Origin of the sequence: Limnohabitans sp. (assembly GCF_046052825.1) — a bacterium.
Taxonomy (GTDB): Bacteria; Pseudomonadota; Gammaproteobacteria; order Burkholderiales; family Burkholderiaceae_C; genus Limnohabitans.
Genome location: NZ_JAVLFP010000005.1, coordinates 1 through 56064, shown reverse-complemented (window position 1 = coordinate 56064; position 56064 = coordinate 1). Strand labels below are relative to the sequence as shown.

Here is a 56064-nt window from a genome sequence, read left to right as displayed (position 1 = left end):
GCGCGCGCTCTGGCTGAGCGCGGCTGGCAGGTCACGGTCCTCGACGCGGGCAACACCCCTGCCGCAGGTGCCTCTGGCTTGCCCGTGGGCTTGGTGGCTCCGCACACCTCGCCGGACGACAGCTTGATCTCGCGCCTGTCACGCGCTGGCGTGCGCACCATGCAGCACGCCATGCGCACCCTGCTGCAAGAAGGAACCGACTGGGGCCCCAGCGGCGTGCAAGAGCGCCGCTTGCCCGGCAAAACCCGCAAAGGCGGGGCGCCCCAGAGCTGGTCACACGAACTCGCCGAGGCGGGCGAGGCGTGGACCTGTGCAGCATCGCCCCCTGCGCCACCCAACGCACTGTGGCACGCCAAGGGCGCTTGGTTGCGCCCAGCCCGCTTGGTGCACGCGCTGCTGCAACACCCCAACATCCGCTGGCAAGGTCAGGCCAACGCCGATGCCTTGCGCGCGGTGGACACCGCCCAAGGTACGGCATGGCAGGTGCTGCAACAGGGCCAAGTGCTGGCCCAGTCCGCGCGGGTGGTGGTGGCCTGTGGGCCGGGCAGTGCAGCACTTCTGGCCAGTGCCACACACCAGGCCAACACCCTGCCCATTCGTCCCTTGCGTGGGCAAATATCCTGGGGGCTGATGGCGGAAGTGACAGCACCAGTGCCAACAGCGGGCATGGGCATGGGCACGAGCAGGCGCACAGGCGCCAGACAAGCACAGCCCCAACAGCCAGGCTTTGAGCTGGCAGACATGTGGCCAGCCATGCCGGTCAACGGCAACGGCAGCTTTGTGCACAGCGTGCCCACCGAATTGGGGCCGGCTTGGTTTGCAGGCTCCAGCTTTGACCGGGTCAATGGTCAACCCGTGGTCTTGCCCGCCGACCATGCAGACAACCTGGCGCGCCTGCAGGCCCTGCTGCCCGACATGGCGCAAGCTTTGGCCCCGGTGTTTGCCAACGGTGCGCGTGGCTGGGCGGGGGTGCGTTGCAGCGTGCCCGACCGACTGCCGGTGGTGGGCCCGGTGGCGCACGCCAGCGAGAGCCTGTGGGTGGTAGCTGCCATGGGATCGCGAGGGCTCACCCTGGCCTTGTTGTGCGGCGAACTGCTGGCAGCACACTGGCATGGAGAGCCCTTGCCACTGGAAGCCCAACTGGCACAGGCCTTAGACGCCAACCGGTTCAAACACCTCAGCTCAGCCTCGGCAACACATCAAAACCAGCACAAGGGTCAGCCATAGTCCCATCACCAGTGCACCGAAACCCAACGTCAAGCGCTAGCCAAACCGACACGCAAGACAATACGGCCATGACACACCCCACCACTTCGCACCCCACAGCGCCCCATGCCGCGCTGAATGAAGCACCCGCGCCCGTGAGCTTGGCGCAAGCGTTCTGGTTTTGGCTCAAGCTCGGGTTCATCAGCTTTGGCGGGCCTGCGGGGCAAATTGCCATCATGCACGACGAGTTGGTGGCCCAACGCCGTTGGATCTCGGAGCGACGTTTCTTGCACGCCCTCAACTACTGCATGGTGTTGCCCGGCCCCGAGGCGCAACAGCTGGTGACCTACATCGGCTGGCTGATGCACAAGCGTTGGGGAGGTGTGGTGGCCGGTGCATTGTTTGTGTTGCCGTCGCTGGTGCTGTTGGTCGCCCTGTCTTGGATTTACATGGCGTATGGCGACTTGCCGCTGGTGGCTGGGTTGTTTTACGGCATCAAGCCCGCCGTCACCGCCATCGTGGTGCAAGCGGCACACCGCATTGGCTCAAGGGCCTTGAAAAACCCATGGTTGTGGGCCATTGCAGCCGCCTCTTTTGTGGCCATCTTTGCCCTGGATGTGCCCTTCCCCCTCATCGTGGGCGTGGCGGCTTGCTTGGGCTACATCGGGGGCCGTGTGGTGCCTGCGCACTTTCAGGTGGGCGGTGGCCACGGTGCAGCCAAAGCCTCGTATGGTCCCGCACTGATCGACGACCACACGCCCACGCCGGACCACGCACGCTTCAGCTGGTGGGGGCTGGCACAGGTGCTGGTGGCCGGTGCGCTGTTATGGGCACTGCCCATGGGCGTGTTGTGTGCGGTGTTCGGTTGGAACCACGGTTTCACGCAGATGGGCTGGTTTTTCACCAAGGCCGCGCTGCTGACGTTTGGCGGAGCCTATGCCGTGCTGCCCTATGTGTACCAAGGCGCGGTGGGTGAGTTTGCTTGGGTCACGCCACGGCAAATGATGGACGGGCTGGCCTTGGGCGAAACCACACCAGGCCCGCTGATCATGGTGGTGGCCTTTGTGGCTTTTGTGGGCGGCTACGCCAAAGCACTGCTGGGGCCTGAGAGCTTGTTCATGGCCGGTGCGCTGGCAGCCTGCTTGGTGACATGGTTCACTTTTTTACCGTCGTTCATCTTCATCTTGGCGGGTGGCCCATTGGTCGAGAGCACCCACAACGACTTGAAGTTCACCGCCCCGCTCACCGCCATCACGGCGGCGGTGGTGGGCGTCATCTTGAATCTCGCGCTGTTCTTTGGCTACCACTTGCTGTGGCCCGAGGGCTTGGGCCACTCTTGGCAAGAAGCGCTGAACGCCCCCTTTGACTGGCGCTCTGCCTTGCTGGCCGTGGGGGCTGCCGTGGCCTTGTTCAAGTTCAAGCGCAGCGTGATGCAAGTCATTGGCGTGAGCGCCTTGATCGGCTTGGCCATCACCACCTTGCCACTCTGAGCATGCACACACTGGCACAACTGCGCGCAGGCGAACTCACGGGCATCACGCGCCTAAAGTTGTGCGAAGACTTGCGCGAATTTCCAAGCGAAATTTACACGCTGGCCGACTCGCTGGAAATTCTGGATCTGTCGGGCAACCCGCTCAGTCGCTTGCCCGACGACCTGCCCCGCTTGCACCGGTTACGGGTGATCTTTTGTTCTGACAACGCATTCACCGAGCTGCCTCGCGTGCTGGGCCGCTGCACAAGTTTGAGCATGGTGGGCTTCAAGGCCAACCAAATCCAACATGTGCCCGCTGAGTCGCTGCCCCCGCTGCTGCGCTGGTTGATCTTGACCGACAACCAGATCGAGACACTGCCGGACGCCTTGGGGCACTGCACGCAGTTGCAAAAGCTCATGCTGGCGGGCAACCGTTTGCGCCACTTGCCCAACTTGGGGGCCTGCACACGCTTGGAACTGTTGCGCATCTCGGCAAACCAACTCACCGCCTTGCCAGCGTGGCTGTTGGCGCTGCCACGTTTGAGCTGGCTGGCCTTTGGCGGCAACCCCTTGAGCGCGGCGCAAGAAGCGCCCCCTCAACCCACCCCGACCCTGCGGGGTGTGCCCTGGCAGGCCTTGCAGTTGCAACAGGTTCTGGGCGAAGGTGCCTCAGGCGTGATTCACCAAGCCCTTTGGCACACGCGCACAGGCGCGCAAACCGTGGCGGTCAAACTCTTCAAAGGTGCGCTCACCAGCGACGGCTTGCCTGCGTGCGAAATGGCGGCTTGTTTGCAGGCGGGAGTGCACCCGCACTTGGTGACGGCCATCGGTCAAGTCGAAGGGCATCCCGCTCAAACCCAAGGCCTGGTGATGCCCTTGATTGACCCCTCATTCGTCACCTTGGCTGGGCCGCCGAGTCTGGCGTCATGCACCCGTGATGTGTACGACCCCAGCACCCGCTTCGCCTTGCAGACCCTGGTGCAACTGGCCCTGGGTGTTGCCAGTGCGGCCCAGCACTTGCACCAAAGCGGCATCTTGCATGGCGACTTGTACGCCCACAACCTGTTGCACAGCAGCGAAGGGCACGTCTTGTTGGGCGACTTTGGCGCCGCCTCGCTGTTTGACGCGCACGACAGGGCGTTGGCCAATGCGCTGCGGCGCATTGAGGTGCGTGCCTTGGGCTGTTTGCTGCAAGAGCTGCTGGCACGTTGCGATGGGCTGCATGCGCATCCCCGCGCGGAGGTGACGCTCCAACAGCTGATCAACCGCTGTTTGGAGACAACTTCTGCCTCTGCGCCCTCGTGGCACGACCTACACACCACCTTGACCGCTTGCGTGTCTGCACGGTAAGACCTGGGCCTGCATGGCCAAGGTCCTGTGGGGTATGTCCTAGTCTGCGGCGACAACCGTTGTGCGCCACACTCTCGGCCTGATTTCAACTCACCGCCAAAGGCCAACCATGAAATGGGTCACCCGTGATTTTGTCCACCTCGACCGCGTCGCCTCACCTTGGCTGATACAACGCTTTGTCGACCCCGAGGCGCAATTTGTGTTCGTGCCATGGGGACAAGAAGACACACGGCCCAGCGATGCCATTCCTTTTGGATTACCCGGGGTGGAGTTGAGCTCGCACGACGAGCACGGCACCACCTTTGAAAAAATCATTCGCAGATATGCCCTCAGCGACCCATCTTTGCACAACATCGGGCAGATCATCCATGCCGGCGTGGCACAGGTGCTCCACCACGCCAAGCCAGGGCCCGACGACCGTTGGGGCCAAATTGCGGCCGGATTGTTGGCGGTCTCCGAAGGCATGATGCTGCTGCACGAAGCCGATGAAGCCATCTTGCAAGCCAGCTTCCCGGTCTACGACGCGCTTTACGCCAATTTGCGTGCGCACGCGCTGGTCAGCCAGAACAACTTGGAGATGCCGGGCTACCAAGGCCTGGGCCCGACTCTGCCCACACGCTTCTTGCGCCAAGTCTTGAATACAACATCGTGATCACCCTTTTGCAGGGTCGCCCCTGCGACTGGTTTGTCTCGGGTAAATCCTAGGCACTGGGTGACACCTTTGTGCACAACACTACCCAGAGTTGTGATCTCTAGAAAAGTAGTCGTTTTCCATGGTTTTATCTGTCACCTTGCAGCCCAGCGGTAGTCGGTTTGATTGCGATTCAGAACAAGAAATTCTCAAAGCAGGCCTAGCCGCCGGCCTGCGCATGCCCTTCAGTTGTCGCTCAGGCATGTGCCGCACCTGCAAAGGCCGGGTCACCTCAGGCCAGGTGGATCATGGGGGCGCTCACGTCAAATACCTGTCTGAAGCAGAGCGCGAACAGGGCTTCGCCTTGCTGTGCTGCGCCAAACCCTTGAGCGATGTGGTGGTCGAAGTGCAGGAGATTGACCCTGACCGCCACCTCAAAGCCCAACAAATGCCGGCACGGGTGCTCGACTTCAAGCAAGTGGCCGACGATGTGCGCATCGTCACCTTGGGACTGCCCGCCAACGAGCCCGTGCAGTTTCGCGCTGGGCAGTTCATCGACGTGCTGCGCCCGGACGGTCTGCGTCGCAGTTACTCCATCGCCAACCCACCCAAAGCCGAAGGTGTGCGACAGCTGGAATTGCACCTGCGTCACATGCCAGGGGGTGTTTTCACCGACCATGTGTTTGGGCCCCTCAAGCAGCGCGAGATCTGGAAGATTGAAATGCCCTTGGGTTCGTTCTACCTGCGCGAAGACAGCACGGCGCCGATGATCTTGTTGGCCTCGGGCACGGGCTTTGCCCCCATTCAATCGCTGCTGCTCTACAGCTTGGAGCAAGGCATGACCCGACCCATCCATCTGTATTGGGGCGGACGTCGCAAGGCCGATCTGTACGCGATGGAACAAGCGCAAGCCTGGGCCCAACAACAGGCACACATCGAATTCATTCCGGTGTTGAGTGAAGCCACACCTGAGGACGAATGGCAAGGCCGAACGGGCTTGGTGCACCAAGCGGTGCTGCAAGACTTCAAAGACCTCAGCCAACACCAGGTGTATGCCTGTGGTGCGCCCATCATGGTGGAGTCTGCAAGGCGTGACTTTGTGGCGTTGGCGCACTTGTCCGAGGACGCCTTCTTTGCCGACTCATTTTTAAGCCAGGCCGATCAAGCCAAATCCAGCCCATCGATTTAATTCAAGGAGAGACACACCATGCTGCCCGAAAACTGTACCGTCGACATGCCCACACACAACTCGGTGATCAAGCCCTATTGCTTGAGCCACGGCACGCTGGAGTGTTACAGCCTCAAGGCCTCGCGTCGTTTCTACGAAGAGTTTTTAGGGCTTGAGTGCGTGCGCCACGGCAAACCTGCCATGGTGATTCGTGGCGGCATGCGCTTTCACATCGTCTGCGTCGAAGTGGGCGACCAAATTCACCCGTGCAGCTTGCTCAACCACTGGGGCGTCGATGTGGCCACCCGCGAAGAAGTTGACCAAGCGCACGCCAATGCAATCGCCAACCAAGCCAAATACGGCATTCGCCAAGTGCTGCCCCAGCAAGAAATGCATGGCGTGTACTCCTTTTATCTGGAAGACCTTGACCACAACTGGTGGGAAGTTCAGCACTATGCCAATGGTTTTCAACACGATGACTTTTTTGACTTTGGCGACCGCTTCAGCATGGACGAAGAAGGCGACGCGGCCAATTTAGATGAACTCAAAAAGTAAACCATTCAGAAAACACGATCTTTGGAGACAAGTACATGACACAACTCATCAAGCAATGGTTACGCGCCCTGCTGCTCAGTGCTGCGGCGTTTGGGGCCATGGGCGTGCACGCCCAAGCCCCCAACACCACACCCATCCGCATTGGCAGCACGCTGGCGCTCACGGGTCCGCTCAGTGCCACGGCCGTGATGCAAAAAATCGCTGGCGAGATTTACATCGAACAACTCAACAAGCGCGGGGGGTGGTTGGGTCGCCCCGTGGAATGGGTGCTCAAGGACGACCAGTCCAAACCTGACGTCACACGCACCTTGTATGAGCAACTCATCACCTCAGAAAAGGTTGACCTGATCGTCGGCCCCTACGCCACAGGCTCCATCTTGTCGGCCATGGGCGTGGCGCAGCGCTACAACAAGGTCTTGTTGCACAACACCTTTGGCTTGCCTGCTTTGGCCAAATACGACATGCTGTTTTCGGTCGGGGGTCAGTCGTACGACATTGAAACCGTTTGGCCCAATTTGGTGTTCGACGCCGTCGGTTCAGGCAACAAACCACCCAAATCGGTGGCCATGTTGACCAGCAAATTTCCATCGGTGCACTTCGTGACCCAAGGTGCGCGCGAGGTTCTGAAAAAACGCGGCATGACCGAAGCCACCTACTTGGAATGGGAATTTGGCAACCGCGACTTTGGTGCCATTGCGGCCCGTGTGAAAGAAGCCAAGCCCGACATGGTGTGGGTCGGTGGTGTGGGCTTGGACGGCAACTTGCTGCTCGATGCCATGAAAAAGATCGACTACGTGCCACCCCAGTTCTTCATCGCCTTCCCGGCCTCTGGCCCCATGCTCAAGTCGCCTGACGGCAAAGGCGTGCTGGCGTTGACCGTGTTTGAAGAACATGCCCCCTTCACCAGCAACCCGGTGGCGGCTGAGTTTGTCAAACAGTTCAATGAACGCGCGGCCAAGGCCGGCTTGCCCGACAGTTCGGTCGAATTGATTGCGGCGGTGGCTTATGCCACTTGGCAATCTTTGGATGCCGCGATCACTGCCACCAAAAGCCTCGACGATAAAACCATCGCCGCTTGGCTCAAGAAAAGCCAGGTCGACACCGTCATTGGCAAGGTGCGCTGGGACGGCACCAACAACTTCATGAAGGGCACCGACTTGTACCGCGTCAAGCAAGTGCAAAACGGCAAATGGCAAGTGGTGTGGCCGCGCGAGTATGCAGCCCCTGGCACCAAGCTGATCGCGCCCTGACCCTATGGCCGTCGTCCATCCTTTGCTGCTGTCGCACGGCACTTTGCTGTGCCGTAACTTGGCCAACACCCGTAACTTCTACGAAGAGTTCTTGGGGCTGGACGTGGTGCGCCACGCCAAGCCCGCCATGATGGTGCGCCTCAATTCGGGCATGTACATCGTGTGCGTGTGCATTGGCGAGAACGTGCCTAACCAACACGTGCTCACGCACTGGGGGCTCAACGTTGCCACACGTGAGGAAGTGGATGCGGCTCATGCTGCGGCAGTGGCGTCTCAAGAGACCTATGGGATTCGCAAAATACAAAGCGTGCGCGAGCGTCACGGCGCCTACGGCTTTTACATGCAAGACCTCGACTGCAATTGGTGGGAAATTCAACACGAAGAACGCACCATCAACCACTTCTTCAATGGCGGCAACAAATTTGGTGACGACGTGATCGCCACCGACAGCGCCGACTCGCACGACTGATCCACTTTTCTTCTCATCGCTATTTATGTCTACCTACAAACTTCTCAGCTACCAAATCAACAAAGAAGCGCGCGCAGGCGTGCTGGTGGGCGACACCGTCTACGACGTGCAAAAAGTCACTGCCACGGCGGCCTACGCCACGGTGATGGGCATCTTGGCCCATTGGGCGCAAGCCAAGAAAGCCTTGGCAGAGTTCGAACGCAAGATCAGCACAGGCAAGAGCCGCATCCAAGGCACACCGCTGAAGAAAACCAAACTGCTCTCGCCCGTGCTCTACCCCGGCGACATGTATTGCGCCGGTGCCAACTACACCGACCACATGCAAGAGATGGCGCGGGTGATGAACCAACCCCCCGGCCCCAACATGAAAGAAATGGGCGAGAAACCCTGGCATTTCATGAAGAGCACACGTGCCTCCATCGTGGGTCCCGGTGCCAAAGTCAAAATTCCGCCCTACTCCAAAGCCATGGACTGGGAAATTGAATTGGTCGCCGTGATTGGCAAAGTGGCCAAGAACGTCTCGGTGGAAAAAGCCCTGTCGTATGTGGCCGGCTATACCATTGCCGACGACTTGTCGGCGCGCGACATGATGAAGCGCCCCAAAATTCCCCAATCCGCGCCTTTTCACATCGATTGGATTGGCCAGAAATGTTTTGACGGTGCCTGCCCGGTGGGGCCTTGGATCGTGCCCAGCGAGCAAATCAAAAACCCACATAACTTGGGCCTCAAGCTGTGGGTCAACGACGTGCTGATGCAAGATTCCAACACCAGCAAGCTCATCTTTGACACGGCAGAGCAAATTGCAGCGCTGTCAGAGCGCGTGACGCTCTACCCCGGCGACTTGATCCTCACCGGCACCCCCGCAGGCGTGGGCATGGGCCGTCAGCTGTTCCTCAAGCCAGGGGACGTGGTCAAGATGTGGATTGAAGAGATTGGCGAGTTGACGCACAGCATGGCGTGAGCGTTCTCCCGCAAACAAGCCACGGCTTCAACGCCGTGGCTTTTCTTTTTTCAAAGCGTGGCCACGTGATCGCGCAGCTCACGTTTGAGAATTTTCCCCACCGGGCTCACCGGAAAAGCGTCCATCACCACCAAGCGCTCGGGCAGTTTGAACGAGGCAATTTGCAGCGTCTTCAAATGCGCCACCAGCTCTTCAAAGCTCAGGCTTTGCCCGGCTTGTGGCACCACACAGGCACAGGCTTTCTCACCAAACACCGGGTCGGGCATGGCCACCAAGGCGACTGATTTGACTTTGGGGTGGGTCAGGATCAGGTTCTCCACTTCGTCGCAGCTGATCTTCTCGCCGCCTCGGTTGATGAGGTCTTTGCGTCGCCCTTCGGTGAACACATAGCGACCCTCGCGTCGCACGATGTCACCCATGCGGTACCAGCCACCCTCCATGAAGGCTTCGGCATTTTTCTCAGGCGCCATGTAGTAGCCGCGAATGGTGTAAGGGCCGCGCGTCACCAGTTCGCCGGGCACACCATCGGCTACTTCATGGCCGTCGTCATCGACCACCCGAATCTCGTCCAAGTCCGACACCGGCGCACCCGAGCTGTTGAGCAACATGTCCTCGCTGTCGTCCAGCCGCGTCATGTTGATCAGCCCCTCGGCGGTGCCATAAATTTCCTGCGGTATGCAGTGCAAACGCTCGCGCAAACGCATGCGCAACTCAGTGGGTAAACGCGCACCGCCGTTTTGCACCACGCGCAAGGAAGACAGGTCGTACTGTTGGTACAGGTCTGAGTTCAACCAATTGATGATCAAGGGCACCACCGCCGCCACCACGGTGACGCGCCAGTCTTGGATGAGTTGGAAGATTTCTTCGCTGCTGGTGCCCTCGGACAGCACCACCGTGCCGCCGTAATAAAACGTGGCCAAGATGCCTGGCGACGCCAGGTTGTAGTTGTGCGCCAAGGGCAAGATGGCCATGAAGCGCGTGGCCTCGTTGAAGGCCGTGGCAGCGCCGCACAACTTGGCGTTGAGCACATAGTCGTTGTGGGTGCGTGGAATCAGTTTGGACATCGACGTCGTGCCACCCGACAACAACATGGTGGCCACTTGGTCTGGATCGGGTCGCAAACCTTGCAACACCTGGTCCACCTCGGCAGCCGACAGGTCTTGCGCCAAGTGCGACATCAAGGCAGCTTGCCCAGGCAAGGGCTCGCCTGCCACCCACACATGGGCCAGATTGGCGAACTCTGGGGCTACGTCTTGCGCCATGGTGCGAAAGTCAAAGTTCCCCACCACGCCGGGCACGATGTAGGCCACCGCCCCCGAGGCGCGGATGAAGTGGCGAACCTCGGCATGCCGATGGGCGCGCAAGGCCATCACAGGAATGGCACCGATCCAATTCAAGGCCAAGTAGGTCACCACAAACTCGATCGAGTTGGGCAGCTGCATGACCACGCGGTCTTGTGCACGCAAGCCTGCTCGGTGCAAGCCCACCGCCAAACGCTTGGAGCGGTCGATCAGCTGGGCGTAGGTGAGCGTTTGTCCCGCCTGGGTCACGGCCACTTGGTCGGGCCGCTGGCGGGCGCTGCGCTCAACCATCTCTGAAATGGTCAGCCCTTCCCACACACCTTGTTGTTTGTAGCGCTCGGAGAGTTCCAGCGGCCATCCAATGAATCCATCCATGCTTTGTCTCTTTGTTGTGTGGTGTCTGTGTGTGATGTGGCTGTGTGGTTTATGCGGCCACCTCGGGATGCAAGGCTTCATAAGCCTTGGCCAGTGCGGGGTCACGCCGCATCATCTCGGCGTGGCTGACGCGGCCCGTGCGCGTCATGTAGCTGTAGGCAAACTCCACTGGGGCGAGCGCGGGCACCAACTGGTCCATCTCTTCGTACCAACGGATGCTCACGTTGGCCGCATCCCAAATCTTTTTCATGGGAGGCAAACGCGTTTCTTGGAAACGTGCCAAGGCGGCAGGTACATCGGCCCCCAGCTCTTTGAAGGCTTTGTACAACGACACCGCATCTTCCATGGCCAAGCGTGTGCCCGAACCGATCGAGAAATGCGCTGTGCGCAGCGCGTCGCCCATCAACACCACGTTGTCAAAACTCCAGCGTTCATTCCAGATCGCGGGGAAGTTGCGCCAATGCGAGTGGTTGCTGATGATGGGGTGCTGCTGCAAGTCTTTGGCAAACACCTGCTCGCACAGCCTGATGGTGTCTTCAGGGCTCATGTCGGCAAAGCCCGCGCGCTCCCAGGTGTCGTGCGTGACTTCCACCAAGAAGGTGCTCATGTCGGGCCGGTAGCGGTAATGGTGGGCGCAGAACACGCCATGCTCGGTGTCGCGAAACGTCAAGGTCAGGCTGTTGAAGGGCTGGGTCGTGCCGTACCAAATGAATTTATTGGGCCGCCAATCGGTGGTGGTTTGAAACTTGTCTTCGTTTTCTGTGCGCAACCACGAGAACGCCCCGTTGGCCCCCACCACCAAATCAGCGGGGCCCAGTTGCGCCAAGCTGGTGATGTCGGTGTCGAAATGGATGGGGACACCCAACTTCTCCACGTAGTCAAACAGCAGCGTCAACAACTCCAAGCGACCGATCGAGGCAAAGCCGTTGCCTGCAATCGGAATGGTGGTGTCGTTGTGTACCACCGTGATGTCGGGCCAGTTCTCCAGGTGCGGCGTGAGGTACTGGTACAGCGCTTCGTCGTCGGCGCGCAAAAAATCCAAGGCACGGTCGGAGAACACCACACCAAAACCCCAGGTGGCGTCACGCGGGTTGCGTTCAAAAATTTCAATGTCGTGCGTCGGGTCGAGTTGCTTCATCAGGGCTGCGAAATACAAACCTGCGGGGCCTGCGCCCAAAATTCTGATCTTCATCGTGACGTTTCCTTTGCATGGCCAAGATTAACCCAGAAGTTGGTGCTTTACGGCACACTCTTTGCTATGTAAACCCCTGTTGAAGTCCCCATTGTGTCTTGTCAAAAACCACGTGCTGTGCACGTTGAAAGGCTCCTATGTCCACACACCGTTCATTTGCTGGCATCACTCGCCGCAACGCCTTGCATGCACTCACCGCCAGCGTGGCTGCCCTTGCCCTGCCCGCTCAAGCGGCATGGCCCGACAAACCCATCAAGCTGGTGGTGACCTTCCCTCCGGGCGGGGCCAGCGACATCGTGGCGCGCGTGATGGCCGAACAACTGAGCCTCAAATTAGGTCAGCCCGTGGTGGTGGACAACCGCCCAGGTGCCGGAGGCAGCGTGGGTGGCAGCTATGTGGCGCAGTCCCCTGCCGACGGCTATGTGCTGATGCTCTCCAACTCCACACCCATTTCCATTGGGCCATTCGCGTTGGAAAAACAGCCCTATGACCCGGTGGAAGCTTTCACCCACATCGCCTCGATTGGTGCGGCACCTTGCGTGGTGATGGCCTACCCGGCCTCTGGCATTCGCAGCATGAATGACTTGCAAGCTTTCGCTCGCAAAGAAGGCCGGCTCGACTTTGGCTCTGGTGGCCCCGCCTCGATTGGCCACATCTACGGCGAGTTGATGAAAAAGGAGCTGGGCCTCAACATGGTGCACGTGCCTTACCGTGGTGGTGCACCCATGACCACTGACTTGATTTCGGGCGTCATTCCGGTGGGCATGGATGTGTTGACCGCTTACGTGCCGTACTTCAAAACCGGGCAGTTGGTGCCTCTGGCTGTGACTTCGGCCAAGCGCTCGCCACTGGTGCCCGATGTGCCCAGCATCACCGAGCTGGGCAACTACCGCAAACTTGTGCTCGACAACTTCTTTGGCGTGTCAGGCCCCGCCAAAATGCCCGCCGACGTGGTGGCACGCATTCACAGTGCGTGCAACGAAGTGATGACGCAAGCCGACATCAAAAAACGCATGCTCGACTTGGGCATCACCCTCACCCCAAGCTCAACCGCCAGCTTCACCGCCTATGTGCGGGATCAGGTGGAGACCTTGGCACCGGCGGTCAAAGGGGCGGGCGTGAAGCTTTGAGTGCGGGTCTGTTCGTTTCAGTCGATGACTTCAAACAACACGTCTTGTGCACCCTGCCACAGAATTTTTTTGCCCATGGCCGCCAAGTGCTCGCGCCCTTCCACCACCGTCAAAAAATGGTTGCCCGCCAGTTGCCCCATCTTGCTGGAAAAGCTGCATGCCCCATAGGCCCAGATGATTTCGGTCTCGCTGTAGCCACCCGGGTAAAACAAGATGTCGCCCACGGAGGGGTGGCTGGTGTGGTTCTCATAGGTCAAACCGGGCGACCAGTCGCCCAGCGGCACCCACACGCCCTCACCACTCCAACGCACATGGATGAGTTGCTGACGGTAAGGCAGCAATTTTTTGAAAGCCGCCACGGTCTGCGGCGCATCGGGATGGGTGTGCGCCACAAAAGTAAAGCCTGCGGCGGTGATGCGAATTTTTTCAATCATGGGCAAGGCCTTGGTGTGTGTGATCGCAGACCCATTCAGGCCTGCGGTTGGTCAATCCATTTGGTCACGTTGGGTGCTTTCCAAGTGGTCAGTCGCTCCAGCAACTCGCCTGGCTGAGCGTCTATCACCAACATATCGCGGTGCTCGGCCTTCATGAAACCCTCTTGCACCGCCAGGTTGAGCATGGCCATCATCGGGTCAAAAAAACCACGGACATTGAGTGCGCCACAGGCTTTGTGGTGATCGCCCAGTTGGGTCAAGGTCGCCGCTTCAAACAACTCTTCCAAAGTGCCCAAACCGCCGGGCAAAGCCACGAAGGCATCGGCCAAACTGGCCATGCGCGCTTTGCGCTCGCGCATGTTGTCCACCACGTCGTGGTGGGTCAGGTGCGAGTGCAAATGGCCACGTTCAAACAAACGCCGGTTGATCACACCCGAGACCGAGCCCCCACATTCCAGCACGGTGTCGGCCAACACTCCCATCAAGCCTTTGTTGGTGCCGCCGTAAACCAAGATCAAGCCACGTTGGGCGATCTCTTGACCCAGACTCACCGCGGCTTCGCGGTAGGCATCAGAAAACCCAAAATTGGAACCACAAAACACGGCAATACTGCGCAAGGGTGGGTGCGGCATAGACGCTTTCAACTCAAAGAAAAGTCATTTTTGCGCTGGGTCCAACCGGTCATACGCAGTTCAAAAAATGCAGACACGGCATACAAGGCAATGCCCAACACGGCCAAGATGAACAAGCCCGCAAACACCATGGGCACATCAAAGTTGCCACTGGCAATGATCATCACGTTGCCAATGCCTTTGTTGGCCGCCACGGTCTCCGACAAGACGGTGCCGACAAACGCCAAGGTGATGGCAATCTTGAGTGAGGCAAACAAATACGGCAGCGCGCGTGGCAAACCCACGTTCCACAAGATGTCGAGCTTGGACGCACCGAGCACCCGAAACACGTCTTCCAGCTCGGGCTCGGTGGTGGCCAGACCGGTGGCCACGTTCACCACCACAGGGAAGATGCAGATCACCGCCGAGGTCAAGATGGCAGGCACCGTGCCCGAGCCAAACCACACCACAAAAATCGGCACCACCGCCACTTTCGGAATGCTGGAGAACCCCACCAACAGTGGGTAAGCCACGTCATAGGCCAGCTTGGACGAGCCAATCACCGCGCCCAACAGCACCCCCACTAGCACGCCGATGGCAAAGCCGACCACGGTGGTGTAGAGGGTCTGCACGGTATGCGGCCACAGCAGCGGCATTTTTTGCCACAACACCAGCGCAATTTGGCTGGGTTTGGGCAAGATCAAATCGGACACGCCCAAGGCCACGCAGGCCATTTCCCAGACCAAGAAAAAACCGATCAGCACAGACGCGGAGAGGATGTTGTGTTGGATGTTTTTAGACAACTGGCTCATGACAAGCTTTCAGGGGTAGAGACCTTGGCCGAAGTCGCGGGGTGGGCTGATGGCTCGTCCTCGGTGCGGACTTGGGCGATGCACATGCGCAGCTGTTGCACCAGGCTGGCGAACTCGGGTGAGTAGCTTTTCTCAAGCGTGCGTGGGCGCTCAAACGGCACTGGGCTGTCTTGCAAAATGCGGCCTGGGCGCGAGGTCATCACACAAATGCGGGTGGCCAAATAGGCGGCCTCGCGCAAGTCGTGGGTCACCAACAACACGGTCGGTTGGTGGGTCATCCACAGGTTTTGCATGATCGACCACAGCTCTTCGCGGGTGAACTGATCGAGTGCCCCAAAGGGCTCATCGAGCAACAGCAGTTGTGGCTCATGGATGAGCGCGCGGCACAGCGAGGCGCGCTGCAACATGCCCCCCGACAACTGCCAAGGCCGCTTGTCGCCAAAGCCTTTCAAACCCACTTGCGCCAACAATGCATCGGCACGCTCAGCGAACTCGGTGTGTTTCTTCTTGGCATAGTCTTGGCGAAACGGCTGCACGATCTTCAAAGGAATCAACACGTTCTCGCGAATCGTCAGCCAAGGCAGCATGGTGGGGTTTTGAAACGCCATGCCAATGCGCACCCCACTGGCCGCTTGGCCGCTGCGCCCCAGCACGCCCACCTCGCGCCCGCCCACAATCACGCCGCCAGAGCTGGGGGCCAGCAAGCCAGCCACCAATTTCAAGATGGTCGATTTGCCACAACCGCTGGGCCCCACCAAGGCCACGAACTCGGAAGGCTGGATGTGCAAGTCGGTGTGGTCCAGCGCCACGGTACCCGCTCCGTATTGCAAGCTCACATCGGAGAGTTGAATCAGCGACATCTCAGGCCCCCGTTGGCAAAGCGTGGGTGGGCAAGCCCTCGGGCGTGGTGAGGATGGCTTGGGTGTAGTGCTCGGTGTTTTTAGGCTGCGGCTTGGGCATGCGTTGCACGCTCTTGACCGATTTGCCCCAACCCGCAGCCTCGCTCACCAAGTGACCATCGCGCATCACAAAACGGCCACGCACCAGGGTGTGCAAGGGGTAGCCCTGTACCGCGCGTCCGTTCCATGGCGAAATTTTGCTGATGCTTTGTAACTTGCCCTGCGAGAGCACGCCTGTGCGGTCCATGTCGACCACGGCGATGTCAGCGTGCGCACCAGCGGCAATGACGCCCTTGGTGCCGTACAAGCCCCAAGCCTTGGCGGGGTTGACCGAGCTCCAGCGCACATAGTCCATCAGGCTGGCACGCTGGCGGTTGACCTCGGTCAGCATCAAGGGCATTTGGGTTTCCACACCCGGAAAACCACAGTCGCAGTCCCAAATGTTGGGGCGGGTTTTTTCTTCGGGCGTGTGGGGTGCATGGTCGGTGGCAATCATGTCGATCACGCCTTCCATCAACGCGTCCCACAGCGGCTGGTTGTGGCGCTGCTCGCGAATGGGAGGGTTGACGCGCAAGATGCCCCCTAAGCGCAGCATGTCTTGGGTGTTGAGCAACAAATACTGCGGGCAGGTTTCGACTGTCACATCCACCCCGCGACGTTTGGCGTCGCGCAACAAGTACAGCGAATCGGCGGCACTGTGGTGCGCAATGTGCAGGCGTGCGCCGGTCCATTCGGCCAATGTCAACACGCGGCCAATGGCTTCGATTTCACACACCGCCGGGCGTGCGGCCAAATGGGCCAGCGCGTCGATGCGTCCGGCCTTGACCAAGTGGTCTTGTCGGCGCGCCATGATCGACGAATTCTCCGCATGCACCACCGTGCGGATGCCCAAGGGTGCCAGCTTTTCAAACCCCTCCAGCAAAGCGCCATCGGTGGGTGCAGGCAAGTTGCCAAAGGTGTTGCCCACAAAGGCCTTGAAGCTGGTGACACCGGCTTCGAGCAGTTCGTCCAAACGGTCCAGCGTGTCGTCACCCAGCAAACCGTGGATGCCAAAGTCCACATACGACGACTCGGCGGCTTTGAGTTTGAGGTTCAAGGCTTCCAACGTGCCAGTGGCCGGTTTGGTGTTGGGCATCTCGAACACGGTGGTCACACCACCGCAGGCAGCCGCCGCAGAACCGCTTTTCCAGGTTTCTTTGTTGGGGTACCCGGGGTCGCGAAAGTGCACATGGCTGTCGATCGCACCGGGCAACAGGTACAAGCCTTTGGCCGGCAGCTCTTGGCGTGCAGGCGGCATGGTGTCGTCGTGGCCCACGGCCACGATGTGCTCACCGGCAATCGCCACTGAGGCCTCAAAAATGTGGTCGGGTGACACCACCTTGGCACCACGGATCACCAGGTCAACGTCGGGTCGTAAGCTCATGTCATCACCTCACAACATGGCCCAGCCGCCATCGACCGGCAAGTCCACGCCGGTGATCTGACGGGCCAAGTCACTGGCTAAAAACAGACACGCATGGGCAATGTCTTCGTCGGTTGACACACGCTTCATGGCGTAGTCGGCGGCGTGGCGCGTCATGGCCTCTTCCAGGCTGATGCCGAGTTTGTCGGCCATGTTGGCGCACACCTTGTCGCGAAAACGCGGGCCATCCACCATGCCGGGTGCGACGCAGTTGACGTTGATGTTGTGCGGCCCGGCTTCCAACGCAAAGCTTTTGGTGATGCCACGCAAGCCCCACTTCGAGGCCGAATAGGCCATGCGCCCTGCACGGCCACGCATGCCAAAGGTGCCGCCCACATTGACCACTTTGCCGTAGTGTTGCGCCACCATGCTGGGCAACACCGCGTGCATGGTGTTGAAGCAGCCGGTCATGTTGAGCTCCACAATTTGGTTGAACTCGTCGGTGCTGGTTTCCCAACCCGTCTTGCCAATGGGCCCTGAGCCACCGGCCACGTTGACCAAGATGTCGATGCGGCCCAACGCAGCCAAGGTCTGTTGGGCCAAGGCTTCGGTTTGCGCTGGGTCGGTCATGTCGCAAGGCACCACATGCACGGCTACACCGAGCGCACGGGCCTCTTGTGCCACTGGCTCAATGGCGGCGAGGTCTCGGCCCGCCAGCACCAGTTGTGCGCCCTCTTTGGCAAAGGCCAAACTGATGGCACGGCCCATGCCCTTGGCAGGCCCGGTGATCACGGTCACCTTGTTCTTGAGTTGCAAATCCATCGCGTGCTTTCAGAATTTGCTGATCAAGTCAGCACGTGCTGGCAGGTAGCGGCGGTCAAACACCTCTTCCACCGTGGGGGTGCGAGGCAGTTGGTTGGCCTCGACCACCACGCCAATCGAACGCTTCATGCGTTCGGTGTCGATGTCACCCAAGCCGATGCGTGCGATCTCGGGGTGGTTCATCTCTTCTTTGATCGTGGCGACCAAACGCTCTTTCTCCAGGTCACGCTTGAGCAAAGGCTCGCGGGCCATCAGTGCGTCCATGCCAGGTTCGGGGTTGGCCACCACCTCTTTGATGGCGCGGTTGAGTGCTTTGACAAAGCCTTGCACGGCCTTGGGGTTGTCGCGCACAAAACCACGTGAGAACAGAATCGCGTTGGAGTACAGGTCAATGCCATGGTTGCCGTAGTTGATGAAGCGCAGGTCTTTGTCGGGGTCTAAGCCCACCAACTTGGCACTGAACCAAATGGTGTTGATGTAGCCAAAAATACCGTCCACCTGACCACGCACCAGCATTTGCTCGCGCAGGTTGGGCGCCATGTTGGAGATGGTGACTTTGCTGGCATCGAACTTGGCGGCTTTGGCCAAGGCAGGGAACAACTTCAAGGCGCCGTCGTTGGCAGGACCACCGATGTTCTTGCCCTCAAAGTCTTTGGGCGTTTTGATCGGGCTGTCTTTTTTGACCGCGATGGTGAAAGGCGGCGTGTTGTAAATCATGTAGACGGCCACCGGGGCTTCGGCGGGACGCTTGGCCGCAAAGTCGATCAAAGCATTCATGTCGCCAAAGCCTGCGTTGTAGGCACCGGCTGCGATCTTGGCCACGGGCGCAGACGAGCCCTCGCCTTGGTCGATCTCCACATCCAAACCTTCGGCTTTGAAATAGCCTTTGTCTTGCGCCAAAAAGAACCAGGCTTGTGGGCCTTGGTATTTCCAGTTCAGGACCATCTTGATTTTGGTTTGCGCCAGCGCCGCAGGTGTCACGCTCAGGGCCATCACAGCCAGCAGGCCCGACAGCACGGTGGCCCATTGGGGTTTGAAAGTCAATGTCATCAACAACTCCTTCAGGTTAAAAGTCAAACAGATTGACGGCGTTTAGATTGGGCCGCGGCAGAACAAGGCTTGAGCTGGGCCAAGCCTTCCAGCAAAGTGCTGGTGTTGGAGACAAAGCCATGCAGCTGTTGCACCACGTAAAGAATGGCGCGGCTCACATAGCTGGGTGAGACGGTGCTGCACACGTCTTCGAGCAGCACGCAGTCGTAGCCCAAAAAGTTGGCGTCTTGCAAGGTCGAGAACACACAGCGGTCGGTGTTGACGCCTGCAAACAGCAAGGTGGTGGCCCCTTGCAAGCGCAGCACGCTGTCGAGTTCGGAATCCCAAAACCCCGACAAGCGATGCTTGAACACCACCATGTCTTCGGGCAACACGGGCAAGGCATCGATCACTGCGGCACCCCAGGTGCCGGGCACCAACGAGGGCCCATGGTCTTCGGGTGAATGTTCGGCATAGCCCACACCGTTGGGTGTGCGCTTGGCTTTGAACTGCATGGTGGGGCCGAGGTTGAGGCGGTCGGGACGCACGCCCCAGTTCAGCCACAACACCTTGCCGCCCGCTGCGCGCCACGGCCCCAGCAGCGCGTTGAGCGGAGCCACCGGGCGATGCAGCGCTTTCAGGCTCAAGCCTCTTTGACCAAACCAACCTTTGGGATGGCAAAAGTCGTTTTGCATGTCCACCACGATCAACACGGTGCGCACCACATCGATCTCAATGCACTGCGGCTGTGCGTCTAAGCGCACGCTTTTAGCGCGCAGCTGTGGGCGAACGAAGCTGACTCGTTCGTCATTGACATGCCATTGGTGCAACTCAGAAGGTCCGTACGAGGTGCTGGCACTGGGCGGCGAGGCCTTGGTGGTTGAGGCGTTGGTGCGTTTCATGCCCTGGGTGTACGCACGTGACGTGCCAAAAGACGTTGCCAAGAAGTGTTTTTTTAAGCATGGGGCGTTGCTTAAAAGACAACGCACATGGCCCTGTTATTGCATGACGCCAAGAGCCCTCACGAACACGCCATGAACCACCTGCGCTTTTTGAACTACATCGACGAGATCGCCCGTGCCGGTTCGATTCGCCAAGCAGCCGAGCGTTTGCATGTGGTGCCCTCCAGCGTGAACCGGCGCTTGCTCGACATCGAAGAAGAGTTGGGCACCCCCATCTTCGAGCGCATGCCACATGGCATGCGGCTCACCGCAGCAGGCGAGTTGTTCATCAACTACATCCGCAGCCATCGTTCGGCACTGGAGCAAACCCGCTCACACATTGAAGAGCTCAAAGGCTTGCGACGCGGACAAATTCGTGTCTTGGCCAGCCAAGGGGTGGCGGTGAGTTTTTTACCGCGTGCCATCGCCTTGTTTCGCCAGGCGCATCCACTGGTTGAGTTTGATGTGCGGGTGGTCGACCATGTGGGCGCCTTGAACGCTTTGCGCAATTACCAAGCCGATCTGGCCTTGGTGTTGAACTTGCCCGATGAAGCCGACATGGAACGTCTGCTGGCCCTGCCGCAGCCTTTGAAGCTGATGCTGCACCGCAGCCATCCTCTGGCAAGCCAAGAGGACGTGCGCTTGCGTGAAGCACTGAGCTACCCCGTGGTGCTACCCGACAGCGACTTCGGTGCCCGACGACTGTTGCAGCGCTACCTCAAGCGCAGCAGCTTGACGTTGGCACCCGTCATCACCAGCAACAACTTTGAATTTCTGCGCGGCTGTTTGCACCACCACCACATGGTGAGCTTTCAGTTCGAGATTGGCACGCAAGATGAAGGCGGCCAATTGGCCGTGCGCGACATCGCCGACCGTGGTTTTCCCAGCGGTGAACTGGTGCTCGCGCGGCTGCGCGGCAGGCAGCTTGCCGTCATCACCACTGTGTGGATTGAAGCTTTGCAACAGCTGCTCGAAACACGCACACCCGCCTCAACCCCACACAAAACTTGAACCACGGAGAAACCTCACATGCAACAACAAATCGTCACGGTGCAGCGCGTGCTATGCCAAGGCCCGTCCGACCTGTCAGGTGTGCAGCAGCTGGTCGACCAGGGCCTGCTAGACCCTCGCCACATCGTGGCGGTGATGGGTAAGACCGAAGGCAACGGCTGCGTCAACGACCACACCCGCGACTTTGCCAGCATGGCTTGGTGCCATTGGTTGGCACCGCATCTGGGGTGCAGCCCCGAGGAGGCACACCAGCGCGTGGCCTTGGTGATGTCTGGCGGCACCGAAGGCGTGCTGTCGCCGCACTTCACGGTCTTCTCACGCCAATGGGTGAACACACAAACGCCCTCGTCCACCCCCCGCTTGGTGGTGGGTGTGGCGCAAACCCGTGACTTTGCGCCTTGGGAGATGGGGCGCATGGCCCAAATCGACGCCACCGCACAAGCGGTCAAAGCCGCCATGCAAGAAGCGCAGATCGAACAGGCAGCCGATGTGCACTTTGTGCAAATCAAATGTCCCTTGCTGACCATGGACAAAATTCGCGCCGCACAACAACAAGGCCATGACACGGTCACCCACGACACCTACGAGTCGATGGGCTATTCACGCGCCGCCTCGGCCTTGGGCGTTGCGCTGGCTTTGGGTGAAGTCACGCCCACACAACTCAGCGACGACGCGGTCATGCGCGACATGTCGCTGTATTCGTCCACCGCCTCGGCCTCTTCGGGCATTGAACTGGAGAACAACGTGGTGGTGGTGCTGGGCATGTCACGTGCCGGCCAATCCGACCTGGCCATCGCGCACACAGTGATGCAAGACGCCATCGACGCCGCCTCAGTGACTCAGATGCTGAAAGCCTGTGGCTTACTCAGCACATCTGACGCAACAGGTGCCGAGTCCACGCAACTGGTCAATCTGCTGGCCAAAGCCGAAGCTGCACCGAGCGGCAAAATTCGGGGGACCCGTCACACCATGTTGGATGACTCCGACATCAACGCCACCCGCCATGCGCGGGCCGCCGTGGGCGGTGTGCTGGCCAGCCTGACCGGGCAAACCGCCCTGTACGTCTCGGGCGGCGCTGAACACCAAGGGCCTGCGGGCGGGGGGCCGGTGTGTGTGGTTTACCAGCCTTATGCCCCATAGGCATATATCCCCAACTAACAAATCGTTTGATTTGGCATAAGAGGCGATTACAGTCGCCGCCATGCAAGATTTTGGCTTCGTATGTGCTGGCTTTTTTGTCGGTGTGATCGTCGGTTTGACGGGGGTGGGCGGTGGCTCGCTGATGACGCCGTTGCTGATCTTTTTCTTTGGCGTCAAGCCCTACTTGGCCGTGGGCACCGACTTGCTGTTTGCGGCCTTCACCAAGGCGGGCGGCACACTCAGCATGGCGCGTCAGCGCTTGGTGCCTTGGCGTGTGGTGTTTTCCCTGTGCGCGGGCAGCTTGCCCGCGTCGGGCTTGACTTTGTGGGTGTTACACACCGTGGGGCCGTCGGACCCAGCGGTGCAACATGTGATGACCTTTACACTTGGCGTCGCGCTGCTGTTGACCGCCTGCGCCATGCTCTACAAAGCCATTCGCGGCAAGCAGGCACCCGCCAGCGTTGCCGAACTCAATTTGTCTGAAGCCACCCTGCCACGTCACTGGGCCTTGCCCGTGTTGTTTGGTGCGGTGATTGGCACCTTGGTCACGCTCACCTCGGTGGGTGCTGGGGCCATTGGCGTGACGGTGTTGATGATCCTGTATCCCCAACTGCCCCTGTCGCGCATCATCGCGGCAGACATTGCCTACGCCGTGCCTTTGACCTTGATGGCGGGCTTGGGCCACGCCTCGCTGGGGTCTGTGGACTGGTCGCTGCTGTCGCTGTTGCTGGCGGGTTCTTTGCCTGGCATTTGGGTGGGCTCACGCCTGGTGCACAAAACACCAGAACGCGTGATCCGTTCGATTCTTTCTGTGTTGCTGGCCTGGGCCGGCAGCAAACTGGTTTTAGCCTGATATTTCAAGATGTACCAATACACCGAATTTGACCGAGAGTTTGTTCAAGCACGCGCTGCGCAGTACCGCGACCAGCTGACCCGCAACTTGGCCGGCACTTTGGGCGACGACGAGTTTCGCCCCCTGCGTTTGCAAAACGGCTGGTACATCCAGCGCTATGCGCCGATGTTGCGCGTGGCCGTGCCCTACGGTGAACTCAACAGCGCCCAGCTGCGCGTGCTGGCCATCATCGCCCGCGACTACGACGAACCCTCGCCCGAATTGCTGGCTCAGGCGCAAGCCACCCAAGACAAAATTGGCCATATTGCGGCTCCCAAGCTGACCACGCACTACGCCCACTTCACCACCCGCCAGAACGTGCAGTTCAACTGGATTCCGCTGGAGAAAAGTGCCGACGTGATGGAGCTGCTGGCCAGCGTCAACCTGCACGGCATTCAAACCAGCGGCAACTGCATTCGCAACATCACCAGCGACGAGCGCGCCGGCATTGCGGTGGACGAAGCCGTGGACCCACGCCCTTACGCCGAAGTGCTGCGCCAGTGGAGCACCTTGCACCCTGAGTTCGCTTACCTGCCACGCAAATTCAAGATCGCCATCACAGGGGCCATCGAAGACCGTGCGGCCATTGCCTGGCACGACATTGGCCTGCGCGTGCTGCGCAACGCCCAAGGTGAGGTGGGTTTTCAGGTGTTCGTGGGTGGCGGCATGGGACGCACGCCGGTGATTGGCACCGAAATTCGTGCCTTCTTGCCCTGGGACCAAATCATCAACTACCTTGAAGCCGTGGTGCGTGTCTACAACGGCTGGGGCCGTCGTGACAACATCTACAAAGCGCGCATCAAGATTTTGGTCAAGGCCGAAGGCCAGCGTTACTTTGACGAGGTGGAGGCCGAATACCAGCGCATCTTGGCCAATGGCGCGCACCACACCATTCCCCAAGCCGAGTTGGAGCGCGTCAGCGCCTGCTTTGTCGCCCCGGTGTTGACACAGTGCAGCCAGTCCGATGCCGAGGCTCGCATTGCCCGCATCTTGAAGGCGGCCGCCGAAGACGATGTGGAATTTGGCCGCTGGATCGAGCGCAATGTGGCCGCCCACAAAAACCCCGACATGCGCGCCGTGACCTTGTCGTTCAAGCGTTTGGGCCAAGCCCCTGGCGACGCCACGGCAGACCAACTCAAGCTGGCCGCAGACTTGGCCGACAAATACAGCGCCGGTGAAGTGCGCGTCACGCACGACCAAAACCTGCTGCTGCCTTGGGTGGGTTGCGACCAGCTGCCCGAGTTGTGGCGCGAAGCGCGCAAGGCGGGTTTTGCCCGCCCCAACATCCACTTGCTCAGCGACATGATTGCTTGCCCCGGTGGCGACTACTGCGCCTTGGCCAACGCCCGTTCGCTGCCCATTGCAGCGGCCATCACCGCGCGTTACCAAGATCTCGACGAGTTGTTTGACTTGGGCGAGATTGACCTGCACATCAGCGGCTGCATCAACTCATGCGGCCACCACCACAGCGGCCACATTGGCATCTTGGGCGTCGACAAAGATGGCCAAGAGTGGTACCAAGTGACCTTGGGCGGCTCAGATGGCTCCACCCTCAGCGGTGCAGCCAAGGCTGGCAAAGTGGTCGGCCCCTCGTTTGCTGCCGATGAAGTGGTGGACGTGATCGAAGCCGTGCTGGAGGTCTACAAAGACCAACGCACAGCGGGCGAAACCTTCACCGATGCACTGCAACGCGTGGGCTTTGATGCCTTCAAAAACGCCGCCCATGCGGCCCGTCACGCCACCGCGCGCACCACTGCCTGATCTGTTGAGCACACCCCATGACCCTGCAACTCATTACTTCGACTGCCCATGCCGACGAGACGGCGGGCCTCGCGTTGGCCAACGATGCCGATGCCCACAGCGTGCCCTTGGATGGCGTGACACGCATTGACCTGAACTTCCCCAAGTTCACCGATGGCCGGGCCTTCAGCCAAGCGTTTGTGCTGCGCCGCCGTGGTTACAAGGGCGACATTCGCGCCCACGGCGATGTGCTGATTGACCAACTGCTGCAAATGCAACGCAGTGGTTTTTCCAGCGCCGTGCTGCGTGCCGACCAAGACGCCGTGCATGGACAACGCTTGCTGGGCCACTACAAAGGCTTTTACCAAGGCGATGCGGTGCATGCCGCGCCGCATTTTTCAAACGCGGCTTGAAGCAAGCCCACGCCCTTCTCGCACCTCACTGAGCCCGCGCATTCCCATGAGCACTTCCTCTTTCCTCTCCTCGCAAGGCAGCGCCAAAGCCACTGAGAGCAACGCCCGCGCCAGCGACGACTTTGCCGCCAAACTGGCTGAAACACAAGCCTTGCTGAAACAAGCTGCCGCTGAGTTTTCTCCCGTCTCACAAGCCTCCAGCTTGGGCGCAGAAGACGTGGTCATCACCCACCTCATCAACAGCCTGCGGCTGGACATTCCGGTGTTTGTGTTGCAAACCGGCGCACTGCACACCGAAACCTTGGCCTTGCTCGAGCGCACCGAAGCCAACTCGCACGCGTCCGTCCATGTGTACAAGCCGTCCCATGAATCGGTCATGACCTTTGTGCGCACACACGGCCAAGACGCGATGTACCAAAGCATTGAGTTGCGTAAAGCCTGTTGTGGCATCCGCAAGATGGAGCCTCTGGCGCGCGCCCTCCAAGGCCAACGTGCTTGGATCACGGGCTTGCGCAAAGAGCAATCCAATGCCCGCGCCGACGTGCCCCTGCGCGATGACAGCGAAGTGGCCAGCAAAGGCTTGAGCAAATTCAACCCCTTGGCCCAGTGGACTTGGGGCGACGTGTGGCACTACATCGCCACCCAAGGGGTGGACTACAACCCGCTGCACGACCAGTTTTACCCCAGCATTGGCTGCGCACCCTGCACCCGCGCCATCGCCATGGGCGAAGACTTCCGCGCCGGTCGTTGGTGGTGGGAAAGCAGCGACCTGAAAGAGTGCGGTTTGCATGTCAAACCGCACGGCGAGCGATAGCTCGCGAGTCGCTGCTTCAGCGCAGGCTCATTTCGCGACAAGCGAAGTGAGCCGAAGCTAAGACGAATTCACTTAAAAGATTTGAACCATGAACGCAAGTACCCACAACGAGTTGCACAGCCTGAGCAACGCCCACCTCGATGCGCTGGAAGAAGAAACCATCTTCATCTTGCGTGAAGTTGCCGCCGCTTTTGAGCGCCCCACCTTGCTGTTTTCGGGCGGCAAAGATTCGTTGGTCATGCTCAAGTGCGCCGAGAAAGCCTTTGGCGGAAAAACCAGCCCCTCTGGTAGCGGCCGCATTCCCTACCCGCTGTTGATGATCGACACCGGCCACAACTTCCAAGAAGTCACCGACTTCCGAGATTCACGCGCCCAAGAACTCGGTGCCGAGCTGATCGTGCGCAGCGTGGAAGACTCGATGAAGCGCGGCACCGTGCGTCTGGCCCATCCGGGCGAAAGCCGCAACGTGCACCAGTCGGTCACCTTGCTCGAAGCGATTGAAGAATTCCGCTTTGACGCGCTGATCGGTGGTGCGCGCCGCGACGAAGAAAAAGCCCGCGCCAAAGAGCGCATCTTCAGCCACCGCGACAGCTTTGGCCAATGGCAACCCAAGGCCCAACGCCCAGAGTTGTGGACCTTGTTCAACACCCGCTTGCAGCCCGGTGAGCACTTCCGCGTGTTCCCTATTTCCAACTGGACCGAACTGGATGTGTGGCAATACATTGCCCGCGAAAAAATCGCCCTGCCGTCGATTTACTACACCCACAAGCGTAAGGTGGTGGACCGCCGTGGCCTGCTGGTGCCCGTGACCGAACTCACCCCGCCCAAAGACGGCGAACAAGTGCAAGTGCGCGACGTGCGTTTCCGCACCGTGGGCGACATCACCTGCACCTGCCCGGTGGAGAGCACGGCCGCCACGCCAGAGCAAATCGTGATCGAAACCTTGGCCGCTGACGTCAGCGAGCGCGGCGCGACACGCATGGACGACAAAACTTCAGACGCTTCAATGGAAAAGCGCAAAAAAGACGGGTATTTCTAATGAGCAACGACACACATTTTTCGGCCCTCAAATTCATCACCTGCGGGTCGGTGGACGACGGCAAAAGCACGCTGATTGGCCGCTTGTTGGTGGACACCAAGGCCGTGCTGCAAGACCACTTGGCAGGCGTGCAGCGTGCCGGTGAAACCGACCTCGCCCTCTTGACCGATGGTCTGAGTGCGGAACGTGAACAAGGCATCACCATCGACGTGGCCTACCGCTACTTCAACACCGAGCACCGCAAGTTCATCATCGGCGACGCGCCCGGCCACGAGCAATACACCCGCAACATGGTGACTGCAGCCTCCAGCGCCGATGCTGCGGTGGTGCTGGTCGATGCCACCAAACTCGACTGGCGCCATGCCGAGTTGGAGTTGTTGCCACAAACCCGTCGTCACTCATTGCTGGTCAACCTGCTGCGCGTGCCCTCGGTGGTGTTTGCCATCAACAAACTCGATGCGGTAGAAGACGCCAGCTTGGCCTACCAGCACATTGCCGCAGCGCTCAAGAAGTTTGCCCAGGCCGCAGGCATCACCATCACGGCCTTGGTGCCCGTCTCGGCCCTCAAAGGCTGGAACGTGGTGGACTCGCAAGCCGATTGGTGCGGCTACAACGGCCCCAGCCTCTTGAGCATTTTGGAAGGCTTGCCCGTCACCCCCGCTGAAACCGAGGTGGCTTTCAGCTTCCCTGTGCAGTGGGTGGAGAAATTCCACGACTCCAACGTGACCACCCAAGGCCGACGTGTGTTCTGGGGCCGTGTGGCCACCGGCAGCGTGGCACCTGGCGACACGGTCAAGGTCTTCCCCAGCGGGCAAACCGCTGTGGTGTCACAAGTTCTCTCGGCCACCCGCGAACCGCAAAACAAAGCCGCAGGTCACAGTGCGGGCGTTGTGCTGGACCGCGAGGTGGATGTGTCACGCGGCGACTGGTTGCTGTCAGCTGAGCAAGCTCCCGAAGCACAGCGCCAACTCAACACCACCATCGCTTGGATGGACGACGAACCCTTGGTCGCCGGTCGTGTGTATTGGGCGCTGCATGGCCACCGCTGGGTCAAAGCCAAAGTGCAGCGCGTGGTGCACCGCCTGGATGTGAACACCCTGGCAGAAGAAGAGGCCACCGAGCTGGCACCCAACAGCATTGGTCACGTGACCTTGGCCCTGCAAGAGCCTTTGGTGACACTGCCCTTTGCCCAGTCGCGCATTTTGGGAGCGCTGGTCTTGGTGGACACCGCCAGCCACAAAACCTCAGGCGCCGTGTTGGTGAACTGAAGCGTTTAAAATCAAAAACCTTGGCGCTCAAACCTTCGCCGCTGAGTCCCTATCTCTTTACCGATTGAATTGTCATGACGCACGTTGTCACCGAAGCCTGTATCCGTTGCAAGTACACCGACTGTGTGGACGTTTGTCCCGTCGATTGCTTCCGCGAAGGCCCCAATTTTTTGACCATCGACCCCGATGAGTGCATCGACTGCGCGGTGTGCATTCCTGAGTGCCCGGTCAACGCCATCTACGCCGAAGAAGACGTGCCCGATGGTCAACAGCACATGACAAAACTCAACGCCGAGCTGTCACAAATCGGCTGGCCCAGCATCACCAAACGCAAGGCCCCGCTGCCTGACGCCGACGACTGGAAAGACCGCACCGGCAAGTTGGCCGAGTTGCAACGCTGATTGACAGCCCCATGATCGAGACCGACGCCGTCATCGTGGGTGCCGGCCCCGTCGGCCTCTTTCAAGCCTTTCAGCTGGGGCTGCAAGACATCCGCTGTCACCTCATCGACGCCCTGCCCCACGTAGGCGGCCAGTGCGCCGAGCTGTACGCAGACAAACCGATTTACGACATCCCAGGCTTGCCGTTTTGCACCGGGCGCGAACTGGTCGAGCGCTTGCAGCAGCAAATTCGCCCCTTTGCACCCACTGTTCACCTGCGCCAAGAAGTCAGCCAAGTCGCGCAGCGGCCCGATGATCGCCTGGACGTGCACACCTCAACACAGCAACACTTCGTGTGCAAAACCCTGTTCATTGCGGCAGGTGTGGGTGCTTTTCAGCCGCGCAAGCTCAACCTGGAAGGCGCGCCAGAACTCGAAGGTCGCCACATCCACTACCACCTGAGCGACACCACACCGCTGGCAGACCAGCATGTGTGGGTGCTGGGTGGAGAAGCCCAAGCCGTGGATGTGGCCGTGCAGCTGAGCCGCCTGCGCGAGCAAGCCCCACGCAGCGTGACCTTGATCCACCGTCGTGATGTGTTTCAAGCTGAACCGCAGGCGCTGAGTGCCATGCGTGATGCTGTGGCCACTGGCCGCTTGCAGTTGCAGATTGGGCAGATCACCGCCTTGCAAAGCGCGGACCAGCAGTTGCAGGCGGTTCAGGTGGCCACACCCGAAGGCGAGACCATAGAGCGAACCGCACAACAGTTGCTGGTGTGCTGGGGCTTGTCACCCAAGCTCGGGCCCGTGGCCCACTGGGGCCTAGAGATGGCACGCAAGCAATTGGTGGTGAACACCGAAAACTTTGCCACCTCGGTGCCCGGCATTTTTGCGGTGGGCGACATCAACACCTACCCGGGCAAGAAAAAACTCATCCTGTGTGGTTTTCATGAAGCCACCTTGGCCGCCTTTGGTGCCGCCGACATCGTGCACCCCAACCGCAAGACCTTGCTGCAATACACCACCACTTCGAGCGAGCTGCACCGCTTGCTGGGTGTGGATTGAGTCAGACCTTGACTGAGGTTGGTCTCAAGCCGCTTTCAGATACATGTCGATGTGCATCGACGAATAGGGGCAAACCACGCCTCCGTTCTCTGTGCGCTCCAACAAACCTAACTCGGCCAAGATCACCACATCTTCGTGCACACGCTTGACATCGCGCCCCACTGAACGCGCCAGTTCGCGCACAGAAAGCTCGCCTTTTCCCTGTGCGGCACGAACTATTTCCCAGCGTTTTTCGGAAAGTTGTCCAAAGAAATGAGCTGGACTTTCGAAGTTCAACACTTCGCCTTGGTAGGTGTTGGCTTTCGCCAATTTGGCCGCAGTGCGCAAACCACTCCGCCAGTCGGGTTGCAGTGTGATGGTGAGATAACGTTCTGTCATGGGGCTCTCCTAGCAGCAACAGCCGCAATAAAGTCTTCAAACAGTTGCTCAACATTTGTGAAGGCATAAGGTACTTGCTCACCATCGAGATGGCAGTGGTCGCCTTTGCCTCTCTCGTTGTCAAAACCAACAATGCGGACACCGCCTACAACATACACAGCTCAGTACTTGTAGCGATGGTCTGAGGGCGGCACAGGTTTGGGCACCTTCCAAATCACCACCTCTAAAACTGCACCATCGGCCGTGATGTCTTTGAAACGTGTGATGAGTTCAGCCGGCATGCTCACAATTGTGTCGATCCCCTCGTCTGTTGTCAATATTGCCAACAACCAAAGACGGGCCTCTGATCAGCTCGGTTTAGCCACTCGTTTGAATTGCCCTAGAATTCAAATGCGCCGTCCTCATTGATCGGCGCATCCGCTGGGGGTGTTGGTGTCTCGACAGACATCGACTGAGAAAGTCCCTTTGAACCTGATTGAGGTAATCCTCGCGCAGGGAAGCTTGTCAAAAGAACCGGTATGGGGGAACCTCCCCCGCCAACGCCGATTCCCCGCCAGCGCCCTGCTTGTTGCAAGTGAAACACAGATGGCTTCTGACGCGTCCACGATTCCTGCTGACTTGCTGAACTTCTTCGCCTTGCCGGAGGTGAGCGACGACGACTTCAATGCCATGGCGCTGCGTTTGTTTGCCCATCAGGCACAGCACAACCTGCCGTTTCAGCGCTTTTGCCAACTGCGCGGCAAAACGCCACGCAGTGTCAAACACTGGCATGACATTCCAGCCGTGCCGATCAACGCCTTCAAAGACCTCACGCTCAGCTGTGTGCCGCCAGACACCTGCGCACGCGTGTTCATGACCAGTGGCACCACGCGTGGCGATGTCAAAGGCCGCCACTACCACCCCGCACTGGCGGTGTACGACAGCTCCATGCGCCTGAACTTTGCGCAGCATGTCATGCAAGGTCAAGCGCGCATCCGCATGGGGGTTTTGTTTCCCGACGAAGTGGCATTGCCCAACTCGTCGCTGGCCCACTACCTGCAACTGGCCCTCACCCACTTTGGCACGGCAGACAGCGGCTACTTCATGGGCGCGCAAGGGCTGGACATCGCTGGTCTGAGGACCGCGCTGCAACAGGCACAAGACTCCGGGCAGCCATTTGCCTTGCTGGGCGCGAGCTACAGCCTGGTGCATGCCATGGACGCTCTGGCGGCCCTGGGCCAGTCCTTCCAGTTGCCCGCAGGCAGTTGGCTGTTTGACACCGGGGGCTTCAAAGGCCAGTCGCGCGAGATCGAGATGGACGCGTTTTACGACCAGCTCTCTGCCACCTTCGGTGTGCCACGCACGCATTGCATGAACATGTACGGCATGACCGAGCTCAGCACCCAGTTCTACGACCGGGGCAATGCCACGGTGCCATCGGTCAAACGCGGGCCGCACTGGATTCGCTCGCGTGTCATCGACCCGATCAGCGGACGCGAGATGCCACGCGGCGAGCGCGGCATTTTGGTCCACACCGATTTGGGCAACTACAACGCCGTGACCACCATCCTCACCGAAGACGTGGGCGTGGCCACCGACGACGGCTTTGTGCTGCTGGGCCGCGCCCAGGGGGCACAGGCCAAAGGCTGCTCACTGGCGGTGGAAGACTTTTTGAAATCCGCACGGGCATGAGCACACTGAGCTTCAAAGCGGGCTACCTGCCGGGTCTGTCAGAGCCGGAGGTGCACTGGCACGCGCTGCACTTTGGCACGCCGGAGCACCCGCTGACGGTGCAGGTGCCGCAACTCAAGCCCGCGCAAATGACGGCCTTGGCCACGCGTGTGCGTGACGCCAGCCGCAGCCACCTCAAGCACTGGCCGGTGCGCGACCTGGTGGCGGTGATTGACCGTGCCGTGGCGCGTTTGCTCGATGCCAACGACCCTTACCGGCAACAACTCGACACCTTGTTGCCACGTGTCACGGGCTTGGATGCCGAGATGGTGCGCATCCACCTCAGCGCCTACTTGCAGACCTTTCGGGCCCTGCAACTGCAACGCTTTGTGGTGGAAGACTTTGCCAACCCGCAATTGCTCGATACGTTTCAACCCCGCGTGGGTGGGGGCTGGAGCAAAGCCTATGGCCCCGACCTGATGGCCCATGTGTGGGCCGGCAATGTGCCAGGCTTGCCCATGTGGAGTTGGGTGTCGGGCCTGTTGGTCAAAGCAGGTTCGGTGGGCAAAGTCGCCAGCGCCGAGCCGGTGTTTGCCAGCGTGTTGGCGCGGGTCTTGGTGGCGGTGGAACCCCGCTTGGCCGACTGCTTGGCCGTGGTCTGGTGGCCGGGCAGCGACGCGGCGCAGGCAGCCCCCTTGTTTGAACAAGCCGACGTGGTGCTGGCCTATGGCGGCAACACCGCCTTGCGCGACATGCAGCAGCATGTGCCCGTGACTGCACGGTTTTTGCCGCATGGCCACAAGCTGAGTTTTGGCATGGTGTCCACGGCAGCGTTGACGCTGCGCCGCGCCAAGACCACCGCTGCCCTGGCCGCGCTGGACGTGGCACGCTACGAGCAGCAAGGTTGCTACTCACCGCAGATGTTGTATGTGCAACGTGGTGCCCAGGTCAGCCCGCAAGAGTTTGCACAGAGTCTGGCCAGCGAGCTAGCCGCCTTGAGCCACAAGTTTGTGCGCCGCCCCTTGTCGCTGGAAGAAGCCGCAAGCGTGGCCGCTTGGCGCGAGTCGCACGAGTTCGCCATGGTCAACAACCCCAACACCCAGGTGTTGGGTGACGCCACCCAGGCCTGGGCGGTGGTCTACTGCGACGCGCCCACGCCCCTGCAACCCGGCCCCTTGAACCGCTGTGTGCTGGTGGTGGGGGTGGACACGCTCGACGAAGTGGCCGAGCTGGCCCGCGCCCAACGCGACTCCCTGCAAACCGTGGGGCTGGCCGCAGCGCCCGAAGAACTGCTGCGCCTCGGTGAGTCCCTGGCACAAGCGGGTGTGACACGCATCTGCGCCATGGGCGCCATGACTGCACCCGCTGCGGGCTGGCACCACGACGGGCGCTTCAGCTTGCTCGATCTGGTGCGCATGGTGGACATCGAAGCGTCCACCGAAGCCGCTGCCGAGAACTTCACAGCCTATGAGCCCTGAGACCCTGTCCCCACAACCCGCCTTGCGTCTGCAAGCGTTGCGCTTCGCCTACGCCACGGGCGGCGAAGCCGTGCGGGGCGTGAGCTTGGACATCGCACCCGGCAGCGTGCATTGCTTGGTCGGGCGCAGCGGCTGCGGCAAAACCAGCGTGCTCAAACTCGCGGCGGGTTTGTTGGTACCCCAACACGGCCAGGTGCTGTGCCACGGTGAACCCGTGAACGGGCCAAGGGCCGACATGGGCTTTGTGTTTCAACGCCCCACCCTGCTGGAATGGCTCAGCGTGCTGGACAACGTGTTGTTGCCCGTCTCGCTGCAACGCCAAGTGCGCAGCAGCGACCGCGACCAGGCCGCACAACTGCTCAAGCGCATGGGCTTGGGCGCTCACACGCAGCACAACCCCCTGGCCTTGTCGGGTGGGCAGCAAAGCCGGGTGGCCTTGGCGCGTGCCCTGATGGGCGAGCCAAACATGTTGTGCATGGACGAGCCGTTTGCCGCCCTCGACGCCATCACCCGCGAAGAACTGCAACACGACTTGCTCGCGCTGTGCGCCCAGCAAGGCACCTCGGTGCTGTTTGTCACCCACGACATGGCCGAAGCGGTGTACCTGGGCGACCAGGTGACCGTGATGCACCAAGGGCAGATGGGCCACACGCTGCGCATTGACTTGCCTCGGCCACGGGCCCATGGCTTGCGCCACAGCGCCGAATTCAATGCCGTGTGTGCCCAGTTGCGCCAACACATGGACGAGGGGCTGTGATGCGCCACACACGCCTGCTGTCTGTGATGTTGGGTCTGCTGTGCCTGGGCCTGTGGGAGCTGGCAGTGCAGCAACTTGCCACCTCGGCTTTGGTGTTGCCGGCCCCCACCGTGATCGCCTCATCCTTGTGGCGGGGTTTGGGCAATGGCTATCTCTGGCCCCATGTGCTGCAAACCTTGAGCGAAGTCGGCTTGGGGCTGCTGCTCGGCGGCACGCTGGGGTTTGCGGGCGGCGTGGCCTTGGGTGAGTCGGCCCGTCTGCGTGGCGTGTTGATGCCCTATGTGGTGCTGAGCCAAGTGGTGCCCAAACTCGCGCTGGCACCGCTCTTCATCGTGTGGTTTGGTTTTGGCACTTTGCCCACGGTGGTGATGACCGCTTTGATTTGCTTTTTCCCCCTGCTTGAAAACACCGCCACCTGCATGCAGCAAGTCGATGCACAGCGGTTGGAGCTGTTTCGCATGCTGCGTGCCACGCCCTGGCAAACCTTGTGGCGCTTGAAAATTCCAGCGGGCCTGCCCCACATCATGGCCGGCTTGCGCGTCGCGGTGGTGCTGGCCTGGGTGGGCGCGGTGGTGGGCGAATTCATTGGCGGCAGCAAAGGCCTGGGGGCCTTGATCATTGCGGCCCAAGGCTCGATGGACACACCCTTGATGTTTGCCGTGCTGGTGCTCATCACCGTGCTGGGCCTCTTGAGTTACAACGGTATTCAAGCGCTTGAGCGCCGGTTTTCACCCCCTTCTCCTTCAATCTCTCAGAAAGTGTGACGCATGACATTTCCCACACGTGGCTCGAGCTTGCCGCTTGCCAATACAAGACCGTCAGCGCTACTGTCAGCGCGCCTATCCACGCGTCTATCCACGCGTTTGTTCGCGGGCTTGTTCGCCAGCCTGTTGATCACGCCCCTTTGGCCCTTGAGCAGCCTAGCCCAGTCCCCCGCCAAAGCCGACAAAGTGGTGGTGGCGGGCTGGAGCAAACCCATCACCGAAATCACCAACCTGCTGGTAGAAGAAGACAAGGGCTTTTTCAAAGCCCGTGGCATTGACCTCGGCTATGTGCCTGGTGCCGGGGGTGGCGACGCGCTGCGCAACATCTTGAGCGGCCAGGCCGACATCGCGTTCACCGACCCGGGTTCGTTCTTTGCTGCGCTCGACAAGGGCGAAAAACTGCGCGCCATCTACGACATTTATCCGCAGAACGTGTTCAACGTGGTGTCGCTGAAGTCCCAAAACATCACCAAACCGGCAGACCTCAAAGGCAAACGCATTGGGGTGTACAGCCTCGCCAGTGGCACCCGGCAAAACCTGCAAGTGCTGTTGCACCAAGCCGGCTTGAGCGAGTCTGACGTCACGGTGGTGGTGACGGGCTTGTTGAACTTTGCGCCGCTGATGCAAGGCCAAGTCGACGCCACCGCCGCCACCGACACCGGCTTGCTGGTGGGCAAACAAAAAGGCCTGGGCGATGTCCACGTGATGGAAGTGAAGAACTACGTCAACATCTCCAGCGACTTCTTTGTGGTGCGCGAAGACACCTACGCCCAAAAGAAAGAGGCACTGAAACGCTTTTTGCAGGCCTACCAAGACAGCGCCGAGTGGATGATGCGCTCACCCCAAGAAGCGGCCAAGCTGGCCGTGAAGGTGGCGATTGATGGCCAAAACGAAGCCATCAACTTGGAAGTCATCAAGTTGCGCAACGCGTCCAGTGTGTCGACCACCACCGCACAGCGCGGCTTGGGAGCCTTCGACTTGGTCGCGCTGCAAAAAGGCGCGCAAGCCTACAAAGCGTTTGGTGTGATTCAACGCGACATCAAGGTCAGCGACGTGGTCAGCCAAGACCTGTTGCCCGGCAAAAAATGAGCACGTCCAGCGCCCGCTTTGACGGCCAAGTGGTCTTGGTCACCGGGGCCAGCCGGGGCATTGGTGCGGCCATTGCCAAGGCCTTTGCGCGCGAAGGCGCGCTGGTGTTGGTGAACTACCTGCACAACGAAGCCGCCGCCCAAGAAGTGGTGAACGCCTGTGAACAAGCCGGGGGCCAAGCCTGGGCCTTGCAAGCCGATGTGCGCTCGCCTGAGGCCGTGCAAGCCATGGTGGCCCAAGCGGTGGCCGAGACTGGGCGCATCGATGCGGTGGTGAACAACGCGTTCAGCCCTTACGCGTTTGACCCCGAGCACCGCCAGCGTTTTTGGGAGGTGCCCTGGAGTGCCTACCAAGGCCAGTTCGACGGGGCGGTGCAAGCGGCTTACCACGTGTGCCAAGCGGTGTTGCCCCACATGCGTCAACGCGCGCGCGGCAGCATCGTGAACTTGGTGAGCGATTTGGTGCAACGCCCGAGCATTGCGTACCACGACTACACCACCGCCAAGTCAGCACTGGTGGGATTCAGCCGCAACTTGGCCACTGAGCTGGGGCCCTTGGGCATTCGGGTGAACTGTGTGGCTCCTGGCTTGGTGAGCCCTACTGCGTCAAGTCAACACACCAAGGAGGCTGTCAAAGACGTGCTGGTGGCACAGACCCCCCTGGGCCGCTTGGCCACACCCGACGATGTGGCGGGCCCCGTGCTGTTTTTGGCCTCCGACTGGAGCCGCTTCATGACCGGGCAAGTGCTGGTGGTGGACGGTGGCTTGGTGATGGCATGAGCCGAGCGTCAGCGCCGCACGTGCATGGCCACCGGTGCGAAGCCGTGGTTGAGCGGCCCGTGTCCGTGGCCGGTGGTCACGGCTGCGCCGTGTTCAATCGCACCCAAGATGTAGCGGCGCGCCAGAGCAACCGCCTGGGCCAAGTCATGCCCCAAGGCCAGATGCGCCGCAATGGCCGACGACAAGGTGCAGCCCGTGCCATGCACGTTGCGACTGGCAATGCGCGGCGACGCCAAGCGCTGCGACGCGATGCCAGGTTGTGCCAGCAGGTCCACCACCTCGTCACCGGGCAAATGCCCGCCTTTGAGCAACACCGCGCGTGCGCCTTGGGCCAGCAGGTCTTGTGCGGCGGCTTCCAGCGCGTGGGCGTTGGCAATGTCGTGCCCCAACAGCAAAGCGGCTTCGTCCAAATTGGGCGTGATCAAGCGCGCACGCGGAAACAGTTCGCGCACCAGCACCTGCACGGTCTCGCTGGCAATCAGGCGGTCACCACTGGTGGCCACCATGACGGGGTCGAGCACCACGTTGTGGAGTTGGTAATGGTCAATGGCCCAAGCCACCACGTCCACGATGGCGGGCGCGTGCAGCATGCCGATCTTGACGGCATCGACGCCCATGTCTTCCACCACCGACTGGATTTGCGCTTTCAAGAATTCAGCGGGGATGCCATGAATGCCCTGCACGCCCACGGTGTTTTGCGCAGTCAGCGCGGTGATGGCGCTCATGCCATAGCAGCCCAGTGCGGCAAAGGTTTTGAGGTCAGCCTGAATGCCTGCGCCACCGCCGCTGTCCGATCCGGCAATGGTGAGGACGCGAGCGTAGTGCAAGGGAGAAGATGTGGTTGGGGTGGTGCTCATGCACTGAATTATCCGCAACTCGCTTCAGGTATTTTTCAGAAAGACAGACATCCATGAGTTCACCACAACACAGCGTGGTTTTAGGGGCGGGCCTGATGGGCCGCTTGTTGGCCCACAGCTTGGCACAACGCGGCCACCGGGTGGAAGTCCACGAAGCCCTGGGCCCCGACGCGCAAGGTGCGGCGGCCCGTGTCGCGGCCGCCATGCTGGCGCCGCTGGCCGAGTCGGCCATCACCGAACTGCCGGTGGTGCGCATGGGCCAGCATGCGCTCACACGCTGGCCCGAGTTGGTGGGACAGCTGCAACAGCCGGTGTTCTTTCAGCAAAACGGCACCTTGATCGTGTGGCACCGCCAAGACGCCAGCGAGGCCCTGCGCTTTGAACAACTGCTGACACGCACCCACACCCAACTGCCCAGCCTGCCCGCATTACAAAGCCTGGACACTGCCGCACTGGGGGCCTGCGAGCCCGCGTTAGACGGACGCTTTCAACGCGCCTTGTACTTGCCAGGCGAAGGCCAGCTTGACAACCGCCAGTTGTTGGCGGCGTTGTTAGACAGCTTGCAAACACAGGGTGTGGCGCTGCACTGGCACAGCGCCAAATCGCCCAGCGACTTTGCACCGGGCACACCGGGCCAACCCGATTGGGTGTTCGATTGCCGTGGCCTGGGCGCGCGCACCGACTGGACACAGCTGCGCGGTGTGCGCGGCGAGGTGGTGCGTCTGCATGCGCCCGAGGTCACACTGCTGCGGCCCACGCGCTTGATTCACCCGCGTTACCCGATCTACATCGCGCCCAAAGAAGACCACGTGTTTGTGATTGGTGCCACCGAAATTGAAACCGAAGACCTGTCACCCGCCAGCGTGCGCTCCACCTTAGAGTTGTTGAGCGCGGCCTACACCGTGCACAGTGGTTTTGCAGAAGCGCGTATTTTGGAAATCAACACCCAAGCACGCCCCACCCTGGCCGACAACCTGCCTGCGGTGCGCTGCCTGAGCCCGCGTTGCGTGCAGCTCAATGGTTTGTACCGCCATGGTTTTTTGATTGCACCGGCCCTGCTCGACGTGGCCCTGGAATGGGTGGAGCATCAGAGCACCGAGCTTGCGGCAAAATTTGCATTGAAGTTTGAACATGTCTGAAACCACCACCATCCGGGTGCTGATCAACCAAGCCCCACACGATCTGAGCGTAGGTGCCACACTGGCCGATGCGGTGCAACATGCAGGCATTCAGCCGCCGTTTGCCGCCGCTGTGAACCTGCAATTTGTGCCGCGCACCCACTATGCCAAACACAGCTTGAACGACAACGACCACATTGAATTGATCTCGCCCATCACGGGCGGTTGATCGCAACCCCACCCCACCATGCCTCACTCGACCTCTCTCACGCTCTACGGCGAAACCTTTGCCAGCCGATTGCTGCTGGGCACCTCGCGCTACCCCTCACCCAGCGTGTTGCTGGCCGCCATTGAGCGCGCCAAGCCCGCCATGCTGACCGCCTCGTTGCGCCGACAAACTGGCAGCGGTGGCGAAGCCTCGCAAAGTTTTTGGAACCTGCTGCGCCAAGCGGGTGTGCCGGTGTTGCCCAACACCGCCGGTTGCCACAGCCTGCAAGAAGCCATCACCACCGCCGAGATGGCACGCGAGGTGTTTGAAACCGACTGGATCAAGTTGGAGCTGATCGGTGACGACTACACCTTGCAACCCGACACGCTGAACTTGCCCGAAGCCGCCAGCCGTTTGATCAAGGCCGGCTTCAAGGTGCTGCCCTACTGCACCGAAGACCTGGTGCTGTGCCAACGTCTGGTGGATGTGGGCTGCCAAGCCGTGATGCCTTGGGCCGCCCCCATTGGCACCGGCAAAGGCCCCGTCAACCCCACCGCCTTGCGCACCCTGCGTGAGCGGCTGGATGTGCCGCTCATCGTGGATGCTGGACTGGGATTGCCTTCGCACGCCTGTCAGGTCATGGAATGGGGCTACGACGCCGTGTTGCTCAACACCGCCGTGGCCCTGGCCCAAGACCCGGTGCGCATGGCCGGCGCATTTGCCGACGCGGTGGATGCAGGCCACAGCGCCTATGTGGCGGGCGCCATGCAAGCGCAAGACAGTGCCCAACCCAGCACCCCCGTGTTGGGCACACCGTTTTGGCACCAAGCATGAACGCACACGACATCGCCAGCGCCATTGCGCAACAACATGCCCACATGCTGGCCGGTGCGCCGCAAAACCATGCACAGGCGCCGTTGGACAACGCCTTGACGCCCGAGATGACGGGCGTGTTGCAAGGCTGTCGCATGCTGGGCTTTTTGGAGCACGATGCGCACTGCGTGATGCAAGCCTGGCAACAACAAAGCTTGCGTCTGGGTGGATTTGATGTGAACGCATGGCCAGTTCACCCCGCAGACTTTGGCATCGTGCCCGCGCCCAGAGAGCACGCGTTTGCGCCCTGCCCGCATGCCTTGGGTTTGTACGCCGTGCTGCCCGATGCGCAGTGGGTGGGCCGCATGGCACAGGCCGGTGTGCCCACGGTGCAATTGCGCTTCAAGTCAGACGATGCCGCTGCCATTGACCGTGAGGTACGCGCTGCGGTAGCAGCCGTGCAAGGCACCCAAGCCTTGCTGTTCATCAACGACCACTGGCAAGCCGCTATCGATGCGGGTGCCTACGGTGTGCATCTGGGCCAAGAAGACATGGCCGATGCGCCGCTGCAAACCATTCGTGCCGCAGGCCTGCGGTTGGGCCTGAGCACCCACGGCTACGCCGAGATGCTGCGCGCCGATGCGGTGTCGCCCAGCTACATCGCCTTGGGTGCGGTGTTTCCCACCACCTTGAAACGCATGGCCACCGCACCGCAAGGCATGGGACGCTTGCAAGCCTATGCCCGCTTGATGCACCAGCACCCGCTGGTCGCCATTGGCGGCATTGACGAATCACGCCTGTCTGCGGTGTTGCAAACCGGTGTGGGCTCGGTGGCCATGGTGCGTGCCATCACCGATGCGCCAGACCCACAAGCCCGCGCACAAGATTTGATGAAGATCATGCAGACGGCTTAGAGAGATGACTTTTCCCATACCGCTGAAACAGCTTACAAACCAAACTGCGCATCCACATGTGACGTGAATCGGTGTCCGTGCTTTTGTGCCAGACCATGCGCACCTCGTAGACAGGTGCATCGTTGATGTCCCAGACGCGAAGGTCTTGACGCAGCTGTAATTCACGAACAAACATTTCCGGGATGATGGCAATCAAATCAGTTTGGCGGGCAATGTCTGGCATGGCACTGAAGTGGCGTGATCGCAACACGATCCGATCTTCTAACTTCATCTTGGTCAACATTTTTTCTACGCTGCCGTGAAAAGTCGCGGTCGGTGATGCCACCGCAAAGCCAGATTGACGCAGTTGATCAAGGCTCAGCGTTTTTTGGGCCCGTCCACTCACCGGCTTCCAATTCGAAGCAGTCACGGCCATATAACGCTCATGAAACAACAACTCTGAGCGAATGCCACGGTTCTCTGGCGCCAAAATCCCCAATGCCAAGTCAATTTCGCGAGATTCGAGTGCGTTTGTGACTTGGTTGGCGTTGACGGCAATGTTGGACAAGCTCGCGTTTGGGGCATCAGCCCGCAAGGCAGACGCCAGCTGGGGAAGAAACATCATTTCACCCAAATCCGACAGAGAAATTTTCCAATGCACGTCACTGCTGACAGGATCAAATTCTTGTCGCCCCACCAACTTGGATTCCATGGCCCGCAATTGCTCGTGCACGTCGGTCGCCAGTTGCTCACACATTCGGGTGGGTTTGAGTCCGCTTGGCGAACGAACAAACAACTCATCCTCAAAATAATCTCGCAAGCGCGCAAGTGCATTGCTCGTCGCAGGCTGAGACAAAGACAGCGACTTACCCGCCAAGGTGACCGAGCCAGTTCGATGAATGGCCACCAACACGCGCAAAAGATTCAGATCGAGTTGGCGGAAATTCATACGAAGCGACTCCTCAGGGTATTGCCTAGTTATTCACAAAACCAATGAATAGTATTTGATTTATCCATTTGCAAAATGCTGAAATCTATCCTAAATTGTTTTCAATTCTGGATAAATCACAGAGTTCACCAATAAGGAAATCACAGAAATGGCTGAACGTTCATTCCTTGCAGAAGTTGAAAAACTCAAGCTCGGTGCCGGCGAAGAATTTCACGGCGAGGGCATTTTGGCTGTGACCAAGGCTTTGTTGCAGTCTGGTGTGTCCTATGTGGCCGGTTACCAAGGCGCTCCCATCTCACATTTGATGGACGTGCTCACAGACGCCAACGATATTTTGTCGGAGCTGGGCGTGCACTTTGAACACAGTGCGTCTGAAGCCACGGCCACCGCCACCCTGGCCGCCTCTGTGAATTACCCACTGCGAGGTGCGGTCACCTTCAAATCAACCGTGGGCACCAATGTGGCCTCTGATGCTTTGGCCAATCTGGCCTCCGGCGGGGTCATCGGCGGAGCCATGCTGATTGTGGGTGAGGACTACGGCGAAGGCTCCAGCATCATGCAAGAGCGCTCACACGCGTTCGCCATGAAATCACAAGTGTGGTTGCTTGACCCCAGACCCAATCTGCCCAGCATCGTCAACGCCGTTGAAAAAGGCTTTGAGTTGTCAGAGGCCAGCAACACCCCCGTGATGCTGGAGCTGCGAATTCGCGCCTGCCATGTGCATGGTCAATTCCCGACCAAAGATAACGTACGCCCCACCTTCACCCTGAAGGATGCCATTGAACACCCCAAGCGTGACGTGAGCCGAATCGTGCTGCCGCCGTCAAGCTATTTGCATGAACAAGAAAAAATCAAAGAGCGTTGGCCGGCGGCCGTTCAATTCATTCAAGACCACAAGTTGAATGAATTTTTTTCCAGCTCGGCAAAAGACTTTGGCATTGTGATGCAAGGTGGGATGTACAACGGTGTGCTTCGCGCATTGGAAGTGCTGGGTTTGGCCAATGCGTTTGGCGAGTCTCAAATTCCGCTGTATGTGTTGAATGTCACCTACCCTTTGGTGGACGATGAATTCAAAACCTTCTGCACAGGCAAGCGTGGGCTGATGATTGTGGAAGAAGGGCAACCCGACTTCATTGAGCAAAACATCCATTCCATTTTGCGCAAAGCGGATTTGCAAACATGCGTTCATGGCAAAGAGTTTTTGCCCATGGCCGGCGAATACACAGGCGGCGTCATTTTGCAAGGCGTGACAAGCTTCATCAAACGGTATGCCCCCGAATTGCTGGACACGCCAGAGCATGACGTCCACGCGGCTCACAACTCGGCGCTGGTCAGCCAAGCGGTTGCCGACGCCACTGCGCAAGTCCTGCCTCGCCCGCCTTCTTTTTGCACAGGCTGCCCGGAGCGCCCCATTTTCACCGCCATCAAAATGCTTGAAAAGGAATTGGGGCCACGCCACATCAGCTGTGACATCGGCTGTCACCTCTTTTCCATCTTGCCTCCGTTCAATGTGGGGGCAACAACCATGGGCTATGGCCTAGGCTGGGCGGGCGCATCCGCGTTCAATACGCCTGAAACGCAACACCGCACCATGGCCATCATGGGCGATGGTGGCTTTTGGCACAACGGCTTGACCAGCGGTGTAGGCAATGCCGTCTTCAACCAAACCGACAACGTTTTACTGGTGGTGGACAACGGCTATTCAGCCGCCACGGGTGGGCAAGACGTTTTGTCGTCGAAGGCGATCAACCCCATTCGCAGCACCAACAACCCCATTGAAAAAGCAGTGAAAGGTGTCGGCGTCAATTGGGTCAAGACCGTCACGCACACCTACAGCCTGGATCAAATGCGAGGCGCGCTGAGGGATGCCCTCACCACCTCAACCCAAGGTCCTAAAGTGGTGGTGGCGCAAAGCGAATGCATGCTGAACCGTCAACGTCGGGTGAAACCGCAAATTCGCCAGCGCATCCAAAAAGGCGAGCGTGTGGTTCGCGAGAAGTTCGGCGTTGACCCCGACACTTGCACAGGCGATCACTCGTGCATTCGCCTGTCGGGTTGCCCCTCTTTGAGCATCAAAACCAACCCAGACCCCTTGCGTTCAGATCCCGTGGCAGCGGTGGCCGACAGTTGCGTGGGGTGCGGATTGTGTGGCGAAGTGGCCCATGCGGCGGTTTTGTGTCCCTCGTTCTACCGAGCTGAAATCATCAACAACCCGAGTGGATGGGATCGGCTGAAAGTCAAAATTCGCCAATGGGTCATTGGCCATTTACAAAACCGGATTGAACGTCGTCTGGATGGTATTTCGGCTGCGGCTTGATGGACAACACCATGAATCCTACAAACTCACAAACCCACGCCATCACAATTGCCATCTTGGCAATGGGCGGAGAAGGTGGCGGTGTGCTGGCGGATTGGCTGGTGGACTTGGCCGAACACAATGGTTTTGTGGCCCAAACCACATCGGTACCCGGTGTTGCCCAGCGAACGGGTGCCACCGTGTATTACCTGGAGATGTTTGCCAAGTCCAGCATCCCCGAAGGTCGCCAGCCCGTCTTTGCACTCAGCCCTTTTCCGGGTCAGGTTGACATTGTGTTGGCCTCTGAGTTGATGGAAGCGGGCCGTGCACTCCAGCGCGGCTTGGTCCATCCTCAACGCACCACCCTCATCACCTCATCCCATCGCGTGTACGCCATGACGGAACGCATGGCCATGGGCGATGGACGCATGGACTCTGAAAAATTACTGGCCGGTGCCAAAGCTGCTGCGCACCAGTTCATCGCCGCAGACTTTTCCGCCATGGCTGAAAATTTTGGCAGCTTGATTGGACCCGCTTTGTATGGTGCATTGGCCGCATCTGGCCAACTGCCCTTCACACGGGATCAATTTGAAGCCACCATCCAACGCGGTGGCATTGGCGTCAACGCCAGCCTTCAAGCATTTGCCGCCGCTTACCAAGAAGCACAAGCGCAATTGGAGGGCAAGCCCTCAATGTCGGCCTCGGCACAAACTGCCAACGCTTCGGCTCAACCACTTGCCGTAGGCCCTCGCTTGCAGGCTTTAGCGCAAACCATACAGTCTGAGTTTCGCCCTTGTGCTCACAAACATCTGCTGGCCGGCATTGCGCGCCTGACCGATTATCAAAGCGAAAGTTACGCCGCCCTGTATTTAGACCGGCTGTTGCCGCTCAACCAAAAAGCCTCTGACAGTTCCATTGGCGATGAACTGGTGGCTGAAGCCGCCCGGCACTTGGCCTTGTGGATGAGCTACGAAGACACCGTGCGAGTGGCTGACTTGAAAATTCGACGCTCGCGGTTTGACCGGGTAAGCCAAGAAGTCAAGCAAAGCACGGAGCAGTTTTTGGACATCAACGAATTTTTGCATCCTCGCGTCGAAGAGATTGCTGACACCATGCCAGCCCCTATGGGGCGCTGGCTGCTTCAAAGCGCATGGGCGCGTCAACTGCTCGGACGCTTCACACACAAGGGGCGGATCGTCAAAACCACCTCTCTCAGGGGCTATCTGTTGTTATATGCCATTGCCTCGTTGCGTGTGACACGCCCTTACTCATTGCGCTTTGCACACGAACAAGAGCGCATCAACGCATGGCTCACATGGGTTGACAGTCTGTTGCAGACCCACGAAGAGCTGGCGCTTCAAGTGGTCAAGGCCCAACAGTTGGTCAAAGGCTATGGCGACACACACAGCCGTGGCTGGCGCAATTTCCAGCGACTGATGCGCGCGCTGCCCCTGTTTCAAAATGAACCCGATGCTGCAAGCAAACTCCAGCAACTTCAAAAAATTGCGCTGAGCGACGACTCCGAGCAAGCGTTGTTGACAAGCTTGAAAGCACAAGGTTTACTCCATCCCAATTGAAGTATTCTGAATTCTCGACCGCCATTTCGACTTCCCCCCCTAATCAGGAGACAACCACCATGAAATCAAAATTCGTCCAATCGGCCTTTGTTTTAGCCATTTCCTTGGCAAGCAGCACAACAGTTTTGGCACAAGAGGTCACGCTGCGCTTGGTCAGCGCCTTTGCTGAAAATGGCATTTACGTGCAACACCTTCTGCCATGGATCGGAAAGGTCAATGCCGAAGGCAAAGGGGTTTTACAAATCAATTTCATAGGCGGCCCTAAAGCCGTTCCGACGTTCGAAGTAGGCAATGCGGTGAAAACGGGTGTGGTGGACATGGCCTTGAACACCGGCGCTTTTTATACCAATGTGATGCCAGAAGCGGATTTCCTGAAGTTGACCCAAATTCCAGTGGCAGAACAACGCAAAAACGGTGCCTTTGATGCCATCAACAAAGTGTGGAATGAAAAAGGCAACATGCAGTATTTGGCCCGCACTGTTGAAAACCAACCCTTCCACATCTACACCAACAAAAAAGTCGACAAGCCGGACTTGACTGGTCAGAAAATTCGCATCACACCGGTTTATCGCGATTTCTTTCAAGCACTGAATGCCAATGTGATCACGACACCGCCCGGCGAGGTCTACACCGCACTCGAGCGTGGCGTAGTCGATGGCTATGGCTGGCCTATCGGTGGAATTTTTGATTTCAACTGGCACGAAAAAACAAAGTTCCGCATCGACCCTGGTTTCTACGATGCGGAAGTGTCTTTGATCATGAATTTGCCCGCTTACAAAAAACTCACAGACACACAACGCAATTATTTACAAAAGCAATTGCTGGCCTTGGAAGCAGAAAACACATTCTGGGTCAAATATGGTGTCGATGAGACTGCGCGCCAAGCCAAGGCAGGCATTCAATCCATTGCCTTCGATGCCGCAAGTACCAAAGCCTTCAAAGAAAAAGCCTACGACATCGCCTGGACTTCGGCGCTCAAGCAAAGCCCTGAGGTTGCAGCCAAATTCAAATCGTTGTTTTCTAAATGATGGAAAAGCTTTCTGAAATTTACGGGCGTTTCATTGCTTCACTGGCTTTGTTCGGTTGTTTGTTGCTGCTGGCCATGATGATGATCATCGTGACCGATGTGGCTTTGCGCAACCTGTCCGTGAGCGGCGGGCCACAAGGGATCAGTTGGAGCAACGAAATTTCAGAATCGACCTTGTACTTGGTCACCTTGTGCGTTGCACCTTGGCTTTTGCGACAAGGCCAGCACATCCGCGTGGACATCGTGCTGCAAGCGGTTCCAAAAAAATGGGCGTGGGCACTCGAATGGGTCGGAGATCTGCTGGGGCTGGCTTGTTGCATGGTGATGTGTCTGTATGGTGTGAAAGCAACATGGGCCAGTTACACCGACCATTCACTCAGCATCAAAACACTGGTCACACCGGAATGGTGGTCTTTGGCCCCCTTGCCTGTGGTGTTTTCTTTGCTGAGCATTGAAATGCTCTTTCGCATGCGGCGACTGTGGTTGGCAGAACGAGGTCCGCGAAATGATGCGGTGAGTGCGGCATGAACACCTGGCAATTTGCGGCTTGCCTCATGCTAGGAGGATCCACGGTTTTGCTTTTCATTGGCATGCCGGTCGCGCTGACCTTCATTGGCATCAACATTGTGGGTGCCTGGTTGTACATGGGCGCAGAGCCGGGATTGGTGCAGCTCGTTCGCAGCAGTGTGAGCTCTGTCATGGCCTTTTCACTCACGCCCATTCCGCTGTTTGTGCTCATGGGCGAAATTTTGTTTCATACAGGCCTGGCTTTCAAAGTCATCGAAGGCGTCGAGCGACTCATCATGCATGTACCGGGTCGCTTGGCCGTGGTGGCCGTGGTGGCGGGCACGGTTTTTTCTGCGATTTCCGGGTCCACCATCGCCACCACGGCCATGCTGGGCTCACTGATGTTGCCTGTCATGTTGGCCAGGGGCTATCACCCCACCATTGCCACGGGTCCCATCATGGCGATTGGTGCTGTTGACATGCTCATCCCTCCTTCAGCGCTCACCGTTTTGCTGGGTTCGTTGTCTGGTATTTCCATCTCTAAGCTGCTCATCGGCGGCGTGTTACCCGGCATCTTGTTGTCCCTGTCTTTCGTGGCATGGATCATCATTCGCGTGCGCATCAGTCCTCAATTAGCCCCCCATGAAACCCATGTCGTCGAATACAAGGGGTGGGCGCGCTGGCAGCCATTTTTTGCCTATGTATTGCCCACCCTGTCCATCTTCGGTGTGGTCGTGGGTGCACTGGCCGCAGGCTGGGCTACCCCCACCGAATGCGCGGCACTGGGAGCCTTTGCCACCATGGTGCTGGCCGCTTTTTACAAAGAACTCAAGTGGGAGGCCGTGCTGAAGTCACTCAAGGGGACAGCAGGTATCTCAGGAATGATTTTGTTCATTATTTTGGGCGCCACGACATTCGCCCAAATTTTGTCGTTTTCTGGGGCCAGTACTGGCTTGGTGCAATTCATCACTGGACAGGGCTTGTCCAGCGCATGGGTTGTGGTGGGCATGATGCTGATGCTGATTTTCTTGGGCATCTTTGTGGATCAGGTCAGCATGATGATGATCACGCTGCCCATCTTCATGCCTATCGTGACCACCTTAGGCATCGACCCCATTTGGTTTGGTGTGATGTTCCTCATTTGCATGCAATTGGGTTTGCTGCTGCCGCCCCACGGCTTGCTGCTCATGACCATGCGCGGAGTTGCCCCCTCATCCGTCACCATGGCACATATTTTCGTGGCGGTGGTGCCTTATGTGGTCATGAGTTTGATTTTGTTGTTGGCGGTCTTTTTCATTCCAGGCATTGCCACTTGGCTGCCCGGATGGATTGGTTCATGAACTCTCCCTGTGAAAGGGGGAAACCCCGGGTTCTCTAGAGTTCAGTTTCGGCCAAAAATGCTGGGTTGTCATTTGGGCACGGGTTTTCTTTTTTATCGGTCTCACCAGGAGTTCATCATGTCTTTTCCGTTCGCTAAAAGTCTTGTCACCCTCACTGCAGCAGCCACCCTGGCCGCACACCCTGCGCTGGCTGCCGATAAAGTGAAGGTTGGATTTGTCAGCACGCTGTCTGGTCCTTCAGCGGCCTTGGGCGTGGACATTCGTGATGCCTTTATGCTGGCAGTCAAACTCAATGGCGGCAAATTGGGCGGTTTGCCAGCCGAGGTTTCCATCTCCGACGACCAATTCAAACCCGATGTGGGCAAGCAGTTGTTTGAGCGCTATGTCAAACGCGACAAAGTGGACTTCTTAACCGGTGTGGTGTTCTCCAACATCATGTTGGCTGGCTTGCCAGAGGCCATTGACAGCAAAACCATTTACCTCAGCCCCAATGCTGCACCCTCGCCTATTGCCGGCGCGCAGTGCACGCCGTACTTTTTCGCAGTCTCGTGGCCCAACGATGCGTACCATGAAGCGGCGGGTCAATATGCCACCAACTTAAAAGTCAAGTCCGCCTATTTGCTGGCACCCAACTACCAAGCCGGCAAAGATTCATTGGCGGGGTTCAAACGTTTCTTCAAAGGCAATGTCACGGGTGAGGTCTACACCAAGCTCGGCCAGTTGGACTACTCTGCGGAATTGGCCGAGATTCGCGCGGCCAAACCAGAGGTGGTTTACACCTTCTTGCCTGGTGGCATGGGGATCAACTTCATCAAGCAGTTCATGGCCGCAGGCTTGAACAAAGACATTCGACTCATCCAACCAGGCTTCGGCGCAGACCAAGACGTGATTCACGCCGTTGGCAACGACATGCTGGGTATTTTTGACACGGCCCACTGGGGCCTGGATCTGCCCAACGAGGCCAATAAAAAATTCGTGGCTGAGTTTGAAAAAGAATACAAGCGTCTGCCCACTTTGTACGCGGCCCAAGGTTACGACACCGCGCTGCTGATGGATGCTGCCGTGCGTGCCGCCAATGGCAAGATTGAAGACAAAGAAGCCCTGATCAAAACGCTCAAGACCGTTAAGTTCAACTCAGTGCGTGGCGACTTCCGTTTCAATACCAACCATTACCCCATCCAAAACTACTATCTGCGTGAAGTGCAAAAGGACTCGCAAGGTCGATTGGTCAACCGCATCGTGGGTCAACCGATCATGACCAACCACGGCGACGCCTATGTCAAAGACTGCCCCATGAAGTAACAGGGGGTAAGGTCCATCGCATGAGCAGTATTTTGTTTTTAGAGCAGGCCTTGAATGGCCTGCAGTTTGGTTTGATGTTGTTTTTGCTAGCGTCTGGACTCACGCTGGTATTTGGCATCATGGACATGATCAACTTGGCCCATGGCGCCCTTTACATGGTGGGCGCTTTCCTGGCTGCATGGCTGGTGCAACTCACCCAGTCGTTCTTATTGGGGGTCATGTTGGCCGTTGGACTGACAGCTGTGGTGGGCATGCTTTTAGAAGCCACGCTGCTGAGAACGCTCTATGCGCGAGACCACTTATCCCAAGTCTTGGCCACCTTTGCACTCATTCTCATCATCAATGATCTGGTCCGCATGATCTGGGGTTCAGACCTCGCCCTGTCCGTGCCAAACGCCCTCATGGGTCCTGTCCAACTCCTTCCGGGGCTTTACTACGCCAGCTATCGCTTGGTGATCATTGCGGTGGGTTTGTCGATTGCGTTGCTGTTGTTTGTTTTGGTCACTCAAACACGCATGGGTGCTTGGGTGCGGGCTGGCGCATCGAATCGAGAAATGGCCATGGCCATGGGCATCAACATCAAAGCGCTGTTCACTGGCGTGTTTGGCATTGGTGCTGCGCTTTGCGCTGTCGCTGGTGCCATGCTGGGACCCTTGCTGGCAGTTCAAGTGGGCATGGGAGAAAACATACTCATCTTGGCCTTTGTCGTGATCGTCATTGGCGGCATTGGCTCTGTCTGGGGGGCTTTTGTAGGTGCGATTTTGGTGGGCTTTGTCGACACGCTGGGCCGCACCTTGTTGCCACATTTGTTTCGTGAAATTTTCTCACCGCAGTTTGCCAGTGCTGCGGGGCCTGCTGTGGCGTCCATCTTGGTTTATCTGCTGATGGCCGTTGTGCTGTTTGTTCGCCCACAGGGGCTGTTTTCGGGCCGCTCCTGAAGTGAAGGTCATGATGAATCGCGAAACCTCTCCTTGGCTTTGGACGCTGTTGCTTGCAATCGCCATTGTCCTGCCGCTGGTCCTGCATGCACAGGGCCAAGACTTTTACATCAGCATGGTCAGCCGCATGATGATTTACGGCATTGCCGCTTGCAGCTTGAATCTTATTTTGGGATTTGGTGGATTGGTGTCGTTTGGGCATGCCGCGTTTCTTGGCATTGGCGCTTACACCGTAGGCATCATGATCACAGAGAGTGTGACCAACGGCTGGCTGAACTTTGCAATGGCCATGGGGGTATCGGCCTTGGCCGCAGCTGTCATTGGAGCCATTTCTTTGCGTACGCGAGGGGTGTACTTCATCATGATCACTTTGGCGTTTGCGCAAATGCTTTATTACTTGGTCAACTCCATCAAAGCCTACGGCGGCGACGAAGGCTTGAACATCAAATCGCGCTCCAACTTTGGCTTTGGGCTCGATTTGAAAAATGACGTGACCTTTTACTTTGTGGTGCTTGTGGTTTTGGTCCTCACTTTGGTCCTCATTTCACGCATGATGAAATCACGATTTGGTCGTGTGATTTTGGCCATTCGCGATGACGACACGCGAGTCGACGCCATTGGATTTCATGCCTATGCCTACAAGTGGGTGTTGTTCATCATTGCAGGCACGCTGGGGGGGCTCGCCGGCGCCCTGATGGTGAACCACCAAAACTATGTCAGCCCCAACCTGATGCATTGGACCCAATCGGGCATCCTGATGGTGATGGTCATTCTGGGCGGCGTGGGCACGCTTTCAGGGGGCTTGTGGGGCGCTTTGGTCTTACTCATCTTGGAAGATGTGGTGGCTGAATACACGCAGTATTGGCAGTTTTACATCGGCTGCTTCTTGTTGGCCGTCGTGCTCTTGGCTCCCAAAGGTTTATCGAGTTTTTTCAACCGCCCCAACAAGCTTGCGGCAAAGGGGCGTGCATGATCCAAGCCCCATTGCTAGAGGTTCACAACCTGGTCAAAAAGTTTGGCGCACTCATGGCCACAGACCATGTGAGTTTGCAAGTTCTGCCCCAAGAAATTCATGCGCTGATTGGACCCAATGGCGCGGGTAAAACCAGCTTGGTCGCCCAGTTGTCGGGTTTGCTCAATAGCGACAGCGGCCAGATGGTGTTCAATGGTCAAGACATCACCGACACAGCCACCCACGAGCGTGTTCGGTTGGGTTTGGCCCGATCCTTTCAAATCACACGCCTCTTCAAATCTTTCACCGTGTTGGAAAATATTGAGCTTTCCATCCAAGCACGAATGGGCCACAGTTTTTCATTTTGGAAACCTGTGAGTCAAGAGGCGCAACTCACCGACAAAGCCATGGCCCTTCTCCATGACTTGGGATTGGCCGAGCGCTCCCACCACCGGGCCAGCGAACTCTCTCACGGTGAACAACGCATTTTGGAGCTGGGCCTGGCTGTTGCGACGCAGCCCAAATTGCTATTGCTTGATGAGCCCATGGCGGGCGCGGGTCCGGTTGAATCGCAGCGCATTCTGAGCCTCATTTTGAAATTGCGTGAACAAACAGCCATCTTGCTCATCGAGCACGACATGGACGCGGTCTTCCGATTGGCCGACAGAATTTCGGTGTTGGTGAGTGGTGCTGTCATTGCAACTGGCTCGCCTCAAGAAATCAGACACCACCCTCAAGTGATTGCCGCTTACTTGGGCGAGGAGAACGCATGAGCTTGCTGAAAGTTCAACAGGTGCAATCGGCCTACCAAGACAGTCAAGTGCTGTTTGGCATTGAATTCACACTCCATGCCGGAGAGTCCATGGGTTTGCTGGGCCGCAACGGCATGGGCAAAACCACCTTGATTCGATCCATCTTGGGTCTCAAATCGGTTCAAGCTGGACACGTCACCTTTGACGGTCAAGACATTACCAACCAAACAGCCGACAAAATTGCACGACTGGGCATTGCCGTGGTGCCCGAAGGAAGACAAGTTTTCCCCAACTTGTCGGTCGAGGAACATCTCACCGCCTTTGCAAGCAATCGGCACCAAAGCAAAGCACTTTGGACACCCGCACGGGTGTACGAATTGTTCCCACGGCTCGCTGAGCGCAAATCCAACCTAGGCTCGCAACTGTCGGGTGGAGAGCAGCAAATGTTGGCCATTGGCCGTGCCCTGGTCACGAACCCTCGCCTCATTATTTTGGACGAGGCGACAGAGGGTTTAGCACCGCTCATTCGAGAAGAAATTTGGAACTGTTTGCGGCTACTGCGCAACGAAGGGCAAAGCTTGATCGTGGTCGATAAATATGTCAATCGCTTGGTTGAAATTGCATCGCACCATCTCATCCTAGAGCGCGGCCAAGTGGCTTGGACAGGCAGCTCAGACGCACTGCGAGACGACCGTCAGTTGTGGACGCGCTATTTGGGTGTGTAAAACCTAAAACGCTTGTGCCACGGACTTCACGGCCTGAATCAACAGCTTACTGGCCGGGCTGAGCGTCCCCTTGCGACGACGTGTCATGCCTACCCGCCTTTCCCACTGATTGCCCGTGGCTTCGAGTGCTTTGAGTTGTCCCGCCTGGACCTCCCAATAAATCAACTCTTTGGGTATGAAGGTCAAGGCATCACTGTGCATCACCATGGACTTCATCAGCACGGTGGATGTGGTTTCAACTTGCGCAACAGGTGGCTCTAAATCGTGCGAGGCAAAGTAATCGTCAAAGGCGAGTCTTTCCAATTCATGTTGCCTGGGCAATATCCAGGGGAACTTCACCAACATGCCAGGGTGAACCACTTTGTGCTTGGCCAAGGGATGGTCTGCACGAGCAACCACAGTGGCACTTTCGGTGAACAAGTAGTCGTGCACCAACTCCATATCGACTGCCCTGGCAGGCACCGATGAGAGTGCGAAGTCAACCTCCCCTTGCTTGACCCAAGGCATCAACGCCTCGTTCAAGCCATAAAGAACCGTGACATGCACGTCGGGATTTTGATCGGCCAAGACCTTGAGTGCCTTGGGTAACAGGCGGGTGGCCTCGGTTGGCCCACAACCCATCATCACATGACCTCGCTGCGCACCACGCATCGACTGAATTTCACCCAAGGCATTGCGCATCTCGGCCTCAATCACGCGGCCGTGCTCCATCAGTGCCTGTCCAAAAGGCGTGAGACTGACACCAAATCGACCGCGCTCCAACAGCCGCACCCCTAAAGATTTCTCCAAGGCCTTGATGCTTTTGGACAAGGCAGGTTGAGAGATCTCCATGGAAGCTGCAGCTTCGGTGAGATTGCCATGCCGAGCGGCAGCAAGGAAAAGTTGAACTTTTCTGTAATCCATAACCTATGGTAATAGAAAAAGCATGAATTGTTGTAGTTCCATTTCGTAACCTGCGGTAACTTAGCGGCTTGTATTCGCCTCAAGCCTTGAAATGGAGATTCCATGCCATCAATTGATTTAGACCAACTGGTTCAACCAGACCGCGTTCACAAGAGCGTCTACACCGATCAACAACTGTTTGATCTTGAAATGGAGCATATTTTTGAAAAGGCTTGGGTCTATTGCGGACATGAATCCCAAGTCAAAGAGGTCGGTGACTACTTCACGATGCAAATTGGTCGCCAACCCATGGTCATGGTGCGCGACATCGACAAAAGCGTCAAAGTGCTCTACAACCGCTGCCCCCACCGCGGCGTGGAGTTGTGCGGCAATCAAAGTGGCAACACAGGAAAAGGCTTTGTGTGCTCCTACCATGCATGGAGCTTTCACCTCAATGGAAAAGTCAAAGCCATTCCACTGGTCAAAGGCTATGACGGCACACGCATGACACCTGACTCACCCGATTGCAGCATGGTGGCAGCAGCACGTGTGGACAGTTACCGTGGCTTTGTGTTCGCCAGTTTGTCCAAAGAAGGTCCCAACTTGGTTGAGTTTTTGGGTGAAGCCAAAGTCGCATTTGACGACATGTGCGACCGTTCCCCCGTGGGTGAAGTCGAAGCCGTACCGGTTTGCCACCGTGTCATTCAGCATTCCAATTGGAAGTTCTTCATGGAGAACCAACTCGATGCGCTACACCCGTCTGTCACGCACCAATCTACCGGCGTGTCGGCCCGCAAAGTCGAACAACGCTTGAAGAAAGAAAAAGGCGATGCGCCTTTGTTCTTCCATTACCTGTCCACGTTCGCTTCCAGCTTTGATCAATGGGATTCGGTTCAAACGGTTAACTTCAAATACGGTCATGGCATCTTGAAAGCCTACATGGGCTTGCGCCCCACAGACCCCGATACCGTGGAATACGAAGCCATCATCAAAAAGGCCTACGGTGAAGAAAAAGGTGAAGAGTATTTGGCACGCAGCATCCACCACGTGTTGATCTACCCCTACTTGTCGGTTCAATCGCCATTGCAGCAATTGCGTTGTTTGCGTCCCATGGCGCCGAACAAAACACTGTCTGAAATTTGGCACTTCCGTTTGAAAGGAGTGCCCGAAGCCATTTACCAACGCTCACTTTGGTACTTCAACTTGGTGAACTCACCGTCCACCATGATCAATGCCGATGATTTGGAAAATTGGACCAAAGGCCAGCTGGGCTTGGAATCCAAAGGCGGCGAATGGGTGAGCTTCCATCGCAATTACGGAGGCGACACCGAAAAGGATGGTGTTTTGTATTCCAACAACGGCACCAGTGAAGTGGTGATGCGCAATCAGTTCAAAGCTTGGGAATCGTATATCCGCGCCGCCATTCAACCTTCGACAAAAGCCTGATCAGGAGTCAACGCATGAAAACAAACGAAGTCAAAGAAGCACTCGGCACTGGTGTCGTGATTGAAGGCATTCAGTCAATGTCTGGCGCGGACTCCATTGAGCCCGACCACATGGGCCGGGGACGACAGCCCAGCCAAGGGTACATTCCCAAGGCTGTCAAAGTTGATTCAGCCTTGCAGCGCCAAGTCGAAGAGTTGTTGTTTCACCAAGCGGCCTTGCTAGACAACAAAGCTTGGAGCGAATGGGGCAAGCTCTTCAGCGACGACGGCATCTATTGGATGCCCTCTACACCCACCCAAACCGACTGGCGACGCGATGCCTCCATTTTTGCCGAAGACAAATTGCTCATGGAAGTTCGCATGAGCCGGTTGCTTCACCCCAATGCTTGGTCACAGGCTGCCCATTGGGGCACCAACCACATTGTGGGCAACATCGTGATTGAAGACGTTAACGCCACCACTGTTGAAGTCTATTCACGCTTTCAAATGATGGAAATGCGACGCGACAACATTCGCCACTTTGGGGGCAGTTACCGCCACACCTTGATCAAGCAAGGGGATGATTTAAAAATCAAACTGCAACGCGTCGACATGACCAACGGCCAAGCGGCCTACGACTACGTTCTACAAGCTTGGGTTTGATCGGCTTCGGGCAAAACCGATCCGTATAAAACAGCAGTTTTTTTGTTATACTCACGGTCTCAGACAGAACAGCAACATGTTCTGCATACCGATTTTTCCTCGATAGCTCAGTCGGTAGAGCGCCGGACTGTTAATCCGTAGGTCCCTGGTTCGAGCCCAGGTCGAGGAGCCAAAAA

Annotated in this window: 57 protein-coding genes, 1 tRNA gene and 1 riboswitch (1 of these 59 only partly in view); of the genes, 43 read left to right on the top strand and 15 right to left on the bottom strand. The window is 58.4% G+C overall.

The window, feature by feature from the left end; all coding sequences use genetic code 11:
• The 9 genes from ACKWJN_RS00850 to ACKWJN_RS00810 all read left to right on the top strand — a co-directional run.
• Positions 1 to 1227, top strand: the 3' portion of a protein-coding gene (locus ACKWJN_RS00850; RefSeq protein ID WP_408593625.1) for an FAD-dependent oxidoreductase. It extends 447 nt beyond the left edge of the window; the window shows 1227 of its 1674 coding nt (coding positions 448–1674); its start codon lies beyond the left edge, outside the window; its stop codon occupies positions 1225 to 1227.
• A gap of 68 nt (positions 1228 to 1295) precedes the next feature.
• The gene (gene chrA, locus ACKWJN_RS00845) at positions 1296 to 2696 is read left to right on the top strand and encodes a chromate efflux transporter (protein ID WP_408593624.1); all 1401 of its coding nucleotides are present in this window, start codon (positions 1296 to 1298) and stop codon (positions 2694 to 2696) included.
• Positions 2697 to 2698: 2 nt separating this feature from the next.
• Positions 2699 to 4027: a leucine-rich repeat-containing protein kinase family protein gene (locus ACKWJN_RS00840; protein ID WP_408593622.1), complete on the top strand. Its 1329-nt coding sequence runs from the start codon at positions 2699 to 2701 to the stop codon at positions 4025 to 4027.
• A 109-nt stretch (positions 4028 to 4136) separates the two neighbouring features.
• Positions 4137 to 4679, top strand: coding sequence for a chromate resistance protein ChrB domain-containing protein (locus ACKWJN_RS00835; RefSeq protein ID WP_408593620.1), 543 nt, complete (start codon positions 4137 to 4139; stop codon positions 4677 to 4679).
• A gap of 121 nt (positions 4680 to 4800) precedes the next feature.
• Entirely contained in the window at positions 4801 to 5847 is a 1047-nt protein-coding gene (locus tag ACKWJN_RS00830; protein ID WP_408593619.1) for a CDP-6-deoxy-delta-3,4-glucoseen reductase, read from the top strand.
• Between the two features lie 18 nt (positions 5848 to 5865).
• Positions 5866 to 6381 carry a VOC family protein gene (locus tag ACKWJN_RS00825; RefSeq protein ID WP_408593617.1) on the top strand — a complete coding sequence of 172 codons (516 nt, stop codon included), beginning with the start codon at positions 5866 to 5868 and terminating at the stop codon, positions 6379 to 6381.
• A gap of 35 nt (positions 6382 to 6416) precedes the next feature.
• The gene (locus ACKWJN_RS00820; protein ID WP_408593615.1) at positions 6417 to 7631 is read left to right on the top strand and encodes an amino acid ABC transporter substrate-binding protein; all 1215 of its coding nucleotides are present in this window, start codon (positions 6417 to 6419) and stop codon (positions 7629 to 7631) included.
• Between the two features lie 4 nt (positions 7632 to 7635).
• Positions 7636 to 8100, top strand: coding sequence for a VOC family protein (locus tag ACKWJN_RS00815; protein WP_408593613.1), 465 nt, complete (start codon positions 7636 to 7638; stop codon positions 8098 to 8100).
• Positions 8101 to 8125: 25 nt separating this feature from the next.
• Positions 8126 to 9061, top strand: coding sequence for a fumarylacetoacetate hydrolase family protein (locus ACKWJN_RS00810; RefSeq protein WP_408593611.1), 936 nt, complete (start codon positions 8126 to 8128; stop codon positions 9059 to 9061).
• A 50-nt stretch (positions 9062 to 9111) separates the two neighbouring features.
• Here ACKWJN_RS00810 and ACKWJN_RS00805 read toward each other — a convergent pair whose 3' ends face one another.
• Together ACKWJN_RS00805 and ACKWJN_RS00800 are read right to left on the bottom strand one after the other, a co-directional pair.
• Positions 9112 to 10737 (bottom strand): (2,3-dihydroxybenzoyl)adenylate synthase, encoded by a 1626-nt coding sequence (locus ACKWJN_RS00805; protein WP_408593610.1) that lies wholly within the window; start codon positions 10735 to 10737, stop codon positions 9112 to 9114.
• Positions 10738 to 10786: 49 nt separating this feature from the next.
• Positions 10787 to 11929, bottom strand: coding sequence for an FAD-dependent monooxygenase (locus ACKWJN_RS00800; RefSeq protein ID WP_408593608.1), 1143 nt, complete (start codon positions 11927 to 11929; stop codon positions 10787 to 10789).
• Between the two features lie 137 nt (positions 11930 to 12066).
• Between ACKWJN_RS00800 and ACKWJN_RS00795 the strand changes: the two genes are divergently transcribed.
• Complete coding sequence (locus ACKWJN_RS00795) at positions 12067 to 13059, top strand: Bug family tripartite tricarboxylate transporter substrate binding protein (RefSeq protein ID WP_408593606.1); 993 nt, start codon at positions 12067 to 12069, stop codon at positions 13057 to 13059.
• 17 nt (positions 13060 to 13076) lie between these two features.
• On the opposite strand, the gene ACKWJN_RS00790 is transcribed toward ACKWJN_RS00795, so the two are convergent.
• The 8 genes from ACKWJN_RS00790 to ACKWJN_RS00755 are packed head-to-tail and all read right to left on the bottom strand — an operon-like array spanning position 13077 to position 19970.
• Positions 13077 to 13490: a DUF3830 family protein gene (locus tag ACKWJN_RS00790; protein WP_408593694.1), complete on the bottom strand. Its 414-nt coding sequence runs from the start codon at positions 13488 to 13490 to the stop codon at positions 13077 to 13079.
• Positions 13491 to 13528: 38 nt separating this feature from the next.
• Entirely contained in the window at positions 13529 to 14125 is a 597-nt protein-coding gene (locus ACKWJN_RS00785) for a TIGR00730 family Rossman fold protein (RefSeq protein WP_408593604.1), read from the bottom strand.
• An 8-nt stretch (positions 14126 to 14133) separates the two neighbouring features.
• Complete coding sequence (locus tag ACKWJN_RS00780; protein ID WP_408593602.1) at positions 14134 to 14916, bottom strand: ABC transporter permease; 783 nt, start codon at positions 14914 to 14916, stop codon at positions 14134 to 14136.
• On the bottom strand, positions 14913 to 15776 hold the full coding sequence (locus ACKWJN_RS00775) for an ABC transporter ATP-binding protein (protein ID WP_408593600.1): 864 nt from the start codon (positions 15774 to 15776) through the stop codon (positions 14913 to 14915). Before ACKWJN_RS00775 ends, ACKWJN_RS00780 begins: the two co-directional genes overlap by 4 nt.
• Position 15777: 1 nt before the next feature.
• Positions 15778 to 17238 (bottom strand): allantoinase AllB, encoded by a 1461-nt coding sequence (gene allB / locus ACKWJN_RS00770; RefSeq protein WP_408593598.1) that lies wholly within the window; start codon positions 17236 to 17238, stop codon positions 15778 to 15780.
• Positions 17239 to 17247: 9 nt separating this feature from the next.
• Positions 17248 to 18039, bottom strand: coding sequence for an SDR family NAD(P)-dependent oxidoreductase (locus ACKWJN_RS00765; protein WP_408593596.1), 792 nt, complete (start codon positions 18037 to 18039; stop codon positions 17248 to 17250).
• A gap of 9 nt (positions 18040 to 18048) precedes the next feature.
• On the bottom strand, positions 18049 to 19089 hold the full coding sequence (locus ACKWJN_RS00760; protein ID WP_408593594.1) for an ABC transporter substrate-binding protein: 1041 nt from the start codon (positions 19087 to 19089) through the stop codon (positions 18049 to 18051).
• A 23-nt stretch (positions 19090 to 19112) separates the two neighbouring features.
• The gene (locus ACKWJN_RS00755; protein ID WP_408593592.1) at positions 19113 to 19970 is read right to left on the bottom strand and encodes a cysteine hydrolase family protein; all 858 of its coding nucleotides are present in this window, start codon (positions 19968 to 19970) and stop codon (positions 19113 to 19115) included.
• An 87-nt stretch (positions 19971 to 20057) separates the two neighbouring features.
• Here ACKWJN_RS00755 and ACKWJN_RS00750 point away from each other — a divergent pair, with 87 nt between their 5' ends.
• The 10 genes from ACKWJN_RS00750 (at position 20058) to ACKWJN_RS00705 (ending at position 29770) form a co-directional block, all read left to right on the top strand.
• Positions 20058 to 21020 (top strand): LysR family transcriptional regulator, encoded by a 963-nt coding sequence (locus tag ACKWJN_RS00750; RefSeq protein ID WP_408593590.1) that lies wholly within the window; start codon positions 20058 to 20060, stop codon positions 21018 to 21020.
• A gap of 18 nt (positions 21021 to 21038) precedes the next feature.
• Positions 21039 to 22160, top strand: coding sequence for a ring-opening amidohydrolase (locus tag ACKWJN_RS00745; RefSeq protein ID WP_408593588.1), 1122 nt, complete (start codon positions 21039 to 21041; stop codon positions 22158 to 22160).
• 61 nt (positions 22161 to 22221) lie between these two features.
• Complete coding sequence (locus tag ACKWJN_RS00740; RefSeq protein ID WP_408593586.1) at positions 22222 to 23013, top strand: sulfite exporter TauE/SafE family protein; 792 nt, start codon at positions 22222 to 22224, stop codon at positions 23011 to 23013.
• A 9-nt stretch (positions 23014 to 23022) separates the two neighbouring features.
• Positions 23023 to 24813 (top strand): nitrite/sulfite reductase, encoded by a 1791-nt coding sequence (locus tag ACKWJN_RS00735; protein WP_408593584.1) that lies wholly within the window; start codon positions 23023 to 23025, stop codon positions 24811 to 24813.
• A gap of 17 nt (positions 24814 to 24830) precedes the next feature.
• Entirely contained in the window at positions 24831 to 25205 is a 375-nt protein-coding gene (locus ACKWJN_RS00730) for a DUF934 domain-containing protein (RefSeq protein WP_408593583.1), read from the top strand.
• Between the two features lie 46 nt (positions 25206 to 25251).
• On the top strand, positions 25252 to 26019 hold the full coding sequence (locus ACKWJN_RS00725; RefSeq protein ID WP_408593581.1) for a phosphoadenylyl-sulfate reductase: 768 nt from the start codon (positions 25252 to 25254) through the stop codon (positions 26017 to 26019).
• Positions 26020 to 26107: 88 nt separating this feature from the next.
• A complete protein-coding gene (gene cysD, locus ACKWJN_RS00720; RefSeq protein ID WP_408593579.1) occupies positions 26108 to 27058 on the top strand; it encodes a sulfate adenylyltransferase subunit CysD in 951 nt (316 codons plus the stop codon).
• On the top strand, positions 27058 to 28326 hold the full coding sequence (locus ACKWJN_RS00715; RefSeq protein WP_408593577.1) for a sulfate adenylyltransferase subunit 1: 1269 nt from the start codon (positions 27058 to 27060) through the stop codon (positions 28324 to 28326). The genes cysD and ACKWJN_RS00715 overlap by 1 nt, the downstream gene beginning before the upstream one ends.
• A gap of 74 nt (positions 28327 to 28400) precedes the next feature.
• Positions 28401 to 28727: a ferredoxin FdxA gene (gene fdxA, locus ACKWJN_RS00710; protein WP_108301546.1), complete on the top strand. Its 327-nt coding sequence runs from the start codon at positions 28401 to 28403 to the stop codon at positions 28725 to 28727.
• Positions 28728 to 28738: 11 nt separating this feature from the next.
• The gene (locus ACKWJN_RS00705; protein ID WP_408593575.1) at positions 28739 to 29770 is read left to right on the top strand and encodes an NAD(P)/FAD-dependent oxidoreductase; all 1032 of its coding nucleotides are present in this window, start codon (positions 28739 to 28741) and stop codon (positions 29768 to 29770) included.
• Between the two features lie 24 nt (positions 29771 to 29794).
• Here the strand turns inward: ACKWJN_RS00705 and ACKWJN_RS00700 are convergent, their stop codons facing one another.
• Entirely contained in the window at positions 29795 to 30148 is a 354-nt protein-coding gene (locus tag ACKWJN_RS00700) for a hypothetical protein (RefSeq protein WP_408593574.1), read from the bottom strand.
• Positions 30145 to 30306 carry a DUF6516 family protein gene (locus tag ACKWJN_RS00695; protein WP_408593572.1) on the bottom strand — a complete coding sequence of 54 codons (162 nt, stop codon included), beginning with the start codon at positions 30304 to 30306 and terminating at the stop codon, positions 30145 to 30147. Before ACKWJN_RS00695 ends, ACKWJN_RS00700 begins: the two co-directional genes overlap by 4 nt.
• Positions 30307 to 30560: 254 nt before the next feature.
• Positions 30561 to 30663: riboswitch (TPP riboswitch) on the top strand.
• 70 nt (positions 30664 to 30733) lie between these two features.
• Here ACKWJN_RS00695 and ACKWJN_RS00690 point away from each other — a divergent pair.
• From ACKWJN_RS00690 to ACKWJN_RS00665, 6 genes are all read left to right on the top strand, one after another.
• A complete protein-coding gene (locus tag ACKWJN_RS00690) occupies positions 30734 to 31819 on the top strand; it encodes a long-chain fatty acid--CoA ligase (protein ID WP_408593570.1) in 1086 nt (361 codons plus the stop codon).
• Complete coding sequence (locus ACKWJN_RS00685; RefSeq protein WP_408593569.1) at positions 31816 to 33276, top strand: acyl-CoA reductase; 1461 nt, start codon at positions 31816 to 31818, stop codon at positions 33274 to 33276. The genes ACKWJN_RS00690 and ACKWJN_RS00685 overlap by 4 nt, the downstream gene beginning before the upstream one ends.
• Positions 33266 to 34033 (top strand): ABC transporter ATP-binding protein, encoded by a 768-nt coding sequence (locus ACKWJN_RS00680; protein ID WP_408593567.1) that lies wholly within the window; start codon positions 33266 to 33268, stop codon positions 34031 to 34033. Before ACKWJN_RS00685 ends, ACKWJN_RS00680 begins: the two co-directional genes overlap by 11 nt.
• On the top strand, positions 34033 to 34797 hold the full coding sequence (locus ACKWJN_RS00675) for an ABC transporter permease (RefSeq protein WP_408593565.1): 765 nt from the start codon (positions 34033 to 34035) through the stop codon (positions 34795 to 34797). The genes ACKWJN_RS00680 and ACKWJN_RS00675 overlap by 1 nt, the downstream gene beginning before the upstream one ends.
• A gap of 147 nt (positions 34798 to 34944) precedes the next feature.
• Positions 34945 to 35886: an ABC transporter substrate-binding protein gene (locus ACKWJN_RS00670; RefSeq protein WP_408593563.1), complete on the top strand. Its 942-nt coding sequence runs from the start codon at positions 34945 to 34947 to the stop codon at positions 35884 to 35886.
• Positions 35883 to 36665, top strand: a complete 783-nt coding sequence (locus ACKWJN_RS00665; protein ID WP_408593561.1) for a 3-oxoacyl-ACP reductase — start codon at positions 35883 to 35885, stop codon at positions 36663 to 36665. The genes ACKWJN_RS00670 and ACKWJN_RS00665 overlap by 4 nt, the downstream gene beginning before the upstream one ends.
• An 8-nt stretch (positions 36666 to 36673) precedes the next feature.
• On the opposite strand, the gene thiD is transcribed toward ACKWJN_RS00665, so the two are convergent.
• Positions 36674 to 37522: a bifunctional hydroxymethylpyrimidine kinase/phosphomethylpyrimidine kinase gene (gene thiD, locus ACKWJN_RS00660; protein WP_408593559.1), complete on the bottom strand. Its 849-nt coding sequence runs from the start codon at positions 37520 to 37522 to the stop codon at positions 36674 to 36676.
• A gap of 53 nt (positions 37523 to 37575) precedes the next feature.
• On the opposite strand from thiD, the gene ACKWJN_RS00655 reads away from it, so the two are divergent.
• From ACKWJN_RS00655 to thiE, 4 genes are read left to right on the top strand one after another with little or no spacing between them, the layout of a single operon-like run.
• Positions 37576 to 38661, top strand: a complete 1086-nt coding sequence (locus ACKWJN_RS00655; RefSeq protein ID WP_408593557.1) for an FAD-dependent oxidoreductase — start codon at positions 37576 to 37578, stop codon at positions 38659 to 38661.
• Positions 38654 to 38869: a sulfur carrier protein ThiS gene (thiS, locus tag ACKWJN_RS00650; protein WP_408593555.1), complete on the top strand. Its 216-nt coding sequence runs from the start codon at positions 38654 to 38656 to the stop codon at positions 38867 to 38869. Before ACKWJN_RS00655 ends, thiS begins: the two co-directional genes overlap by 8 nt.
• An 18-nt stretch (positions 38870 to 38887) precedes the next feature.
• Positions 38888 to 39682, top strand: coding sequence for a thiazole synthase (locus ACKWJN_RS00645; RefSeq protein ID WP_100144492.1), 795 nt, complete (start codon positions 38888 to 38890; stop codon positions 39680 to 39682).
• Positions 39679 to 40575, top strand: coding sequence for a thiamine phosphate synthase (gene thiE, locus ACKWJN_RS00640; RefSeq protein ID WP_408593553.1), 897 nt, complete (start codon positions 39679 to 39681; stop codon positions 40573 to 40575). The genes ACKWJN_RS00645 and thiE overlap by 4 nt, the downstream gene beginning before the upstream one ends.
• Here the strand turns inward: thiE and ACKWJN_RS00635 are convergent.
• Positions 40559 to 41503: a LysR family transcriptional regulator gene (locus ACKWJN_RS00635; RefSeq protein WP_408593551.1), complete on the bottom strand. Its 945-nt coding sequence runs from the start codon at positions 41501 to 41503 to the stop codon at positions 40559 to 40561. The genes thiE and ACKWJN_RS00635 overlap by 17 nt on opposite strands.
• A gap of 148 nt (positions 41504 to 41651) precedes the next feature.
• On the opposite strand from ACKWJN_RS00635, the gene ACKWJN_RS00630 reads away from it, so the two are divergent.
• The 10 genes from ACKWJN_RS00630 (at position 41652) to ACKWJN_RS00585 (ending at position 52919) form a co-directional block, all read left to right on the top strand.
• Complete coding sequence (locus ACKWJN_RS00630) at positions 41652 to 43820, top strand: thiamine pyrophosphate-dependent enzyme (protein ID WP_408593550.1); 2169 nt, start codon at positions 41652 to 41654, stop codon at positions 43818 to 43820.
• Positions 43821 to 43831: 11 nt separating this feature from the next.
• Positions 43832 to 45376 carry an indolepyruvate oxidoreductase subunit beta family protein gene (locus ACKWJN_RS00625; protein WP_408593547.1) on the top strand — a complete coding sequence of 515 codons (1545 nt, stop codon included), beginning with the start codon at positions 43832 to 43834 and terminating at the stop codon, positions 45374 to 45376.
• A gap of 59 nt (positions 45377 to 45435) precedes the next feature.
• Entirely contained in the window at positions 45436 to 46404 is a 969-nt protein-coding gene (dctP, locus tag ACKWJN_RS00620) for a TRAP transporter substrate-binding protein DctP (protein WP_408593545.1), read from the top strand.
• On the top strand, positions 46404 to 46931 hold the full coding sequence (locus tag ACKWJN_RS00615; protein WP_408593543.1) for a TRAP transporter small permease: 528 nt from the start codon (positions 46404 to 46406) through the stop codon (positions 46929 to 46931). The genes dctP and ACKWJN_RS00615 overlap by 1 nt, the downstream gene beginning before the upstream one ends.
• The gene (locus tag ACKWJN_RS00610; RefSeq protein ID WP_408593541.1) at positions 46928 to 48250 is read left to right on the top strand and encodes a TRAP transporter large permease subunit; all 1323 of its coding nucleotides are present in this window, start codon (positions 46928 to 46930) and stop codon (positions 48248 to 48250) included. The genes ACKWJN_RS00615 and ACKWJN_RS00610 overlap by 4 nt, the downstream gene beginning before the upstream one ends.
• 117 nt (positions 48251 to 48367) lie before the next feature.
• Complete coding sequence (locus tag ACKWJN_RS00605) at positions 48368 to 49552, top strand: ABC transporter substrate-binding protein (RefSeq protein WP_408593539.1); 1185 nt, start codon at positions 48368 to 48370, stop codon at positions 49550 to 49552.
• A 20-nt stretch (positions 49553 to 49572) separates the two neighbouring features.
• Entirely contained in the window at positions 49573 to 50490 is a 918-nt protein-coding gene (locus ACKWJN_RS00600) for a branched-chain amino acid ABC transporter permease (protein WP_408593537.1), read from the top strand.
• 13 nt (positions 50491 to 50503) lie between these two features.
• Positions 50504 to 51463, top strand: a complete 960-nt coding sequence (locus ACKWJN_RS00595) for a branched-chain amino acid ABC transporter permease (RefSeq protein WP_408593535.1) — start codon at positions 50504 to 50506, stop codon at positions 51461 to 51463.
• Positions 51460 to 52215 (top strand): ABC transporter ATP-binding protein, encoded by a 756-nt coding sequence (locus tag ACKWJN_RS00590; RefSeq protein WP_408593533.1) that lies wholly within the window; start codon positions 51460 to 51462, stop codon positions 52213 to 52215. The genes ACKWJN_RS00595 and ACKWJN_RS00590 overlap by 4 nt, the downstream gene beginning before the upstream one ends.
• A gap of 2 nt (positions 52216 to 52217) precedes the next feature.
• Positions 52218 to 52919, top strand: coding sequence for an ABC transporter ATP-binding protein (locus tag ACKWJN_RS00585; protein ID WP_408593692.1), 702 nt, complete (start codon positions 52218 to 52220; stop codon positions 52917 to 52919).
• A gap of 3 nt (positions 52920 to 52922) precedes the next feature.
• Here ACKWJN_RS00585 and ACKWJN_RS00580 read toward each other — a convergent pair whose 3' ends face one another.
• Positions 52923 to 53822: a LysR family transcriptional regulator gene (locus ACKWJN_RS00580; protein WP_408593531.1), complete on the bottom strand. Its 900-nt coding sequence runs from the start codon at positions 53820 to 53822 to the stop codon at positions 52923 to 52925.
• A 102-nt stretch (positions 53823 to 53924) separates the two neighbouring features.
• Between ACKWJN_RS00580 and ACKWJN_RS00575 the strand changes: the two genes are divergently transcribed.
• The 3 genes from ACKWJN_RS00575 to ACKWJN_RS00565 all read left to right on the top strand — a co-directional run bounded on the left by ACKWJN_RS00575 (position 53925) and on the right by ACKWJN_RS00565 (position 56060).
• Positions 53925 to 55247, top strand: coding sequence for a Rieske 2Fe-2S domain-containing protein (locus ACKWJN_RS00575; RefSeq protein ID WP_408593529.1), 1323 nt, complete (start codon positions 53925 to 53927; stop codon positions 55245 to 55247).
• A 14-nt stretch (positions 55248 to 55261) separates the two neighbouring features.
• Positions 55262 to 55888, top strand: a complete 627-nt coding sequence (locus ACKWJN_RS00570; RefSeq protein ID WP_408593527.1) for an aromatic-ring-hydroxylating dioxygenase subunit beta — start codon at positions 55262 to 55264, stop codon at positions 55886 to 55888.
• 96 nt (positions 55889 to 55984) lie between these two features.
• A tRNA-Asn gene (locus ACKWJN_RS00565) sits at positions 55985 to 56060 on the top strand.
• Positions 56061 to 56064: the final 4 nt, after the last annotated feature.

Bases quoted from the DNA above. Each gene is read 5' to 3' on its own strand.
- chrA (WP_408593624.1), top strand. From the start codon at position 1,296: ATGACACACCCCACCACTTCGCACCCCACAGCGCCCCATGCCGCGCTG.
- ACKWJN_RS00840 (WP_408593622.1), top strand. From the start codon at position 2,699: ATGCACACACTGGCACAACTGCGCGCAGGCGAACTCACGGGCATCACG.
- ACKWJN_RS00835 (WP_408593620.1), top strand. From the start codon at position 4,137: ATGAAATGGGTCACCCGTGATTTTGTCCACCTCGACCGCGTCGCCTCA.
- ACKWJN_RS00830 (WP_408593619.1), top strand. From the start codon at position 4,801: ATGGTTTTATCTGTCACCTTGCAGCCCAGCGGTAGTCGGTTTGATTGC.
- ACKWJN_RS00825 (WP_408593617.1), top strand. From the start codon at position 5,866: ATGCTGCCCGAAAACTGTACCGTCGACATGCCCACACACAACTCGGTG.
- ACKWJN_RS00820 (WP_408593615.1), top strand. From the start codon at position 6,417: ATGACACAACTCATCAAGCAATGGTTACGCGCCCTGCTGCTCAGTGCT.
- ACKWJN_RS00815 (WP_408593613.1), top strand. From the start codon at position 7,636: ATGGCCGTCGTCCATCCTTTGCTGCTGTCGCACGGCACTTTGCTGTGC.
- ACKWJN_RS00810 (WP_408593611.1), top strand. From the start codon at position 8,126: ATGTCTACCTACAAACTTCTCAGCTACCAAATCAACAAAGAAGCGCGC.
- ACKWJN_RS00805 (WP_408593610.1), bottom strand. From the start codon at position 10,737: ATGGATGGATTCATTGGATGGCCGCTGGAACTCTCCGAGCGCTACAAA.
- ACKWJN_RS00800 (WP_408593608.1), bottom strand. From the start codon at position 11,929: ATGAAGATCAGAATTTTGGGCGCAGGCCCCGCAGGTTTGTATTTCGCA.
- ACKWJN_RS00795 (WP_408593606.1), top strand. From the start codon at position 12,067: ATGTCCACACACCGTTCATTTGCTGGCATCACTCGCCGCAACGCCTTG.
- ACKWJN_RS00785 (WP_408593604.1), bottom strand. From the start codon at position 14,125: ATGCCGCACCCACCCTTGCGCAGTATTGCCGTGTTTTGTGGTTCCAAT.
- ACKWJN_RS00780 (WP_408593602.1), bottom strand. From the start codon at position 14,916: ATGAGCCAGTTGTCTAAAAACATCCAACACAACATCCTCTCCGCGTCT.
- ACKWJN_RS00775 (WP_408593600.1), bottom strand. From the start codon at position 15,776: ATGTCGCTGATTCAACTCTCCGATGTGAGCTTGCAATACGGAGCGGGT.
- allB (WP_408593598.1), bottom strand. From the start codon at position 17,238: ATGAGCTTACGACCCGACGTTGACCTGGTGATCCGTGGTGCCAAGGTG.
- ACKWJN_RS00765 (WP_408593596.1), bottom strand. From the start codon at position 18,039: ATGGATTTGCAACTCAAGAACAAGGTGACCGTGATCACCGGGCCTGCC.
- ACKWJN_RS00760 (WP_408593594.1), bottom strand. From the start codon at position 19,089: ATGACATTGACTTTCAAACCCCAATGGGCCACCGTGCTGTCGGGCCTG.
- ACKWJN_RS00755 (WP_408593592.1), bottom strand. From the start codon at position 19,970: ATGAAACGCACCAACGCCTCAACCACCAAGGCCTCGCCGCCCAGTGCC.
- ACKWJN_RS00750 (WP_408593590.1), top strand. From the start codon at position 20,058: ATGGCCCTGTTATTGCATGACGCCAAGAGCCCTCACGAACACGCCATG.
- ACKWJN_RS00745 (WP_408593588.1), top strand. From the start codon at position 21,039: ATGCAACAACAAATCGTCACGGTGCAGCGCGTGCTATGCCAAGGCCCG.
- ACKWJN_RS00740 (WP_408593586.1), top strand. From the start codon at position 22,222: ATGCAAGATTTTGGCTTCGTATGTGCTGGCTTTTTTGTCGGTGTGATC.
- ACKWJN_RS00735 (WP_408593584.1), top strand. From the start codon at position 23,023: ATGTACCAATACACCGAATTTGACCGAGAGTTTGTTCAAGCACGCGCT.
- ACKWJN_RS00730 (WP_408593583.1), top strand. From the start codon at position 24,831: ATGACCCTGCAACTCATTACTTCGACTGCCCATGCCGACGAGACGGCG.
- ACKWJN_RS00725 (WP_408593581.1), top strand. From the start codon at position 25,252: ATGAGCACTTCCTCTTTCCTCTCCTCGCAAGGCAGCGCCAAAGCCACT.
- cysD (WP_408593579.1), top strand. From the start codon at position 26,108: ATGAACGCAAGTACCCACAACGAGTTGCACAGCCTGAGCAACGCCCAC.
- ACKWJN_RS00715 (WP_408593577.1), top strand. From the start codon at position 27,058: ATGAGCAACGACACACATTTTTCGGCCCTCAAATTCATCACCTGCGGG.
- fdxA (WP_108301546.1), top strand. From the start codon at position 28,401: ATGACGCACGTTGTCACCGAAGCCTGTATCCGTTGCAAGTACACCGAC.
- ACKWJN_RS00705 (WP_408593575.1), top strand. From the start codon at position 28,739: ATGATCGAGACCGACGCCGTCATCGTGGGTGCCGGCCCCGTCGGCCTC.
- ACKWJN_RS00700 (WP_408593574.1), bottom strand. From the start codon at position 30,148: ATGACAGAACGTTATCTCACCATCACACTGCAACCCGACTGGCGGAGT.
- ACKWJN_RS00690 (WP_408593570.1), top strand. From the start codon at position 30,734: ATGGCTTCTGACGCGTCCACGATTCCTGCTGACTTGCTGAACTTCTTC.
- ACKWJN_RS00685 (WP_408593569.1), top strand. From the start codon at position 31,816: ATGAGCACACTGAGCTTCAAAGCGGGCTACCTGCCGGGTCTGTCAGAG.
- ACKWJN_RS00680 (WP_408593567.1), top strand. From the start codon at position 33,266: ATGAGCCCTGAGACCCTGTCCCCACAACCCGCCTTGCGTCTGCAAGCG.
- ACKWJN_RS00675 (WP_408593565.1), top strand. From the start codon at position 34,033: ATGCGCCACACACGCCTGCTGTCTGTGATGTTGGGTCTGCTGTGCCTG.
- ACKWJN_RS00665 (WP_408593561.1), top strand. From the start codon at position 35,883: ATGAGCACGTCCAGCGCCCGCTTTGACGGCCAAGTGGTCTTGGTCACC.
- thiD (WP_408593559.1), bottom strand. From the start codon at position 37,522: ATGAGCACCACCCCAACCACATCTTCTCCCTTGCACTACGCTCGCGTC.
- ACKWJN_RS00655 (WP_408593557.1), top strand. From the start codon at position 37,576: ATGAGTTCACCACAACACAGCGTGGTTTTAGGGGCGGGCCTGATGGGC.
- thiS (WP_408593555.1), top strand. From the start codon at position 38,654: ATGTCTGAAACCACCACCATCCGGGTGCTGATCAACCAAGCCCCACAC.
- ACKWJN_RS00645 (WP_100144492.1), top strand. From the start codon at position 38,888: ATGCCTCACTCGACCTCTCTCACGCTCTACGGCGAAACCTTTGCCAGC.
- thiE (WP_408593553.1), top strand. From the start codon at position 39,679: ATGAACGCACACGACATCGCCAGCGCCATTGCGCAACAACATGCCCAC.
- ACKWJN_RS00635 (WP_408593551.1), bottom strand. From the start codon at position 41,503: ATGAATTTCCGCCAACTCGATCTGAATCTTTTGCGCGTGTTGGTGGCC.
- ACKWJN_RS00630 (WP_408593550.1), top strand. From the start codon at position 41,652: ATGGCTGAACGTTCATTCCTTGCAGAAGTTGAAAAACTCAAGCTCGGT.
- ACKWJN_RS00625 (WP_408593547.1), top strand. From the start codon at position 43,832: ATGAATCCTACAAACTCACAAACCCACGCCATCACAATTGCCATCTTG.
- dctP (WP_408593545.1), top strand. From the start codon at position 45,436: ATGAAATCAAAATTCGTCCAATCGGCCTTTGTTTTAGCCATTTCCTTG.
- ACKWJN_RS00615 (WP_408593543.1), top strand. From the start codon at position 46,404: ATGGAAAAGCTTTCTGAAATTTACGGGCGTTTCATTGCTTCACTGGCT.
- ACKWJN_RS00610 (WP_408593541.1), top strand. From the start codon at position 46,928: ATGAACACCTGGCAATTTGCGGCTTGCCTCATGCTAGGAGGATCCACG.
- ACKWJN_RS00605 (WP_408593539.1), top strand. From the start codon at position 48,368: ATGTCTTTTCCGTTCGCTAAAAGTCTTGTCACCCTCACTGCAGCAGCC.
- ACKWJN_RS00600 (WP_408593537.1), top strand. From the start codon at position 49,573: ATGAGCAGTATTTTGTTTTTAGAGCAGGCCTTGAATGGCCTGCAGTTT.
- ACKWJN_RS00595 (WP_408593535.1), top strand. From the start codon at position 50,504: ATGAATCGCGAAACCTCTCCTTGGCTTTGGACGCTGTTGCTTGCAATC.
- ACKWJN_RS00590 (WP_408593533.1), top strand. From the start codon at position 51,460: ATGATCCAAGCCCCATTGCTAGAGGTTCACAACCTGGTCAAAAAGTTT.
- ACKWJN_RS00580 (WP_408593531.1), bottom strand. From the start codon at position 53,822: ATGGATTACAGAAAAGTTCAACTTTTCCTTGCTGCCGCTCGGCATGGC.
- ACKWJN_RS00575 (WP_408593529.1), top strand. From the start codon at position 53,925: ATGCCATCAATTGATTTAGACCAACTGGTTCAACCAGACCGCGTTCAC.
- ACKWJN_RS00570 (WP_408593527.1), top strand. From the start codon at position 55,262: ATGAAAACAAACGAAGTCAAAGAAGCACTCGGCACTGGTGTCGTGATT.